Raw genomic sequence first — 57671 nt, 5'->3', positions numbered from 1 at the left:
TTGGGCTTTAGCTTGACAGAAACACCATTCCTGTACACGGCATGTCCCTGCCGGTCCAACGAAACCTCTTGCGTAAGCGGAATCAGCACCTTGGATGACCGTTGCTCTGCCTTGTCCTTGCGCCGCAGCAAGGCCTTGATCCGTGCTGCCACTTCCCGAAGCTCAAACGGCTTTGTCATATAATCATCAGCGCCAAGCTCCAGTCCGACGATTTTGTCGGTTAGGTCAGAACGCGCCGTCAGCATGAGCACAGGTATCCCGTAGCCCGCATTCACTTCCCTGCACAGATCGAAGCCGCTCCCGTCAGGCAGCATCACATCAAGCAGAAGCGCATCCGGTTCATGCTGCTCCAGTAATTTCCGCCCTCCTTTGACTGTTCCCGATCCAAATACCCGGTATCCTTCACTTACCAAATAATAGGTCAAAACATCGCGTATCGACTCATCATCTTCTATAATAAGCAGCTTTTTCCGCTCGCCCACAAATTAACCCCCAGACGTACAGTTTGCATGTTTAACCCTCTGCGATTCAACTCTCATCGCTTTTCGGTTTTTTTCCAATTTCATTAATTATACAGAAAACATATTGCCAAAATATTAACAATTCAAAAATGAGAAGTATAGGACCACTGGAAGATACAATTTGGCTAAAATGAAAAAAAGAGAATTGCACAGGAAAAAGAAAACCCCAAGAATGCTGTAGTATCAACATTCTCGGGGTTATTAAAAAGCTATTTGGACTTGGATTGCGACTGTGTGCCTGACTGCTTAGGCTGTGTTGTGCCAATTGGCGAAGCTTTATCCGACTTGCCGCCCTGCTCGGCTTCCATCTTGGTTTTGCCGCCAGGCGTTTGCTCACTGCCGCCCGTCTTAGGCGTAGGCTGAGGCGCAACGCTTGGTTTCACGCCGGGAGTTGGCTGCGGCTGTACCGTAGGCTGAACGCTCGGCGCAGGCTGAGGCTTTTCCTTGCGGTGATCGCCAAAGCGATTGGGACCTTTATCGCCACCCGCTTTTCGAAGCTCCTGATGCAGCTGCTCTGCGGATTTGCCCTCCGTCTCTATCCCCCGCTCCTTTGCCAATTGGCGAAGGTGATCCAGCCGTTTCGCCAAATGCTGCGCTTTGAAAGCTTCCCATTTGGCAGAATCCTTTTCCTTGGCGGCTTTCAGCTCTACCTTCAATTGATCAGCCGTTTTGCCGGCAGTTTCGATGCCGAAATAGGTTGCCATTTCCTTCATTCGCTCCAGGCGGTAAGCCTCGAACTGGCTGTCGGTCATGCTGCCGCGGTAATGCTCCGGCCCGCCGAAACGCTCCGCGTCCCCGGCTAACGTCCATTGCTGCGCCCCTAATTGGACTTGATCCGTCGCTTTGCCTTGCGCCGCAGCAGGTTTTGTCCATAACGAAGCTGCCGCAATTACCAGCGCGGCGGCTACAAGCATCATTCCTCTTTTGCTCATGATATGCTGTCTCACCTTTCTGTCCCATTCAATTTGAAACGGAGGATTGAATCCCGCTTTCCCGCTTCATCTGGATTATTTTACCCAATGCATCGTCAGAATAGACATCGTTCGACAAAGCAGCGACAAAATCCGTTTTACGTTGATGATGCCCAAGTCAGATCGATGCTCCCGCGAAAACAAGTATACGTAATCGTGACGATCTACTATGATAGATACAAACTGCTCTCCATGTTCATGGACATGGGCGATGCAAATTCAACTCCTAGCAGGATGTGACTAGATGCCATGAGGCTGATGAACAAGCTAAATCCCGAAAACTGGTTTCATAATCGATTGATCCGCAGCAAAATTACGCTTGTATATGTTCCGCTCATTATTGTGCCATTGCTCGTTCTTGGGCTGACGGCCAGCCATATTTATACAAAGGCCATCGTGGAGCGAACGGTACAGAATGTAACGGATAACTCCACCCTTATCATTTCACAGCTGGGCGGAATGCTGGGCAACGCTCGCAGCACAGCCAACATGCTCACCTTGAATTTAAACAAGCTGCTCGCCGAAGGCCAAGGGGCAGGCGCGGGACAGATGTCCGAGCTTCAGCGCTACACGCAAATTACGAATCAGCTCAGCTATGCTTTGGTCGTTTTCCCGGATGTGGAATCAGCCGCGTTCATCGACGACAAAGGACAAATCTACGGCTCCAACGCTGCTTTGGAGCAGCGGGCGGATCTGGCGGAAGCCAGCCCCATGCTGGAGCGGCTGCGCCATTCAAACGGCGCAATCACATGGTTTCCGATGCAGATGAGAAATTATCTTGTTATGAATGAAAGCGATCCCATACTGACGCTGGGCAAAAAAATCGCCAATATCAATACCGGAGCAACGCTTGGATATTTGTTCCTGAATATAAAGGAAAGCGATATGTCCGCGGTTTACAGCAATATCGGCTCCGTCAAACATGGTTCTTATTTCATTGTTGGCGACGATGCTCAGGTTGTATCCTCGCAGCAGGGCAGCGACGTCCTGAAGCCGGTCGAGGAACCGACCTTGCGGCAGTGGGTGCTGGATCATTCCGTTAAAACGGAAGTCAAGCAATTGCAGCAAGGCAAAACGCTGCTTATCAGCACCGATATCCCCAACTTCTCCTGGCAGCTCATTTCGCAGGTTCCCTACAACCTGCTTACGGAGCAAACCGGACAATTGGCTCTGCTTATCACGTTAATCGGGCTTGTCTGCTTTATTTTTGCCATTATCGGCGCCGGCGTATTATCCAATGTCATCGCGAAACCGATTATCCGGTTGGCGCGCCATATGAAAAAAGTGAACGAGGGCAATTTAAACCAGCAAATCGAAGTGGGTTCTGCCGATGAAATCGGCTTGCTGGCCTCCGGCTTTAATACCATGATGGCGCGCGTGCAGGAGTTGCTCCATAATATCGGATCCGAACAGCGGAAAAAACGGGAATACGAGCTTGCGCTCATGCAAGCGCAAATCAAACCGCATTTTCTGTACAATACGCTGGATGTCATCTACACCTTATCCGAGATGGGACGAACGAGGGATGTTCAGCGGACGACAAAATCGCTTGCCGACTTCTACCGGTCTGCACTCAGCCAGGGACGCGACCTGATTGATCTGGAGACAGAGGTGCGGAGCTTAAAAGATTACTTGTCTATTCAGCGCATCCGGTACTCCGATGTGTTTGACTACAGCATCGATGTGCCAAGCGAGCTTGCCGACTGCATTATTCCGAAGCTGACCATTCAGCCGCTTGTGGAAAATGCTATTTATCATGGTTTGAAGAACAAGCCAACCTTTGGCCATTTGACCATAACAGGCCGCAAAGAGGGTCAGCGAATCGTTCTGACCGTGACCGACGACGGAGCCGGGATGGATGCCGAGAGGCTTGCGGCCGTTAAGGAGGGATTGCTGGATTTGCGGCAGAAAGCCGGTTATGGATTAAGCAGCGTGCATGAGCGAATCAAGCTTTATTTTGGCGAAACCTATGGGCTCTCTATTGAAAGCGGGCACGGAAGCGGAACGACCGTAACGCTGGAACTGCCGGAACACCCCCATTAGAGGTTGTACAGCATCGATTCAGGAGGAGAACTGCGCAGATGATAAAAATGATGATTGTTGACGATGAAATTATTTTTCGCGATTATTTACGGTCCGTGCTGGATTGGGAGTCGCTGGGTTTCTCGCTGACCCTGGAGGCGCGAAACGGCGTAGAGGCTTTGGAGCTGGCTGCGGGCGATCCGCCGGACATTGCGCTGGTGGACATAACGATGCCGTTTATGGACGGCTTGCAATTAACGGAAAAGCTGAAGGAGCTTTTCCCGGAAACAAGCATCGTGCTCATTACAGGCCATAACGAATTCGACTATGCAAGGCGGGCGTTGAAGCTTGGCGTGGAGGACTACATACTGAAGCCTTTTTCCAAGGATGAGCTGCTGCTTACGCTTATTCGGCTGCGGCAGCAGCATCAGAAGGCGCAGGAGGAACGGATGACGCTGCGCGGCAATATGGAAATGATCAAGGAAAGCTTTCTGGGCCAGCTTATAAGCAGAGAATATGCCTTGCCGGAGGAGGAGACGCTGCGCAGACTGAGTCAATATGGCATCACGGCAAAAACCGGCGCTTATTCCGCCGCCTGCATCGAAATCGATCAGATGGATCTGAAGTGGAGCAATCCCGGCGATCGCATGCTCATGAAATACGCCGTAACCAATGTGCTGAACGAAGCGCTGGAGGAAAGCGGCAGCTATCTCATTTTTAACGGGCCCGAGGGGCGGATCGTTTGTCTTATTCTGCATCCGGACGGGCGGACGGAAGAAATGCTGTCCCTTGAAGGTTATGAGAAGCTTTGTTACCTCATCCATAAATATTTGAAGTTTACCATTACAATCGGGGTTGGCCGGAGCAAGCAGGGTTTCCGCGGTATTGCCGCCTCTTACGGCGAGGCGATTGAAGCGCTGCAAAGCAAATTCGTGCTGGGGAGCGGACGCGTAATCGCGTTTGGCGAACAATTGCCGTCGGCTGGCAATCAGCCGTTGTATCCGCCGGAGGTCAACGAGGAGCTGTTAGTGCTGCTGCGGCTTAATCATTGGGAGAAGGTCGAGGAAAAGCTCGATGAGTTGTTCAGGCAGGTGCATGAGCGAAGGCTGCCCATCGATTATATTTATGTCATCTGCATGGGACTTGTTTCGGTCAATCTGGCGTATTTCGAAGAATCCGGGCATCCTGTCGAGGACTGCTTTGGCGAGCAATTTTACCCCTATAATGAAATCCGCAAGCTGGATTCGGCGGAAGTGACCTTTGGGTGGCTGAAGGAGCTGTTCCGCAAAGCAGTGGAATACAACGGCAAACATCGCAATACCCGCTCTTCCAAAATAGCAAAAGCGGCAATCGCCTATATGGAGGAGAATTATGCCGATTCCGGACTGTATCTGGAGCAGATCGCCGGGCATGTGTACATAAACGCCAGCTACCTGCGCGCTGTGTTCAAGAAGGAGGTTGGCGTAACCGTCAGCGATTATTTGACGCAATACCGGATGCAGAAGGCGCGCGAGCTGCTTGCCCGCAATACGTTAAAGCTGGCCGACATCGCAGAGCGGGTCGGTTACAACGATCCGGGCTATTTTAGCAAAAGCTTCAAAAAGTTCTATGGCCATTCGCCAAGCGAATACGAAAAAAGCCGCCAATAGGTTGTTAATACTCAAGCGCGGATTTTACCAAAAGTAAGCAGTTTTTTCATTATCAGAAGCGGTGTTGCCCACTATAATCAAAAATGTAAAGAGAAACCTAATCGGGAGGTCACCTAATGAAGAAACTAGCAATTGCATTGATGAGCCTAAGCCTGATATTTGTTGCAGCTTGCGGATCAAGCGGAACAAGCAACAATGCCAAAAACGAGGACGCAACGAGCACTCCGGCTCCGGCAGCGGGAGAAGCGACGCAGACGGCGGAAACGACCGAGCCGGTGAAGCTGCGCATTTATGCGCAATACGCGGATGATGACACCAAGCTCCCTTATGACTACGCTGTAGCTGAATTAAAGAAGGAAATGCCGAATGTTGAGCTGGAGCTTGAGATTCAGGCGCAGGATGATGGTCAAAAGCTGAAAACGTACGCCGCGACCGGCAATCTTCCTGATATTTTCCAAGCAGGCCTGGACATCATCAACACGTTCAAAAAATCCGGCAACATTCTGGAGCTGGACAAATACGTAGATGAGCTTGGCTTCCGGGACAAAATGTACCCAAGCACGATGAATACGCTGGTAACGGATGACGGTCACACTTATGCATTCCCTTATGCGGGAAATGAGTTTGCGCTTCTGTTCTACAACAAAGAACTGTTTGAGCAAAATAACGTGGCGCTGCCAACAACGTACGACGAGTTATTGGAAGCCGTTAATACGTTTAATGCCGCAGGCATTACGCCAATGTCCTTATTCGCAAAAGAGAAATGGATTACGGTTGCACTCTACGACATGTTTGCTACCCGCAATGATGCAAGCGGCATTGTGAAGCTGGATAAAGGCGAAGCAAGCGCAAGCGACCCCGCTTACAAGGAAGCGGCGGAGAAGCTGGTTGAACTGGTGAAGGCGGGCCTGCTTCCAAAGGGCGCGACAAACCTCAACTATGACCAGGCGGCTGCGTTGTTCCATCAAGGAAAAGCGGCAATGTTCCTGAACGGTCAGTGGGAAATTGCCGAATCGACGAAGCAGCTTGGCGATAAAGTAGGCTGGATGTACTTCCCTGGTAAAGATGCAGCCAACTATGAAGCAAGCAAATATGCGTTCAGCGGAGGCGGCGGACCGGCTGGCTACGCGGTTAACCCGGATACAAAGGACCCTGAGCTTACAGCGAAGGTAGCGGCGTTCATCTCCCTGAAATATGCGGAATACAAGTATACCGAACGCGGCAATCCGCTTGTCGCAACGAAGGTGGATAAAGCGATTGTGACGGAATACCCGCCAATGATGCAGCAGTTGTCCGATGACATCAGCAAAATTACGAGCACAACTGCCTTTGCATGGGGACTGTCCGATGCCAAGTTCAAAGCGGCAATCGAGGATGCGACGCAAAGTCTCATGACCGGCGCTTATAGCGCTGACGATTTTGTGCAGGACGTAAACAAGGCGATTCCTCAGGCCCAATAAGTCCAAATAAGAGCAGCCTGCCGGATACTTTCTGCAGGACAAGGAGAACCCGCCCGATCAAGCGCTTGGGCGGGTTTTTGCTCTCTATCAAGCAGGTGCGCCTGCGCCTTTCAGCGGTTAGATCGACATAAGGATGTGATGAGATGAACAAATTTCTTGGAAACAAAACAGCAATATTATTGTTTATATTGCCTGCCCTCCTGCTGTATAGCATTATGGTGTTTTATCCCATCGTGCAAACCTTTTTCCGAAGCCTGTATGAATGGGACGGTCTAACGGAAGGAACGTTCATCTGGTTTGACAACTACAAGCGGCTGTTCGAGGACCGGCTATTTTTTACCTCCGTGTATAACGGTCTGATCTTCGCTTTGATTATAACGGTTACGCAAATCGGGATTGGCACAGTGCTGGCGTTTGCGGTTGCCGATATGAAGTTTAAGGGACGCAGAATCCTGCGTATCGCTTTCTTTATTCCCGTTGTCCTTTCCATTACGGTTGTATGTCAGCTCTGGCTCTCCATCTATAACGCCGACTATGGGCTTATCAATCGGGTTTTTGACATGCTTGGTTTGTCCTACCAGCAGGACTGGTTGTCCAGCAGCAAGACGGCTATTATCGCTATTGCGTTTGTAAATGCCTGGCAATATATGGGCTATCACTTTGCGCTGCTGCTTGCCGGAGTGAAGTCGGTTCCCGAGCAATATATGGAGGCGGCCCGCATCGATGGAGCGACAAAGCTGCAAGCGATCTGGAAGATCAACATTCCAATGATGGCGGAGACGTACAAGTTTTGTCTGGTGTTCGCCGTTACGGGCGGTTTAAACGCCTTTGCCAATATGTTCATCATGACAAGCGGCGGCCCTGGAACCTCGACTTATACGCTAACCTATCTGATGTACCGTTCGGCGTTCCGCGTCGGGGAATTCGGTTATGGCAGCGCGGCTGCGGCCATTCTTGTATTGGAATGTTTGCTGGCAACGCTCATTATCAATCGCTTTATCGCAAGAGAGCGCCTGACCTATTAAAAATGTATGTTCGATGCCGATTATGCCGCCAGGCATGTCTCGTAATGGAAAGTGGACTTTTTGAACAACCTCTAAAGACTATTTTCAAGGCAGGAGTGATTACACAACATGACCTGGATAATGAGAGTGAGAAAAAGCAGGCCGGGACTGCCGATCTTCCTTTGGCTGTATGCGCTTATATCGGTGTACCCTCTGCTCTGGATGATTTTTTACTCATTCAAAAATAATGATGAAATTTTCGTAACCAATCCGTTTGGCCCGCCAACCACGCTGCGTTTTGAAAATTATGTGGCGGCTTGGTCCAATTACGACGTGCCCGTCTATTTTATGAACAGCCTGCTTGTTGCGATTGTAACGGTTCTGGGCGCGCTGCTGCTGGCAGTCATGTTCTCGTATGCCGCAGCGCGTCTGCGCTGGCGATTCAGCAAGCTGGCGCATACGTACATTCTGATCGGCATGTTTATTCCGATTCAAGTGATTATGATTCCGCTCGCCATTCTGGTGCGCGACTTGAATCTGGCCAATACGTACGGCGCGCTAATGGTTCCGTATATCGCCTTTAACATTTCCTTTGCATCCATGGTATTCTACGGTTTCTTCCGCAGCATTCCCATTGAGATGGAGGAATCGGCTTGCATCGACGGGGCGAGCATCTACCGTACGTTCTTCAGCATTATGCTGCCGATCATCAAACCCGCTTTGGCAACGATGGTTATTTTTATTTTCCTGAACTCGTGGAATGAGTTTACGATGGCGGTCATCCTTATTACAAAAGAAAGCTTAAAGACCCTGCCGCTTGGCCTATTGTTCTTCCAAGGCCAATTCACAACGGATTGGGGCGCGATGGGCGCTGCCATGACCATTGCAAGCTTGCCGACCGTACTCATCTACATCCTGTTCAGCGAGCAAGTGGAAAATGCGTTAACCGTAGGTTCGGCGGTTAAGGGGTAAATTATTGTGCATGCACCTGATGAATACGTGCAGATGGAGCGCGACTGCCGTTTCCTGCAACAAGTATTCATCAGGTGCATTTTTTTTGTGTTCAACATAAAATCAGCGCCCAACGTCAACCGAAATAGAGCGCTTTTACAATTATTGCTTAACCTTGCTCTTCAAGCTGCTCCAATCTTTTCAGCAATTCCTGCCGGGAAAAATGCTCCCCGATAAAAACAGCGACATTGTGAACCTCGCCTTGCGGATCAATGCGCATAAAATCGGTTTCCTTGTAGGCGTATTGAAACATAAAACGACTGTCGCTGGACGTATCGCTAAACGCAACGATCCCTTTGGCCCGGTAGATATTGTCCGGCAGCGTCAGGAGGAGATTTTCAAAGGCTTCGCTATCCACCGCTCCCTCAAAATAATACGTAACCGCCATCACATGATCATGACTCTGGCCCGCTCCAGACGGAATCATTTTAAAAGGAGAATGGGCTTCCCCGGCTGTTCCGGACGCAGTCACATCATCGTGCGCCTGGTGTTTCTCCTCACGATGTTCGGCGAGGCGATTGCCGGCTTCATGGCGCTCGTAAGCTTTGCTATGGGATTCATGATGCAGAGTAGCGGCGCCGCCCTCTTCCATGACCTCAAATGGCGTCCAATCCTCCAATTGACCGCGTACCGAAGAAACGATTTGGGCGTATGCATTCCATTCCCGCAGCAGTTGCAAGGCCTCCACCTTCTCTTCAGGAGCCAGCTTGTCAGCCTTTCCGAGCACAAGCAGAGTGGCGCAACGAACGCCCTCCTGCAGCAGCCTGTAGGTTTTGCCCTTGCCATTTTTGCCGCGATCCAACAGCAATGCTCCGTCCACAACCGTGATGATGCCTTGAAGCTGGGTTTTCCCATACATAGACGCTTCCGTAATCCCGTCGATGGATTCCATCGGATTTGCAGCTCCCGTTGCTTCAATTAAAATCACATCGGGTCGATCGCGCTCCATAAGCCCATGAATTTCCAGACCCAGATCCCCCCTGCTGCTGCAGCAAATGCAGCCTCCCAGCAGTTCCGCCATAGGCAGCTCCTCGTCAAAAAGCCGGCGCTCCAAATTGACGTCGCCAAGTTCGTTCATAATAACGGCGGGTTTCTTTCCCTGCGCCTTCAACCGCTCAAGCAACGACAGCAGCAGCGTGGTTTTGCCGCTACCCAGAAAACCGGCAAGCAAATAAACCGGCGTAAGCTCGTCTCTATTGATGTTGCTTGAATTCGAGGTGTTAGTCATATGCTCTCTCCTGTCGCCTTTTCCAATTAACTTATCCTTAGGTTAATGGGTCATATCGTTATCATATCGTTAACCTTTATATGTAGTATAACAGAATGAGAAAACCTCTTTCGAGGCTTCGGGTATAGAAACCGCAAAACCCCCTGGACGGAATTCCGCCCAAGGGGTGCTGCATGCTATCTCAGCTTGTTATAGGCAGTGGAGAAGGCAGGATGATTAGTACAGGCAAGCTTTAGTGATGATTACCAGAAGGATAAAGAGCACGAGGATGCTTCCAGCGCTGTTAAATCCGCCTACGGGACCGCAAGCTGCACCTGCTACCGGATAGTGGTTGTTTCCGCCGCCAGAAACGTTTGCTGCATAGTTCATTCATTGTCATCTCCTTTTTCTCAAGGTACAGTATCCTATGTATAAGTTGCAGAACGGTATAGGCGTTTTGGAAATATGTGCGTTTGCTTATTTTTGCCCCCAGCCCGAACCTTCCCCCATTGCCACGGCATATCCCCATTCGTCAACTACGCGATAGCCGCGAAGTAGGCAAATGCCGAAGTTCAATTGCCATAGGAACAAATACCCAGTCAACCGGCACATCAGGCGCATAACCTACACTGTACTCAAAACGTAAGGAGGTGCATTCTTAATGTCCGGTTGCGTTGGTGGTGCTTATAACAACGTTGGTGCGATCCTTGTTCTCTTCATTCTGCTGGTGATCATCGCTTGCAGCTTTGGCTGCGGCGGCTTCGGCAAATGGTAATTGATCATATGTAATGCATCCTCCATGCATGCATTCATGATTACAGCTCTCGACTGACTGATGAAAGGCCCGCTGATGCAGCGGGCCTTTCCAATGCAGAGCCGTAATTTCCCAAAAATCAGATTCAAGTCTCAGGGAATGGGAAATTCAGAAAACTTTTATGCAAAAAAGGTCTTCCACATATAGCCATTAATCTCTATTAGTTGTAAACTGAGAAGAAGGCACAGCTTAAATTTCGGGAGGTCGGTGATCTATGACTCTATGTGCTTGCAGGGAAGGGATTGAGAGACTTCGCAACATGATGGAGTTGACCTTTGAAAAATACGAATCCTTTACCGATCCTTCGGTGCTTGCCGCCAGCCAAAAGCTGGACGACGCCCTCGTGCAATACCGAAAATGTCCCCATTTCGAAATGTGCAATACGTATGGCACCTCTTCCTGCCCGAAAGAAGCGGCGGACAAGCCAAAACCGGTTGCCAATCGAATGGTTGGTTAAATGTATACGGCTTCCGCATCTACGTTGCTGCGGAAGCCTTTTTTTATAATGGCTATTTATTTGGGCAAGTGATACGGCACTGTCGTGACAATAATATCGCGTCTGTACAGCAAATACGTATGAAGCAGGAATCCGGATTGGTTATGCAGCATATTATGCCAGCCCTTCTTCGGCACAAACTGGGGGATAACGACCGTCACCCGGTAATTTGAAGCCCCCGCTTTGCGCTGCATGACGTCAATAAATTTGGACAGCGGCTGTATGATGCTTCTGTATGGCGAATGAAGAGTTACCAGCCGCACATCCGGCTGCCACTCGGCCCATTTTGCCCGGAAAACCTCTTCCTCTTCCCGCTCGAAGCTGACATGGACCGCAATTAAATGATCGGGGGCAAGCGATCTCGCATATTGGAGCGAGCCCTCCACAACCTTCGTAATGCCCGCTACCGGCACAATCAGCACATTCCCTTCAACGGGAGGTTCATGCTCCTCGCTAATCCTGAGACCGTCTCCCACCGCGCGGTAATGGCCGCGAATCAGAAGGAACACCACAATCAGCACCGGCAGAAAAATCAGCACCGGCCACACCTGCGTCGGCTTCGTTATAAAAAAGATCAGAACGACCGTCAGGCTCGCCAAAGCTCCTATTGCATTGATGCCCAGCTTAATCGCCCAGCCCTTTGGTTTTTCGCGGAGCCATTTTAAGGTCATGCCGGTTTGCGACAGAGCAAACGGAATAAATACGCCTACCGCATAAAGCGGGATGAGACGTTCGGTCCGTCCCTGAAAAGCGATGATGAGCACAATGGACAGCAGTCCAAGCACGATTATACCATTGGAATAACCCAGCCGGTCTCCCCTTGCCGAAAACATGCGGGGTACGAATTTATCTTTTGCCAAATTAACCGCAAGCATCGGAAAAGCGGAATATCCCGTATTGGCGGCCAGGATCAGAATCAGCGCCGTCACGCCTTGAATCAAGTAATAAACAAAACCGCGCCCGAAGGTTCTCTCCGCGATATCCGAAACAAGCGTTACCTCGGGACGGGGCGAAATACCGTAATAATAGGCCAAAAACAGGATACCCGCAAATAAGACCGCAAGCAGAATGCCCATTGCGAGCAGCGTTCTGACGGCATTTTGGGCAGCGGGCGCTTTAAAGTTCGGAATAGCGTTGGAGATCGCTTCAACCCCGGTCAATGCCGAACTCCCTGATGCAAAAGCCTTGACCAGCAAAAACAGTCCCACTCCAGCCACCGGCACGCCAAACGTGCCATGCGCTCCCGCCGGTTCCTGGCCGGTCGCAATTCTCCAGATGCCGCCGATGATCAGAATAAGCAGCGCCAGCACAAACAAATAAGCGGGATAAGCCATAACGGAGGCGGATTCCGTGAGCCCCCTCAGGTTCAGCAGCGTAATCGCCAGCACGAACAAAATAGCAATCGGGACATTGTATTCATGAAGCGCCGGAATAGCGGAGGTAATGGCGTCCGTTCCCGCCGAAACGCTGACCGCAACGGTCAGAATATAGTCGACCAGCAAGGAACCTCCCGCGATCAATCCGGGGTAAACGCCAAGCTGCTCCTTGGCGACGACATAAGCCCCGCCCCCCTGCGGGTAAGCGTACAGGATTTGCCGGTAGGACAAAATCAGCACGGTCAGCAGCAGCAGCACGCCCATCCCGACCGGGATGGAATACCAATAAGCTGCCGCTCCCGCGGCGGCCAGCACGATAAACACTTGCTCCGGTCCGTAAGCGACCGAGGATAGGGCATCCGAAGACAGAATCGCCAGCGCCTTCCGTTTGTTCAGCTTTTGCTCTCCCAATTCATTCGATTTTAGCGGTTTGCCAATCAGCCATTTTTTCGCGTCGGACAACATAGGCGTTCATCGCCTGCCTTCTGGATAGAATCTTGCTAATGTGATGAATCTTGCTATATGAACTATACGCCTGGCGACGCTTGCAGTAAAATTTGATTTTTGGCTGGAAAACGCTAATTTCACCCTAAAGCAGCGCAATATTTCGCTTACAAATACAGCGCTCGTGTACGCTCTTCTCTTTTCATGCTCTTTCATCGAAATAGATAAGTCCAACTAAAAATTGTTGGCAGGAGTCCACTGTGTGAAAGCTTCTTCCTGGCATATGCCTCCGAAAAACGTTCTCTGATGAATACGCGAGGCTGTTGTTTCCAGATTTCCTTATTGCATAGACCTCATCTCGTCAAACCAACCATTTTGTTATAAAATGGTTCGGGAGCCAAGTGTGCATGTACATCGATACCAGACAGAGGGGCTGACTCTATGAAAAAAGAAGTTATAGCTGAACGGTTAACGGCGAATCTGAAGCCGGATGGACGTTTTTTGCTTATTTTTACGCTGATCCTGGCCATGCTTGCCATCTCCGCATGCGGCGGAGTTACTCTGACTCTCTCCACGGGAGAAACAAATAATTCCGGCCATGACTACGAACTCATCTTTCCGAGCGATCGATACCCTGAAACGGCTTTGCATATATATGGAGCCATCGAGCAAGGTCACAGCAATGTGTGCACGATAGACAGGTCAGGCGCCGAAGCCAACCGCAAGGAATCGCTTGCCGGGATCGATACCAAAAAAGGATTCGACCGCGACGAATGGCCGATGGCCATGTGTCAGGAAGGCGGAGAAGGCGCCAGTGTCGCCTATGTCGCATCCAGCGACAACCGCGGCGCGGGGAGCTGGGTTGGCCATCAGCTTTCAGATTATCCCGATGGAGCAAAAGTGTTGTTTGTGGTGGAGAAGCCGGGAAATCTGTTTCCGGATGCGGGGAAAGCTGTGAAGGATTCTTCTGGCGAGGAAATAAACAAAGATGGGGCAGTCAGCGACGGTAAGAACGTCAAGCAAGGGGAGTCCGACATGCCGAGCGGCTCCAAAGGTAGCAAATCAGAGGCAGCCGGTCAGCAAGGCGGCTCCGAGGAAGTGGTTTACGCCAATTGCGCCGCTGTCCGCGCCGCCGGAAAAGCCCCGTTGTACAAGGGTGATCCCGGTTATTCGTCCAAGCTGGACCGTGACGGAGACGGGGTTGCTTGTCAGTAGGGAATTATTATTAAAAAGAGGTATTACATTCGTCGATTAAACGAATACAACACCTCTTTTTAATACGCTCCATCAACTATTTTAAGTTTTTGACGCAACTACCTGCGACTACGATCCAAACTTCAAATTAATCTGCACAATCTCCGACTGGCTGCCGATACGAATTGGCGGGCCCCAGAAGCCGAAGCCCGAAGTGACAACGGAGTGGAAGGAGCCTTTTTGCAGATAACCCCAGTCGTTTTCGAAAATCGCGCTTGTAATGAGATTGGCAGGCGCAATTTGTCCACGGTGCGTATGGCCCGATACCATGAGGTCTACTCCGTTGTCTGCGGCGATGCCCAAATCATACGGCTGATGGTCCAGCACAATTACTGGTTTAGTGTGATCCACCGTGCTCATTAGCTCCTCCATCGTTGCCCGATCGTTTTCAGTCCGGTCCTTGCGGCCAACCAGCGTCAGCTTGTCGTCAATGACGATGCCTTCATCGTAGAGCACTTTCATATTGCTGCGCTCCAGAGCGGCGATCAAATCCTCGAGTGGGCCATCCAGCTTGTCGTGGTTGCCGAGCGAAGCATAAACCCCATAAGGCGCATTGATCTCGCTAATGATTTCATCTATTCCCCGCTTCAAATACGCGTCCAGGTCATCGTCAATGATATCTCCCGGATACAGAACCAGATCCGGCTTCAGCGCGTTGATTTCCTCCACCAAACGTTTGGCATGCGCCTTCCCCGACAACAAGCCAAAATGCATGTCTGCCGCCATCACAATTTTCAGCTCGGACAGTCCCTCAACCTTTTTATCCAGCTGGATGTCATATTCCCGCACAACCGGGGTATAGGCATTATACGACCCTAGGGCAAGCAACACGACCAACGCAGCAAGCGTCAACGAACCCGCCCATTTTTGCACGCGATGCCGAGGCAGCGAGGTCAGCCTAAGCAGCCACATTGTCAAATGAACAAGCGGAAGCATTAACAACAGCAGCGAAAAAATCGCCAGCCAATAGGAGCCAATCATGCTTAAAATCGCAAAGTCTCCGAAAAATCGCCCAAGAATAAAGGAAGACGCCAAAAAAACCAATACAGCAGCGTACGCAATTCTAAACTTTGCTGATACGGCAGGACGCATCCAGCTCCAACCGCTCCAGCCGATATAAAAAACAAGCAGTCCGTACAGGACCAAAAAAAGAATACCAACGAATACAAACATAATTTGGCCTATCCTCCTGAAGTAGATTCATAGTCCTATCATACACGATACAGCTGCCTCGCACTACTTTGCCGCACGGATAAGGTCTTTTGCAATTTCCTTTACTATCGTACAATAACAAAGAATGCTGAAACAGCTTTGCAAAAGGCGTTATAAACATTCATTTATCACTTAACAGCTCTGTTTCAAAGCAGCATTGGCTTCGAATATGATGCTCGGCAATAGTTACCGACATATCCACCGTTATCAGCACTCTTCGTTTTGAACAGAAAGAAAGGAGCTTTATGCCTACCCATCAAAATAGTTCTATTCCCAACGTCACTGTCCTTGTACTATTCATTCTCATATTTCCTGTAGGGCTGTTGCTAATCCTGATCAGGGCAATCCTTGATCGAAACAAACCTTTTGCAGCGATGAAAAACCATCAATTTTCAAGTCGGCTGCTTTTCATTTTTTTCGCACTTCTCTCATTTAGTTATTTTGGACAATTACTTGCGGGAAGAGACCCGATCTTTATCGCTTATTTGTTTTGCATTATCCTTATATTCTTGCCCGCGCTTTACATGCATAGGAGAGCAAAGCAGCTCAAAAAGAGGGTTGACGAGGAGGAAATGCGAAGACAATTGGCAGAAAGGGAATGGCATGAAAATCAGCAGAGAATGCAGTGGAATGTGATGCACCAACAACAGCAACAACCGAGAAACACTGCTCCGACTCAACCAAAAACGGTTACCTGTACGGGCTGCGGAGCCCGCACCACGATACTTCCTGAGGAAAGCAAAAACTGCGAATACTGCGGCTTTGCTTTAAGCTATCCGATATCTTAGTATATGCTTCGTTGATTATGCAAAAATAAGTTTCAGCACCGCGCCACCAATTATTTACATTGAATTCACAGCAAGGATGCCATAAAATTAAGTCTGGATCCAAGAGTCAATATCAACTTCATATATTCAAATCGGTGGAGCCTGTCAAAACGGGTTCACTGTGTCTTTTTTCGGAGAACCTGGTTAAAGCAAGATAACCGGGTTCTTTTTTAATTTGGTTTATATAATTCAACGGCTGACATGCCTGAATCTTATCAACGAGAGGAAGCTTTATAATGGCATTTATTCTAAGCTTGGGACTTATTCTATTATCGACAAAGCTGGCCGGCGATCTTTCTGCGCGCCTTGGGCAACCTGCCGTGCTTGGCAAGCTGCTTGCCGGTATTTTGATAGGGCCCGCCGTGCTGGGATGGGTCGTACCCAGTGACCTTTTGAGCCATTTTTCGGAAATCGGCGTTTTATTGCTCATGTTTATTGCCGGGCTTGAGACGGACATGGAACAGCTTCGAAAAAACGTGCTGTCATCCGTCGCGGTTGCTGCGGGAGGCATCATTTTACCCTTTTTTGGCGGATATAGCCTCTCCCTTCTGCTGGGCTTGTCCCAGCCTTATGCTTTGTTTATGGGGCTGCTGCTTTGCGCAACCTCCGTCAGCATCACCGTGCAGACCCTGAAAGAAATGAACCAGCTTAGTTCTCGAGAGGGAACGACCATTTTGGGCGCAGCCGTTGTCGATGATGTGGTGGTTGTTGTTCTTTTTGCCGTCATGATGAGCATGCTGGGTGACGGCGGGGCCGTGTCCCTGCCTGTTATGATGTTGAAAAAAATACTCTTTTTTATCGTCATTATTGCCGCAAGCTGGTTTGCCGTTCCATTTTTGATGAAACTCATGTCCAAAATAAAGGTGAGCGAAGGTGTGATGAGCGGTGCTTTACTGCTTTGCTTCGGCTACTCCTATTTTGCGGAATTTATGGGTGTTGCCGGAATCATCGGCGCATTTGCCGCCGGGCTCGCCCTCTCTCGCACAGCTCACAGACCTGTCATCGAGCAAAAGGTTGAGCCGATTGCATACACCTTGTTTGTTCCCGTCTTTTTCGTAAGCATCGGGCTTAACATCTCATTTGACGGGCTCGGCAGTCAGGCATTGTTCATCGTACTATTGACACTGGTTGCGGTGATTACCAAAATGGCAGGAGGCGGCATAGGCGCCCGTCTTACCGGCTTCAGCTCCAGACAGTCGCTTGCCATTGGCTCCGGCATGGTATCCAGAGGGGAGGTCGCGCTGATCATTGCGTCGGCCGGGCTGTCCGCAGGATTGCTGCCTGCCGGCTACTACACGGCCATTGTGCTGGTCGTCATCTTAACGACCTTGATCACTCCGCCGCTGATTAAGCTAGTTTTCAAGCAGAGCGGCGAAAAAGCTGCCGCTCCCTGATTAAACTGCAAATGTAAAGAAATGGGGCTGTCCGAAAAGTCAAACGCTCTAACGGACACGGAAGTCCGTTAGACGCGTAAAACGCAGATTTTGAAATGCTAACGGACATCCTTGTCCGTTACAAACGCAAAAAGCTAAAAAATAAGCGCTAACGGACACGGATGTCCATTAGCGTTTTTAGTTGAATCAGATACGCGGATCGGCTTTTTGGACAGCCCCTCATTTACGCGCCTTCACCACCTACAAAATACTTGCGGATAAAATAACTCGGCGTACAGCTCCAGGCGTGGCAATAGCTGTTGACGAGATTGCTGCCGTAAGGCGAAAGCCGCTTGTCTGCCGGATTGTACAGCTCCCAGAACGTGTCCGCTCCGTCAGCAATCATCTCGCCCCAGTAGGCTCGCATCTGCTTAAGCGCTTCATCCCGTTTGCCGCACAGCAGCAGCGCTTCAACAAAATGATGATACAAATAAGGCGTCGACATGCCGATGGCGGGGTTTTGTTGAAGTAAACGATCCATTAACCCGGCGTTAGCTTCCTCTTCCAACACCTCAGCAAGCGCCATCCAAATTTGCGACGCCCAGGATACCTGCCTGTCCTTTCCGCTAATAAAAAACTGGCGCTCTTTATCCCATAAATGTGTAATTGCCGCAGTGGACACGTTATTAATTGTGGCTTGAATAAAAATGGCCCGCTCCAAATCCCCAAGCTCATGAGCAAGCAGCAGCCCCCGCTTCAGGTTATAGATGAGAGTCGCTTGCGCTCCAGCCTGCTTATTCAGTTCCTCGTGCCAATCGAGGAAGCAATACCAGGTGTCATCATCCTCCACGATGCCGTTTTCATCCAGCCGCTTAAGCGCAATTTCTATTTGCTCTACAGCAACTGGCCAAAGCTCCTGTAAAGTCTGGCGGTCCTGTGCGGCCATATAATAATCATATAATGTAGAAACAAAAAACAACGAATAGTCATACAGGTAAATATCGTCGACAAATGGTTCGGGCTTTTCATACAAGCAAGCTCCCACCTGTCCCTCCTCCAGCCTCATGCCCGCAAACAAATATAAACAGCGCTTTACCAAATCATTGCTTCGAAATGTCTCGTAATTTACGAGCGCCTGCAAGCGCAAATCTCCGATCCACAGCCGCCTGTCACGCTTGGGCCCATCTTCGAACACCGTCTGCATGCAGTCCTGAAGCGTTTTGATGCCTATGGCATCCATCTGCTGCAGATCAGCAGGAACGCCGACGGGCAACGGCGCAATTTGTGAAATGTCCCCCGAGGTCACCGTTTCGCAATACATTTCGGGAAAGCTCACATGATAGCGAATCGAGGTTGAGAGCACGATAATCTTCATATAACGGAAGGTATATCGGCGTGGCAAAGTCACAATGCCCGGCAGCACATCAACATTAATCATTTCGTCCTGCAGCCAGGAGCGGCTTAACCACCCATTGTAATCCGCAAAATCCTCTCCGATTTCGCAAGGCATTTCGCCAAACACCAGTCCCAGACGAAGCGGGGCATCTGCATTGCTGTCTATATTAGTGATTGAGAGCGTCACGTAGCCCACCTGATGATCGCCAAAATCGAGGGTTACGCTATCGCCTTGACGGAACACCTTGCTGCCAAACTCCTCAATGGAGCCTGCATCCTGTACCTCCCAGCCCTGGAATGCCTGTTCATTCGCAACCACATTAACCTGCCGCCGAGGGTACACCTTGCTTTTGAAAAGCGGAGGAGTAAGAGCCTCCGCCCGATCAACAAAATCCTGAGTAATGATTTTTTGCTTCATCGTAGTTGACTCCCTCGTTCATGAATATTATCCTTTCACAGCGCCAACCGTCATTCCGCCAACAAAATATTTCTGCAGGAGCAAAAAGGCAAGCAGCAAAGGCATCGCACAAAGGAAACACGCCGCGAACAAAACATTCCACTGGGTAGGATTCTGCTGATCTCCCAGAAAGCCCAGCATGGCCAGGGGCAACGGAGAGTCGCCCGCTCCCGAAATAAAGATCATATTGAAGAAATAGTCATTCCAGATCCATACGCCTTGCGTAATAATAACAGAAACGGTAACTGGAAGAAGCAGCGGGAATACAACTGACCAGAAGCGCCTGAACAGACCCGCACCATCAATATGAGCCGCCTCCTCCACCTCCTCCGGTACGCCGCTTCGAATAAAGCCCGTATACAGAAACGTGGAGAAGGGAAGGCTGCACGTAATAAACATAAGAATAGGCGTATAGTGATTTGTTGGAATATGAAGCGCATTAATCATTTGCACAACCGGAATGAGCACCATTTGAGCGGGTATAACAAGCCCTGAAAGAAAGAACAAATACAGAAATTTGCTCCATTTGGTCTTCAGTCTTGCCATCGGATACGATGCCATCGCAGCAAACAGTACAACAAAGATGACCGAGATGCCTGTAAGAATAATGCTGTTAAGCAACGCCTGAGGAAACAGCATCCGTTCGAAAGCGACGCGATAACTCTCCAATGAGATGTTTTGGAACAGATTTAACGGATTTAAATTGTTGCTGGGATCACGCAGCGAGGTTGAAAGCGCGATAACAAGCGGAATCAGATTTAGCGCCATAACGGCCATAACGAGCAGTTGAACCAATGCCTTGCGAGTGATTTTGGCAATCGTCATGCCGACACCTCCCGTTTATTCATGCGAACAACGCACAAAGCTGTAATGGCTATGATGACTGCAAAGGAAATGACCCCAAGCGCGGAAGCCTTGCCGAATAGCTGCTCGGTAAACGCCATTTTGTAGATAGAGAAAATTAGGGTATTCGTTGCCGTCCCCGGACCGCCGTTCGTCATGATAAACGGGAAGTCGAACGCCTTCAGTCCATTGATCAAGCTTAACGTCACATTAATCGTAATCGCGGTGGCGAGCAGGGGGATTTTCACATGCTTCAACAGACGCCACGGACCGCAGCCATCCATTTTTCCAGCTTCCAACAGGTCGTTAGGAACCGTTTGCAAGCCCGCCAAAAAAATAATCATTGTGGTCCCTATGTTTTTCCATATTTCAACAAAAATAATAGCATACAAAGCCGTTGAATAATTTCCGAGAAAGTTCAGATTTTCATTATTTATACCAATTTTATCAAGAAAGGTTGAGATAAGACCATAATCCGGCATATAGACGTAGCTCCATAGGAAACCTACTACGATTGCACTGAACAACGTCGGAATATAGGCAAGTGATCGATAAACCCCTTTGCCTCTGATTTTCATATTTAGCAGCAGAGCGAGCGCCAGCCCAATCAGATTGGCGAACACAACCGTAATCAACGTGTAGAGTAGCGTGTTTTTTAAAGAAACGCCAAGCACATCGCCGTTTAACAGGTCCTTGAAGTTATCGAAACCGATGTAGCTGTAGTCCTGAGAGAAGCCATTGTAATCCGTAATACTATACTGAAACAATCTGAGAATCGGGAAAACCCACAAGGTAATATAAAAAATAAGCGCCGGTATTGCAAATAAATACATCGACTTTTTCATTACAGTTGAGTTCATGCTGCTCCATCCTTTCCGGCTATCTCTTTGCAGCCCTCCAGGGAAGGCTAGAGCCTTCCCTGACCAGGCATTATCTGTTGGCGATTGCTTATTTATCTTTCCATAGCTCCTGGAATTTGTCGTTCATCGCTTTTGCGACATCTTCCGCCGTAGTTTTCTTGCCGCCGATAATTTCGGCAAATTTTGCTTGCATCACATCAGACACGCCCGCTGGCCACATTTGGTTGCTGAAATAGACGGATTTTCCGTTTTGTTGGTAGTTATCATTGACTGATTTGAATAGCTCGTTGCTAAGTTCCACGCCTTTGTACACGCTGATTGAGCTGTTTGATTCAACGAAAGCGTTGAACAGATCAGACTCTCCGTCGAACAGGTAATTCAGGACTTGCTTTGCTGTATCAAGATTTGCCGATTTTGCATTCAAAGCATAACCGGCAGATGTTGATGCCGATACGTACAGCGGCTTGCCGGCTTCATTGCCTGGCAGTGAAGCAAAACCGCGGGTAAACTCTGCAGCGCCCGCAGCGCTCATGGATGGATAATCCCAGGTACCCGTGAAGGACATGGCCGCCTTGCCGTCAATGAACAGCTGTGCCGCTTGCGCGCTGCCTACACCAAGAGAGTTTTTAACAACGTATCCCTTATCGTACAACTCTTGGTACATCGAGATCGTTTTCACCCATTTTGGATCATTAAGCGGCTTTTCGCCATTCTGCACCTTTACGTCAAAATCCATTTCATCAGGGTATACAACATTGGCTGCAATTGGATACATACCGAACTGAATAACCCAAGGGTCTTTGTCTCCCAGCGCAATCGGAGTAATACCGACATCCTTCAGCTTCTGGCACAGTTCCAGAAACGACGCCCAGTCCTGCGGAAATTCCGTAACGCCTACCTGTTCCAGCATTTCCTTGTTGTAATAAACGCCAAGGAAATCAAGTCCCTCCGCTACGCCATAAGGCTTTCCGTCATAGGACATATCCTCTTTTGCGCCTTGACCGATATTGTCCCAGAACGTCAGGTCGGAAAGGTCTGCCGCAAACCCGGCTTTGGCAAAATCAATGACGCCGCCAGCCGCATTTTTCGGGAAAATCCAGAAGATATCGGGTCCCTTTCCTGCCGCCAGTTTTGTCCGTACCGAAGTATTGTATTGATCATCCGGAAGCTTCTGGACCTCTAGCGTAATATTCGGGAATTTTTCCTTAACCAGCTTGGGAAGGATATCAAGCTCAAAGTCCTGGCCATCCGCCGCCTTGTTGCCAGACATCATCATGGTTAGCGTGACTGGCTTCGCAGACTCGCTCCCATCCGTTGCCCCTGCATTGCTGGAGCTTGGATCAGACGTTTGATTCCCTTCATTGTTGCTGCTTCCGCTGTTGCTTCCGCATGCGCTCAGCATGATAACTACGAGGACCAGCAAAGCAAGCCAAACTGTTTTTGCTCGTTTCATCGTGTATTTCCCCCTGTTTCGTTATTGTTCTTGCATTGTGCCTGTTTTTATAATAATGTGAGTTGCAGTATAATTGCTTTGGTAAAAATGGTGCACTATTTTTAGAATAGACAAGCTTGGAGGTTCAGTGTATGCTTTTTTTCAATATCAAAACAAAGCTATTCCTTGTGCTTGTGCTTGTTTCCATTGTGCCCATTATCGTCGTATCGGTAAGCTCGTATCGAAGCTATACAAGACTTGTCAACGAACAAACCTCCTATGTTGCAGCGACTACAATCCAAAATTCAGTCAAAAGCATCGAAGATATCCTGCAAAATATTGATCGCATTTCAATCACTTTGCTTCAGCAGTCATCATCGGCTGCCGTCTACAACACCGTTAGCGATGAGCTGCGGGCACTCAACCAAACAAACGACCAATATGAAATTTTTATTGCCCGAGCTCGACTTAAGCTCATATTCGAAAATATTTTATTGGGTTACAATTACATTAATGGGATTTATCTATTCACGCCTGATGGGAAATCGATTAGTTATGGCAATGAAATGAAGCTGGATTATTCACCGCTTCAGGACGAGTGGTACGTCGGAACCATCCATTTAAAAGGGGGCTTGTACATTGGCGAGGTTGGCAGCAAGCCCTATATGATTGGCGCCAAACCGTCAATTGGCTTCTCCCGCGCGCTCTACGATCCCAACAACAATGAGTTTCTCGGTATTTTTTTGATTGATGGGAGCATGGAATTATTCTCCGGCCTCAACCAGAATCCTGCCCCTGGCTTATCCAATATTTATGTAGCTGACGCACAAGGCGACATCATCTATGAAAGCGCAAACAAAAAGTCTGGAGGCAAGCTCCCTCCTATGCTTCAAGAACAGCTTGGGAGCATGTCGAGTTCCATTCAACAATTCAATAACTCCGGAAATTTGACGGTCATCCAACGGGTACCGAGTAACGATTGGAGCGTAATCGCCAGCATCTCTGTCGACCAGCTATATCAGGAATACGGCATTTCCCAAAAGCTGTTTGTTTACGTTGCGACAAGCTGCGCCATTATTTTTTTGATCGTATCGTTCTTCCTATCCAATCTCATTACGAAACCAATCATTCGACTGGCCAAAATCATGCGAAAAAATAAAGCTCAGCGTTTGGTGCCCATACATGCGGATGCAAGCCGGGTAGATGAAATCGGCATTTTGTACCACGAATTCGACAAAATGATTACCGACATCGATACGCACATACGCGAGAGCTACCAGAATCGAATTCTTACGATGGATTCCCAGATGAAGGCTCTTGAGGCTCAAATCAACTCTCACTTTTTGTACAACACATTGGAATCCATTAATAGCATAGCTGAAATCGAGGAGGTCGAAAGCATCGTCGTCATGACGAAAGCGCTTGGCGATATGTTCCGTTATAGCATCAAAACCGACAGCGAGCTCGTTGCCGCCGAGGAGGATTTGCAGCATGTCGACAATTATATGGCAATTCAGCAAATTCGTTATGGCGATAAAATCAGCTTTCACAAGCATATTGATCCTCATATCCTCGAGCTGCGCATGCTTAAGCTGCTATTGCAGCCCCTTGTTGAGAATGCGATCTACCATGGACTGGAGAACAAACGCGGCAAAGGGAGCATTACGATCAACGGCTGGCTGAAGGAGGAACAAATTACGCTTCAGGTGATTGATGACGGCGTAGGGATGACAAATCAACAGCTTGAGGAGCTGCGCAAGCTGTTGAACGAGCCGCCGGAATTTGTTTCCATCGGACAACGAAGCAGACAAAGCATCGGCATTAAAAATGTACAATCCAGAATCGCTCTATACTACGGCATTGAATATGGACTGGATGTACAAAGCGCAAAAAATGAAGGAACAACGATTACGATTTCCATTCCACAGACGGAAAGATAGGGGGATTATGGCATGCACACCTTCATTATTGTGGACGATGAACCGCTCATACGCAAAGGGCTGCTCAAAAAAATCCAATCCTTTCATACGCCGCTGACGTTTCTTGGGGAAGCGGACAACGGCGCTGACGCATTGCTGCTAATCAAGAGCACTGATCCCGATATCATTTTGACAGATATGCGGATGCCGGAAATGGACGGTAAATCGTTAATGAAGCATATCCATGAGCAATATCCGGACAAAAAAATTATCGTTATCAGCGGCTATTCTGACTTTGAATATATGCAGGAGGCCATCTCTTCCAAGGTAATCGGTTATCTGCTGAAGCCGTTCAGCCGCGAGGAAATTCATCGCATGCTGCAATTGGCAATTAACGCGATAGATCAGCATCGTTCGGTCAAGCTGGAGGTTGTGCAGAAAGAGGCGGAAAACGAAGAAATCAGCTTGAAGTCGGATGTTCAGTCTCTGCTAAATATCATTCTCGGCATTCACCAGCTGAACAGCCTTCCCGCATTTTCCTCCAAGGCATTTGCAACGTTGGCAGAGCAAGACAACTACATGCTGCTTACTTTGTATTCACCGCAGCCTCTGGCAATGGAGCAGCCGCCTGCCGTGCCAGATTCTCTCTATATCCCGCACCCGCAAAGCGCTAATCTGGCATTTGTGATTTTGACCTTTCGTCGGGGAGAGAGTGAACGTGCCATGCTGGGAAACGCCGAGCTCGCGGCCAAACAGCTTATCGAACAGGCAGGCGCTAAGGGCGGGGGAGAGAGTTGTATTGGAGTAAGTTCAGTCAAGCCTTCGCTCGCCGCACTCAGAGAAGCTCATCAGGAAACGATAGCGGCGCTGGACAAACGATCCGTTACTGATTTTGGAAAATGTTATATCTACAGCCCAGACGCCCACGCCAGCACTGTTGTTTTTTGGAACAAATCACATGAGCTGCTTTTTTTTATCGAATCGGGCAATGTATCAAAAACAAAGGAGCTGGTGCTGGATTTCTTCGCCTTTTTCATGCTGCAGCCCGATGTGACCCTTGTCCAATTGAAAGAGCAGGCCCGTGATATAATGATGGAGGTAAAAAAATTATTGTCGGCCTATTTGCAGACTAATATGATCAGCTCTTCCTCCTCCAGCTTCGAATCTGTGCTTAGCATTTCCTTCGACATTGACGCGATAAAGGACTATATGCTCAAAGTTTTGACAGGCATTGCCGAGCTATTAAAGGAGCGCTCTGCCTACTCATCCGATCATGTCATTGACAATATAAAAATGTATATTAACAATCATTATGCAGAAGATTTAACGCTGGAACGGGTATCCTCCCTTTTTTATTTGAATCCAAGCTATTTAAGCCACTTGTTCAAAGAAAAAACAGCGGAAAATTTCACTGATTATATTAACAAACTGAGAATTGAGCAAGCAAAAAACCTCCTCAGGAGCACGGATGACAAAGTATACAAAATAGCAAAGTCCATTGGCTATGACAATCCAAAATATTTTTTTCGCTTGTTTAAAAAAGTGACAGGGACAACGCCGGAAAACTTCAGGAACGGCTGACAGCAACAAACTTCGGGTATCAGGCCTACGGCATCGGGCTGACGGCATATCTTCAAGGGCCAGTCCTACCGCTCCCGTGCAAGGTCACAGCCATCTAACTGCTGTGTCTACGCTATCACTCAGAGGCTGCCGCTAACTGCTTACGTCAAATCAGGCGCTGACCAGGACTCGAACGAGTCTTGGCGCAGCGCCTGATTTTGTATTGTATGAATACGAAACTTCTGTCTAGCTCATTCCGCGCTTACAACCTTTCAGTTACGGCCTCATACGTCCGGAGCGCAACCACTGCAAGCTCTGCGCGCGTAAGCGCATTGCCGCTAAGCAGACGACCGTCCGGTGTACCGATAAAAATGCTGTATTTCACGGCTACAGCCATCGCATAGCGGTTTTCCGCCGACAGCTCTGCAGCATCCTTGAAGCCGGCAAGCAGCGCATTCACCTCTGCTGCGCTAAGCTCAGTGGGAAGTCCAGCATAAGTCAAGGCATTCATTAGTATTGCAGCCATAGATTCGCGCGTTATCGCATAGTCGTCTTTAATGGCTTCGCTGTCGATAAGACCTGCGGCATGTGCAGTACGGACAACAGCGTCGTACCATACCGTATCACCAGCTTTCTGCTCAGGAGTCAAGCCAAGCACATTCAGAGCAACCGCCAGCGTCTGCGCCGCGGTCGTAGACGCCGCAGGCTTCATTTGCGTTTCGGAAACGCCATTGATCAGCAGCAATCCGTTCGCTTTTTCCACATTTTTGGCGAACCAGGCGTTTGCCGGAACATCGCTGAACTGACGTGCGGAGCTTATAGCGACATAAGTTCCGCTTGCTGCAACAAGCGCTCTAATAATCGTATTCCCATCTTTGTCGATTGCAGCTTTTCCGGGTACCGGCGTAAGCTTGCCGTCGCCACTGACCAGAGCCAAAGTAACGGCGTTTTGGCCAGTCAGCTTGCCAACATTAACAACGGCTTCGGCATAATTGCCTTGTTTCTCGGAAACCGTGACAGCCACTGCTTCGCCTACTGCCTTTACTCCTGCTTGGTTGATTTTTGCAACTTTTGCCGCATCGTCCTTCGAGCCCGGAGCTACCGTGACTGCCACTGGCGCTGCAGTTGCGCTTGGAGCGGGCGTTGCTGATGGAGATGGCGTTGGAACAACGGTTCCGGAACCCGGCGACCCGGTATTCGATGTAGGCGTTGGTGCCTCCGCTATTGTAAAAGCCAAACTGTCAATGCGAAGATCCGGCGCTTTGAATACCACATACAAGTCATGAATACCCGTTATACTGGTATTGCTTAAATCCACCTCAACGTCGGTATAACCAAGCTCCTTTACCTGAACGTCCGCATTGCTAATTTTGTAAGCGTTCATTTGCGTTTGAGGCACATCAATGACTGCAATTGGCGCGTTAGCCGGCGAGTCCGCATGAAGCGTAATGACTCCTCCCCCCGCATCCGTTGCTACAGAGGCCTTCACCTTCTTGGCTCCTGTCAGATTAACCTTTGGAAGAGCAACCCATGAGCCGTTTTGCTTCGATCTAACGGCGTAGTAGCCGCTAACTACTTTCTTCTCCTTCAGTTCCGCTGCGGTGTGTGCTTTGGATACCTCATGATACACAACCTCATTAGCCGCATAGGCATGATCAAAAACATTGAAAGGCTGCGCAAGTGAAAGCCCGGCAAGCGACTGACCTTGAACCTGAACCGTTTGCTGCGTCCGAATGTCAGCGGAAGATGAACCAACCTGAACCGAATATGCCCCGTTTTCTACCACAAATTGATTGCTGTTTACATCCCATAGGGCAAAATCCTGCGGATTCACCGTAAGCTCAACCGTTTTGCTTTCACCCGGAGCAACGTGCACCTTTTCAAACGATGCAAGCTGCTTCTGAGGCGCATGACTGCCATAGCTCGCATTGTTGTTTTTTACATATAGCTGTACGACCTCCGAGGTTGCCACAGTGCCATCGTTGCGGATCTGCACCGTTACCGTAAAGGGCTCATTGCCGCTTACGCTGGACGGAGCGGACAAGCTGCTGTAGGAAAATGAGCTGTACGACAGCCCGTAGCCGAAGGGATAAGTCACCGGCGCCTTCGTGTACATGTAGGTAAGCTCGGACTCAATCGGGTCAGCGTTTGTCATATCGAGCTTGAAGCGCGGGTCGATGTCATCCAGCGTTGTCGTTTTGTTGCCTTCCGGGATGATGTATTTGTTAATGGCCGGGAAGGCCGACATATCCTTATACCACGTTGAGGTCAACCGACCAGTAGGCGCATAATCTCCATAAAGCACCTGTGCCAGCGCATGGGAATCATATTGACCGCCGTACGGCTGGTACACAATGGCGGATACATTTGGATTGTTCTGGATTTCCTCCAAACCGACGGGGAAGCTTGTTCTGACAACAACTACCGTCTTTTTCCCCTTGGCGGCAAATGCGGAGGAAACCTTGTCCACCAGCTTGTAATCAGCATCGCCCATGTTCAGACTGGAGCGGTCATTGCCTTCGCCTGCACTGTGACGGGGAACAGCGCCGACAAATACAACGGCATAGTCATCGCTATCAGCTCGCGCGGCCGCTTCTGCGCCTACCTCCTGAACGACCGTTTTCTCGAACTTAACGGAGTCAGGACGAATCGCGGCATTTGCTTTTGTGCCAAGCGTATTGGCAGCGGTTTTTAGCGTTCCATCCTCACCCGCCGTTGCGAAACGGCCGCTTGCATAATAGAAATTCGTGAAATCTCCCGAAAAGCCCGTCCGATAGCCGCTCGTTACGATGGAAACACTGTCATCGGCATTTGTTTCCAAACGCAGCGTTGGCGGAATGACGCTTGTTTCTCCAAGCATTTCAGCAAGGTTCCAGTCATTGGCTGTCAGGTTCAGCTTCGTTCCATCCGTGTTGCCAATCGCGGCACCGGCAGCTGAAGGCGATGCAACCCAGCGATTGTTGTACAATGACATCAAGCTGGAGCCGGATTGTCCCCAATCATATACGCGGAACAACTGGGCAGGTTTTTCCGAATCCACTTCCTCAGCCGACAAAATAAGACCCGAACCCTTTTCCAGCGCATCCGGATTATAGACGTTCGCTGTTACCGTTTGGCCGTTCAGCCTGGACGTCAAAGCGATTACCTCGCTGCCTGTTGTGTAGTTAACATGATCGGCTCCGTTTGCTTTAATAATCGAGAGCAATGGAGAATTTCCAGCATTCGCAATATCGTTTGGCGTGACACCTACGGAATAAGTCGTTTTAAAACGCGAGTCCGCATAAATGCCGGAGACTGCAGCATTTTTTTGTTTGGCAAGCGGCAGCACCCCATCGTTTTTAAGCAGCACGATGCTTTCCTGCGCCGCCTTGAGCGCCACATCCTGATGCTCGGCATCCTTGTAGGAAGCGGCAGGGGAAGTCCTTACATCCTTAGCGTCCTGTGCAAACGGATAAAACTTTGGAATGCCGTTTTCATCCGTTTCATTAAAGATGCCCAGCCGTACAAGCTGGTTCATATGCGGTCTGGCTGCCTCAACCAGATCGTCGGCCGTAATGCCATATTCGTTCTGCTCCACCAGTGCGACAAGCTCGGCTACGTCGATATCCGCGTTTGCTGTGGATGGCGAAGGCCGTCCCGCATTCGCTTGGGCGAGCGCCATCAGCACAGTCGCATGCGAGCGATCAACCGCGTAGTTGTTGTCATAGCCATTGCCCATTTGATTGCCGGTTGATACATGCTGGTCGCCATTAAAATCCGGCGAACTGTACACGCCGTATTTGGCAAACGTATTCGCATGGAGCTGAAGCGGAGACAAGATGTTAGGAATGCCGTTTGTCCGGCCAAAAGAGGTCATGACACCGGCAACCGCACCGGATTCCAGCCCTTTTTGCACGCCTCTCGTCTGATATTCAAACATGGCGCGCGCGCTGGCGCTATTGCTCGCCGATTGGCGGAACCACTGTGCATTGTAAACGGAATAGTGCTTGGTCCCAACTGCTGCGCGCATCCAGAAGCCATCATTCGTTGCCGGCTGCTCGATACCGCTCAGTCCGGCAGCCATCTTGTCAATGAGCGTGCCCGCCATATAAGCGTCTTCGGAGAAACCCTCGTCAAAGCGCCCGCTAAGCGGATTAATCCGCAAATCGCTGACAACGGTAAACGCAACGCTCGCTGAAGCGTTAGCCCCTCCATGAATATTGGACTCTCCCTGCTTTACTTTTAGCAGGCTAATTTTCTCGTTGCCGATAACCTCGCCAATCTCGCCAAGCAGCTCCTTATTCCAGGTTTGGCCCATGCCAACCAGCGCCGGGAAGTCCGTTGAGATTCCTTGCACATTGTCCGCTGCGGACAAGGCCCCGGGAATGACTTTTCCTGCGTTTGGCCCCTTCTTCAACGTATAGTGGTTACGAGATCCGGTGACGTATACCGCAGGTCCTTCCAATCCTGTGTAATTAAAATAAGTATCCACAAACTCGTCCAGATGCTCAGGATTACCGTCAAAAAGCGGCATGCCGTTGAATATCCCTCCGCTTTGCGTCTTGAATACAACCACAGCTTCCTCCGCATAAGACACCGGTCCAATCTGTGAAAGCAAACCTGCTGTAACTGTAATGACGGTAAAAACCGAAACTATCCTTTTGCCCAAACCCTTTGCAACCCGCAGTTTAACCATCTGCTTCCTCCCCTTCAATAATGAAATCGCTCTCAAAGTAACCTGTACTCATTATAGCTGTAGAGGCAGTACACTTTGTTTTTAGGTTGTGGTGCAATATTTTTAGTTTGAACGGTAATAGATACACGTCTGAGACATACACTACATCAAAAAATAAGAGACCTTCCAAAAGTTCAATGAACTCATGAAAGGTCTACGATTATTTCACTCCCTTCTCTAGAAGGGCTTATTTAGTTTTTCTCTCTATTTTGCCAGATTCAAAGCTCTGAATATCATTGCGACAAACTCAGCTCGCGTTACAGGTTCATCCGGATTGAAATTACCGTTATTACCCAGAACAATCTCCAATTTTGCCAGTGCAGCGATATAAGCATAGCTCCAATGCGTTGACGGTACGTCTTGGAAAGGACTTATTCCGCCTGGTTCGATCCCAAGAGCAAGCGCAACGATTTTTGCCATCTGGGCACGTGTCACAGGTTCAACCAGATTGAATTTATTATTTGTTCCATCTATAATTCCTGCTTGTTGCAATAACGTAATGGAATTGTAGGACGGATGACTGGGCGATACATCAGAAAAAGCTGCCGCCTCGCGTGTTGGCTCGAACTTGAACGAACGCGTGAATATCAATGCCATATGCTGCCTCTGGATGTATTCATTTGGACGAAAGGTGCCGTCTGGATACCCTGCAATAATCCCTTTATTGTTTAATTCCTCAATCATTTCTTGTGCCCAATGTCCCGAGATGTCCTTCAAACTTAAGGAAGGATCCGGTGTCGGGGTCGTATTCGTATTTTCAATCCATTTTGCATACAGGCTTATGTTTTTTGTAACACGATCTGTTAGAAGATCCCACTTCCGGGTCAACGCTTCATCAAGATACCAGCCTTCAAACATAAATCCTTCCTTAAGTGGAGTCGGCAAATCTGCCAAGTTTGAATTATTCTCTACTGATACATTAACGATTACGTTTCCGCCATTGGTTTCAAAAGACACCGTGAAACTGTGTGGTGGAATATATCCCCCTCCATAATTGGCAATCCATTTCGCATACAACGTCGTATTTGTTGTCACCAATTCCTTCGTGAAGTCCCACTGGTTTGTTAATGTTGTTTCTTTATACCAACCGCCAAAGGTAAAGCCAAGTTTCGTTGGTGTATTCGGTTCGGTTGCCGTATCGTTGTAGGAGATCGTCTGAGCCACTGCAACACTTCCTCCATTTGACTCAAAAGACAACGTATAATGGTTCATTTCCCAAACTGCATATAGGATAACATCAGCTGCGTTTATATTGAATGTATCATTTGCTGCATAACTTGTCCCGCTTCCATCTGCTTCCGTATTCCAGCCAATAAACGTAAATCCGGTCTTCACCAGGCCTCCAACATTATCGGATACCGTTACACTATTCCCCGTTTCATAGGTTTGACTATCTACCGGTACAAGACCTCCCGTAGCGCCATTACCGTCGTAGCCTACTCTATATTTAAAGATGTTGAATGTAATTGTAACGGAATTACCTGCGGCATCTGTAACAACCAGTACGTGGGAGCCTTCGGCGTCCACAGACGAGCCACTAATAAAGCCATTGCCATTTAATGTTGCAGTGCCTTCGTTAAAGCTAATCGTTCGCGAGGAATTATAGCTCTCTCCATCTGTTACACCTGTAACGAAGGGGGCTGTCGTATCCAGTTCGATACTTGCTTGAGCCATTCCCGTATTTCCTGCCCGGTCGATCAAGCGAACATAGACCGTCTTGCTGCCATCACCTGTCGGCAACGTATAGCTCATACTAGCGTTATAGGCCTGTTCGGACGACCACGTTTGATTGTCATTCGAGAATTGTACGCTTACGACATCCGTTACGCCTGCTCCTAAAGTGAAATCAAGCGTCACTTCTTGGTCTGTTGCATAAGCAGCTCCTCCATTAATCGCCACTGTTCCTGTTGGCGGTTCCGTATCTAACGTCACATTTGAGCTGTATACAGGGGATTCGTTGCCTGCATTGTCAATGAGCTGTATCGCCAATGACTTTGCTCCATTTGTACTTCCTGCATTAATAGAAAAACTATCTGTATAAGCTATTGTAACTGGAGGTAATCCGTTAAGTGTGTAGCGAATACTCGCTATATCCGTTACGCCTGCATCTGGCGTTATATCAACATATACGTTGGCGTTATTTGTATAGGCACTACCATTATTCACAACGACAGTACCCGCAGGCGCTGTTGTATCCAAAATAATACTGTCTTGTATGATGGTACTATTACCTGCTCGGTCGATTAAACGTACATACACCGTTTTATTTCCATCCCCAGCTGGTAACGTATAGCTTCTTATAGGACTAAAGGCTTCAACTCCTGACCAAGAACTATTGTGATTAGAAAATTGTACCGCTACCACATCTGTTACACCGTTGCCTAAAGATAGATTAAGCGTTACTCCGGCATTAGTTGTATACACGTTGCCATTATTAATAACAATAGAGCCTGTTGGGACTTCGGTATCCCGTGTTATCGTTGTTTCATATTCAATTGATGCGTTCCCTGCGCGATCAATTAACTTAAATTTTAGAACTTTATCTCCATCATTGCTTCCTATTGCCAGCATAAAGCTTGGTACATAAGGTATCTGTGTAAATGGGTTTCCGTTAACCGAATATTGGACATGCGTGATATCAGTTATTCCGGCATCTGGACTTATTGAAATAGATACAGCCGAGCTATTCGTGTATGGGTTGCCCAGATTTACACTGATCGTCCCTGTCGGGGGAGTCTTATCTATTACAAATTGTACGGTTCCTTGTTGGCTGCCAGCCGTGACGGTTAACGTATAGGTGCCTTCACCGGAGACTACCGTGCCGCTTGCAAAAGGACTGCCATTTAATGTCGCTGTTCCTGCATTAAAATGAGGCGTAACATTTGTATTGTAAAGACCGCCGTCCGTCACGCCTGTTATTTCAATAGTAGGGATTTGTGAATACGTATAAATTAAATACGGTCCCAACATACCATTGCCTACACTCGTTTCAGTCATCTGAATATAATGATCAGAATTGTTTATTCCATTACTTGCCGCTTCTTGAGCATTCATTCCAGATAAAATAAAGGTTGCTCTAGGATTAGCCTTTAAGGATTCATCTACTATGTAGCTAGTAAAATCAAAGGGAGCTAGCGTAGGCTTGTGTAGGGGGACATTACTGTCTAACACTCTTGTTTGCGTAGAACCCGAAGTTGGAGCCGGCGGCGATATTATATTGCTATCCTGGATCCAGCTATGATTGGTGCTCGTAGAAACCTTTAGCGAAAAATTTGTCGATGTTTGTAAATTGCCGCCTGATACAGGAATATATAGACTGGCCGTTTCAATCTCGTATCCTGCAGGGATTGGCGGCAAATCATACTTTAGCAATACTTGAGCCTCCACAGGATTATTAAATGTTCCCTGATAGCCAACATCCAGATAGCCCAGATCTCCATCCTCATAAATCAAGCCAGCATGAATACCCTCATAAATGATCGTTGTATCTTCAGATGCAAAGATAGGTGTTGGAAGTATGTTAGCAGAAACTGCACTTTGTTTATTAAAAATGACGATGATTGCTATACAGATGATTACGGCAAACATACTTCCCCTCAATACAAGCTTTTTTCCCATCAAAAATTCTTCCTTCCATACTGGAGTTATTTCATTGATTTTTATAGCGTCCTTCCTCATCTGCCTTCCTGCTGAGAGTCAATTCACACAACTAACACAAAAATAACCATTTTTCGACATACACTACTAACTATACGCCAAAATATTTCGTTTTCATAGTGACTGCTGTCATCAATATTGTCATGTGACAAAAACGATTAATATACAAAAAACCACAAGAGGAGCACTTTTATAAGTGTCCTTCTTATGGGTTTCCGTTCAAAGATGACTGGGATTTCTCTGTTTGTTTTCGATATGGCCATGCTAGATGGCATTCAGCGATGTTCACTGTCGCTTTAGTTAAATTTCTCTATAAGCTGGTAATAAAAATCGGTTGCTGTTTTGGATATTTCTACATCCACCTCTTCACGCATCATTTCAGTAAACTTTTTATATTGCCTTTTTAATCCTACTTCATCCTTTTTTAAAGCCAATGCTTCCAAATAAAGCATGATTGTTCGATCCTCAAGATCATAATGTTCAACCAGCTTTTTTAGAATAGATATTGCTTTATCCATCTCTGCTCTACCCAATAACGCCTCACAAAGATTATGCGCGAATGAAATGTACAATAAAGATAATCTCTCTATTTCATTTTGTGCCCATCCATAAACATGCTCTCCGAACAACTTGCCTTGATAGCTTTTTTCATGTTCAACAGCTCGGTTAACTTGTGTGGCATCACTGAAGTCCAGCGTATCGCATTGATCTTCAAACCTAAAAACGTCAACTTCAATCTGTGTTTGATCCAAGACATAATACTGATTACCGGAAAGGATGACCTGAGGAAGCCCATAACGGCCCAACAATTTTCTAAGTTGATAGATCGTTGTATTTAGATAAGTATCTGCATTTTTTAATGGCATATGATCGAATACATCTTCTATGATTCTTGCTTTTGAAACATTCTTCCCTCTCTGCATGATCAAGTAAGCAAAAAGCTCCGCGCTTTTACTCGAACGCCACTTTATGATTTCATGTTGCGCTGTTCTTAACTCCATACTGCCTAGACAGTTATAGATCAACTTCTTATTTTGCGCAGACTGCTCGGCTGTTTCCTTTTGTAATTCTGTATCTGCAACTGCCCGTCCGATGGTTTGCTTAAGTCGCTCTTGATTAACAGGCTTCAGCATATAATCCAAGGCATAAACATCAAACGCAGGGAGAGCATATTCTTTATGCGAGGTCAAAAAGACGATCTTTGTTTCTCGCCCTTCCTCTCTTAACCGTTTCGCAAACTCTATTCCGCTCTCTTTTGGCATGCTGATATCAATAAAGATTAAATCGACATCATGATCAGATAAGTATGCATACGCAGACCAGGTGTCAAGAAAACATCCAACTAAAGTTATCGAATTTATTTTTTTGAGCATTCTTTCCATAATCATATGCATACTTTTTTCATCATCAACGACGATAACCTTCACGCAAGTTCCTCCTTCACATCAGTTTTAACTACGAAGTGTTGAAGCGATTGGGAGCGAGAAATAAAAGGTAGTGCCCACGCCTACCGAGCTATCAAACCAAATTTCCCCTCCATTTAATTGAACAAATTCTCGGCAGATAGATAGTCCTAGACCAACCCCCTGCTCGCCGGCCGTTCCTCTTTTGGAAATGGGGAATTCATCCTGCAATAAATAACTTGCTTCATCAACAGATATCCCCTGTCCAGTATCACGAATCGCAACGACAACTTTGTCTTGTCGAACCTCTGAGCTTAATTGAATGGCCCCGCCGATTTCAGTAAATTTCACTGCATTCGACACAAGATTACGAATAATTAAATCCAGCATATCTTTATCTGCATAAACATAGACATTCTCAGCTATAGTTGAGTTCACGCTAATTTGTTTACTATTTAATTTCACTTTCATCATGTTCATCGTATGTTGAACAACATTGCCTAAATCTCTAACAACGGGGTTAAACAGCATTCCCCCGCGTTGGGTATGAAACCATTCAAGCAAACTTTCAACGAGCAGAAATGTATTGTTAATTTGCTCCCCCATTTCCTCGACCAGCTCTTGATGGCTCCCTTTACGTTTGATTAATTCCGCTTCCTGCATATCCTCTTCCACTAACTCCATTAAATTAACGAGTACGGCTAGCGGATCACGAATATCATGTGCGACTACGTTAAACATTTTATCTTTAAATAAATTCAACTCCGATAATTGCCGAGATTGTTTAAGTAAACTCTGTTCATACTGTATGGATTCCGTAATGTCATGCAAGATCAGCATCTTGCTAACCGGCTTATTATGGCGTCCATTTATATATGAAAATTGAACATGATAATGCCTGTCTCCTAGCTGCATCGAACGTATGGTTACGTTATGTTGGTCTGATTTATGTTCAATAAGCTTTAGTAGTGGTGGAAAAGGAGACAATACTTGTGAGGCAGGATTGCCAATCAACTTTTTATCGGGTAACTGCTTAACTATTATATCGGCAGAGTTGTTATAGCTTCTTAACGTATTATCGATATCAAAAATAATGACTGCGTCATGTATGGATTCAAAAACTTTCTTCATAACCAAGGGAGATAGATTAAGCATATTAAATTGATAAGTTCCCCAAAAGTAAAATAATCCCGAAAAGACAAGTCCAAAAGGGGAAATATCAAGCGGTATTTTGACAACACCTATGGAATGTATGAATGGAGGCACAAATACGCACAAAGAACCTATCAGCATTAAGACTACCTGCTTGTTCCTCTCTCTTTTTCCTTCTCTTTTTCTTTCTCTACGTGATTTTAGATACATATGAATTAAAAAGCAGATGCCAACTAAATAAAAACTATAAACGTAAACAATATGTAAGTAAAAAAGCGGACCTCTATCTAGATTGATAAGCGGAAATCCTTGAGAATAATCTAACGCCATGCCTCTGTAAAATAAATGATGCCATTCATTGGTAAAGTGGAAGGTTAATGAGCTGATTGGACCAATGGACAATAGAACCATGTTTTTCTTTGTTATCATTCTCTGATTGCCTGTGAATTGTAAGATCATAATGACCCAAATAAAGGGTGCAAATGGAATGCCCACATACTGGATATGTATCCAAAAAAGCATTTGTTCCACTGTCTTACTTACGAGTTGAAAAGCATAGCCAAATGTATAAAAAGAAGCGGCCACCACACCTAATCCATAGCTAACCGAAATAGGAGTTTCCCTGTTTTGCCAGGAATAGTTCAGCAATACCATGAAACCAAAGGTGAATATCATTAAAATTGCTGAAAGTACAAGGTTATAGCCCATGATCATGATGCAATATCCTCCGATAGTATCTTTGATAATTAGCTTGGCACGTCCAATTGAGACTTCTCCAAGCTTATGGGAGTATTGTTGCATGTGTCAAGGAAAATTGGCCTATAAAAATTTGGTTTTGCCCCCGGTTCGACTGAACTCGTGAGAAGCCTATTTTTTATTCATGTGACCACAATGTGGTCACACAGCGTTTTTCCGGGGAAGAACCCTTGGAGTTGTCAAGAAAAGTGCAGTCTGAAAACACACTCATGAAGAAATCCTGTTGCTAAGCTGCGTGTGACAGCATTCTTTCACGGTAAATCGTTGGGGGCCAGCCCCCTGGATTCGTAGTGTAGATGCGCCGTCTATTGTAGTAGGTCATCATATATCTAAAGATGATCGATTTGATCTGCGCCATCGGGTAGTGTTCGGTTTTAATTTTATACAGCTTTTCTTTCTTTAACGTAGCAAAGAAGCTTTCCATTCTTGCGTTGTCATAGCAGCGCCCTGTGCCGCTCATACTCGGAATGGCACCGCGTTTAGCCAGACACGCTCGGAATGTCTGACTTGTGAATTGGCTGCCGCGATCGCTGTGATAAATCATGCCGCGCGCGTTTCTTGCCTTGCACGCGTTCTCAAATGCTTGGATGCAGAGTTCCTTGCGCAGGTTGTCGTCCATGGCAAGGCCGACGATCTCTCCGTTGTAACAATCCAGCACCGCGGACAGATAGAGTTTGCCATCTGAGCAAGGAACTTCGGTGATATCCGATAGCCACTTTTGGTTCGGTGACGAGGCGCTGAAATCTCTTTGGATCAGATTCTCGCTCTTTTGAGCTGCGGCATCCTCACGTGTAATACCGTTCGGGTGACGCTTCGCTTTCTGCAGCAGCCCGTGCTTCGCGCATCTCCTTGACGGTCCATCGATCCCGTCGTTCACGGATGTAAGCATTGAGCTTGCATGCTTTTACCGCTTCCGGTCTTTTGCAAAAAAACCGAGTGCGTCCTTGAGGATTTCATTCGCGCGTCGCAACTCGCCTATTTCTCTTTCTAATTCGATTTCACGCGCCGTCTTATCGGCAGATGCATAAGCGCGTCCGCTCCCAATATGCGCTCCGTCGCCGTGCAAGATTCTTTGCTTTCTCCATCCCTGCAAGGTATGGTAGGCTACGCCCAATTGCTCAGCGGCTTTCTTTGGTCCAATTTCATCACTTAATCTTACCGCTTCTTCTTTGAATGCTTTGTCGTACCGATTCATTGCTTCTCATCCCTTCGTCAACTTTCATTTTATTTCATACGAGGGTGTTTATCGACTTCATTTATCGTAGCACTCCAGTCAGAAAAATCACGAACAGTGACGCTTTAAAACATATTGTCGATCTTCCTGAAGACCTTAAAAATCAGGATGTCGAATTAATCATCTTGCCTATTGGGGACTCCTCTCTTTACAAACGTCCTACAGCTTCTTCCCATACTGCCAGAGGTTCTCTAAAGCAATACGCTAATTTGGATTTAATCCAATACGAACAAGGCGCATGGGAAAAGGGTGTGCAGGACAAACATGAACATCGCTGATGCAAATGTAATACTGCGTTACTTGCTTCAAGATGCGGCTCAGTTCATTGAACCAGCTAAAGACAAAATTGATCTTTATCCCTAACGAAGTCATCGCCGAATATATGTGTTGGAAAAGGTATACAAGGTCGAAAGAGTCAATATCTTTGATGCATTGCAGAACCTGCTCACATACAGCAACATTACAACACATGACAAAAATATGCTGATCGAAGCTTTGAAGGTCTACAGTGAAATCAAAATCGATTTTGTTGATTCGCTTCTCTTCGCCTACTCAAAGATCGGCGGTCATACCGTTTTCACTTTTTACAAGAAGCTTAACCAAATGCTTGATGAACTTCGCAACGCTAAGTAAAATAGGCTTCTCACAAAGTTCGACTGAACTCGTGAGAAGCCTATTTTTTATTCATGTGGTCAGAATGTGGTCATATGACGTTTTTTAACTTGAGATTCCTTCCTAGGCAAGGGATTTCAGGTCAATTTACATCATGCCGCCCATGAGACAAGGGCGTTTTTATGGTTTTTTTGAGTCTTTTCATATGTTTTCAATCCGATTTTCTTCAGAAATCAGTCCAATAAATCCGAGTAAGTATGATCTGTGGGTAGAGTATGTGGGCAAAATGTGGGCACGTCGTGGGCAAGAGTTCAATCAATATATGTTCCGTGTGCGGGAACTCCAGGCATTTCGTCCTCATTTGCCCTTGATCAAGCGGGTAGTGTCGTCACAACAAATTACCTAACTCATATCTTGTCGATTATTGTTCATTCCTTAAATATCAAACAACTATACTAGGGTGAATGCGGCCCCAGTATGCCCCTATTCCACTAGAATCACGTCCACCAGCTATATTAGCAGCAATTCGTTTAGCCAATAATAGATCTTTCTTTAACGAGGTGCTAGACCTTTTATAAAGTGCCACTGTATCAAATATCATTAGAAACGCCCTGCATATATCAGTAATTTCTAATTGAGTCAAAATCTCTTTCCTTTCAATGATTTCCACCGCGTTTTTCAAATAGGCTCTTAAGTGATCAATTTCCGTTGAGTGGTAGTATGCCTCCCTAATAGCATTCTCGGTTTCTGTTATCAACTTATACATTTTGGGTTCATCTAGTACCTCTCCATCAATCTCAGCTGCGTTGATATTGTATAGAATTTCTTCTTGCCCTACATTTATAGGCCCATTTATATGAAAATCAAGCATTTTTACTGGGTCGTTTTGTGCGGTCGTTGATGCGAGAGAGCCTCTGCGTATCCTATTGAACCATCTGTCATCAGCACCAACTTCTTTAAAATTTCTACTTGTTGCCCATAAAATAAGATCGGCTAATTGTATTCCAGGCTCAGTGCCATTAACTATATGAACATTTAATTCGGGGAAATGAGTACTTATAAAGGGGCATTCTATCGATGCAAAAATCAACTCATTATAAAATGAATCTTTCCATCGTTGCTCACATCCGGTTGGAAAACTCTTATCTCTTTCTGCAACTATTAAGTTAATTCTTTTTGCCCCGTAATTTAAACCTATTCCGGCTGCTAAATGAATAAGATGATGATGGAGATCCTGCTCAGTTGTGAAACGGTTCCCTCCAGTGGTAGAATACAGTTGTTTGTCGAACTGAAACAAGTAAAAATCAATATCAATTTTATTAGCTTCTATCATCAATTTCGAATGGGCTTCTGGTCCATCATAGGATGCATGAAAATATCCTCTAGCTATTGTTTTCTGATCGGTTTTACTTAAAGCCTTTGATTCTTTTAATGACTCTATTGCGTTAAAAATAACTTGTTCAGAAATCTTTTCAGTGAAGACAGCAGCTCCGATACTAAAATGCTTGTCATTAATAGTATAGCTCCTTAAGTTTGGATTTCCTGCCTCATCGACATAAAAAAATATCTCTTCCACGACTTCCTCCAATCAGTTTCATATCTTATTTATATAATTCAAATCCCTAAAAATGTATTCAATGTAACCGCGCTATGGTTTTTACTGTTTCAACCTCGTCAGATATTCTTTCCCAAACCGCTCGTTGCTCCATAAATGTTTTTTCTCTATTCAGTCTAAAAACACCTTTGAACCTATAGCGCATAAATCCTAAAGAATCTTTCCCTTGAGCAAAAACAATTCTTACGTTTCTCTTATCATTCAACCACTTTTGAATTTGCTCTGTATTTTTAGTCTCATTCACATTTCTCTCCCAAATGATACTGCCATCCGATGAGATTTTATTTTCCCATTCTCCGTGGGGATATAGTTTGGGAAACCATATCGAAGTATCCTTTTTTAATGGATGTTTCGTGCCTCCACGTTGGAATTTTTTGTACTTATAACCAAAACAATTGCAAGCATCTTTACTTGTTCTAAAGGCTACATTTTCTTTTAAAGATATCATTCCTTTGTTAATATAAGTTACAGGATCATTTTCGTGAGATATATTCCATGGAATAAAGGAACTTTCCAAATTATCGATGAGTTCACGAATCAGTTTTACTAGATTTTCAATTTGATTATGTAATTCTACTAGGCCCTTTGTTACATCAATCCTAATAATTTGGTTTTCTGTCGCTGCTACCACATCTTTATCCCTAATCTTATCCTCAGTAACATTATGCTCCGATTTATGATGGCTTTCGTCAACCTCCACGAACAAACCGATTTGCGGGAAGTATAAATCAATTAAAGCATGACCAGTTGGTCTTGTGACATACTGTTGTGTCACGATTTTAACATCAACTCTATCTAATTGGTGCCATATTCGAGTTATTACATAATTCTCATATTTTTTATTATGTGTACGAGCTAATTGTCTAACTATATATTCTTTTTTCTCATCATCTAAAATCTTTATTTGAAATTCACTTATTTTCAATAGTAAATTAAGAAAAACCTTATCTTTAGCTGCCCTTCCCCATAAACCGACTTGAAATCTCTCTTGCCGAACAAAATAGGTCAGCAGAACTGTCAGTATGTCCAGATCTTCGGCATCATCTATCAATTTTTTCGCGTCATTTTCTGAGCCTATTTTATCTTTCAATAAACTAATATAATCACTTTTCATTAATCCGCTTTCAATAACATCTTGAATAAATTCTTGCAATCTATCATCATAAATGGGATATGGCATAGTGCTAACTTCATCTTCATTTTTTTCAGTACCTTTCCATTTGTAATACTCTCTGCTTTCATCCTCAAAGTAGTCAATGTAATTAAGTAATTTGTTATAACCTTGCAGATTGTCCAAGTTCCCTCTCCCAACTTAATAATTTGTCATTCAAAAATATTTCTTCTATGAATAGTCTCTAATATGTACTCTTTTTATAAGCGCATCCAAAGAAACTGAATCCTCCAATTCGACAAAGTCGAATAATTGAGGATCTTCAACAGTGTATCCCTTAGATCCGTACTTTACTAACAACATCATTTGAATTGTGTACAATACTATCCTCGAACTTAGTTGGATGGTATCAACTTCCTTTGTTAATTCGTTTGACCAATCGTCTGGAAGTGGGATTATTCTCGATCCATGTGCAAATTGATTCCGCAATTTTGAAACCAAAAATAATCCTTTTGTGGAGACCGGCTCCTTCTCAATAATTAACATCTCTTTTTCAGTTAATTGCTTAACTAACATACTAAGCAAACTGTTCAATGCTTCATTATAGCCATATATGACAGGTTCTTTGTAGTATTTGCTAATAAACTTTCTTGCCAAATACGTTGTAGAATCCGAATTTACCCGTACAATAAACTTTAATGCTAATGCCTCAAAACTCCCCCATATGAAATTAAACGCAACTAATTCAGTACATAGGCTGGACCACAAATTACTTTTCTCATTAGAAAAGGCTAACGCGGAACCACACATATAGTTAGATGAATCATATCTTTCTGTAATAATTTGAACCCGCTCAACACCTGATGCCATATTTAACCAATCGGTAATAATACTAGTGTCGCTTCAGAAATTTCTTCAAACTTAATTGCATGTAAAACACGCATTAAACGATAAGCATGCTCATTTACTGATATCAGATTCAAGGCTTCCTCCGAGTTTTTATGGCTCGATTAGTAACTGTAACCTTTTTATAAAGTAGTCTTTCTCAGATGCGTATTTCCATTGGGCATCGAGAATTAGTTCTGACCATGTTGTTATTTCTAGATTAGAATCATTATATAATTTCAATAACATGTGCTTTAATTAAGTATCATCGTATAGTCCATCGTAATAATCTAAATACAAGCATTCAAGGTTTTTAACCAGTTCTGCTCTATTCATTTTAAATCATCCTTTAATAAGATAGATGATGGGTTTCTACTAACTATTTTACATCATACATTTCTAGGAACCCAACTACCTCAACCAGATTATTTACCCTCTAAGAGATCACCCTGATCCTTTGAGAATGATTCGGTCGATCGACGACTATGTCTTCGATGTTTAATTCTTTGAGCCAGTTTAACAAATCACTTAACAAAATCTTTACATTTCGCCTATACGGTTTGGGATCATCCATTAAAGAATCATGTAACTTTGCAGTTAATTGCCCAAAATAAATCTCGTCTTTTACCGCCTCCCTTAACCATCGATAAGGCTTTGATCTAATAAATTGACGCCGAACATCACTTAGACTGTAAGCTTCTGAAAGTTCAAGAATTTCAAGATCATGCTTACAAATATCTTGTGGAGAATGGCTAAACAGTAAATCAGCTGTCCAGAGATAATCAACATCAGTTTGGAATTTTTCTTGTACACTCTCACTCCAATAGAATTTAGGAAGGGATAACTGCACATTTAATAATGATAGATCGGCTTTCATGATTTCAAACATATTTTCATCAAGTTCTTTTGATGATCTAATTAATTTATTAATCTTATTCATTTCTTCCTCAGTCGCTTGAATTCGAGCAATGGATTCAATATTTTGACTCCCCCCCAAACCAAGACCATTGGAAGTTACGTTTGCACTTCCAATGATAACCCGTTGTCTATCAAAAACTATTATCTTTGAGTGTAAATCAAAATTTATATACATCCTCCAGTTATTAGACCTACAAAAATCAAATATCTCCATATCCGTCGAGCCGCTAATTATATCCTCAAGCCTAAACCTAACCAACAACGTTTTAGTGGCAACATTTTTCGGAATAAAATTGTTGATAAATTTTAACGCCTCAAACTTTACAAATGCTGAAATAATTACTATATCATGATTTGTTCTACTTAATTCTTGTTCCAAGTTATGTTTTATATCAGAGGAATGTAATATTCTTTCCATGTCTACTCACCCATTTCTATCAATCTTAATTAGGAAACAATCCGCCAATAATTGGCGGATTGTGATTAGTTAAACACGCATACGCAAGGAACAGTATCATCCTCTACAGCCATATTCAAAGAAAGATTTCCTTCCGATTCCAATTCCGTACGATATTCCTCAAGTGTAAAGGGTCTTCCATCTCGTTTCAATATACTCACATTGCCAAGTTGAGCACGCATCTTTCTTTCCATGTCTTCCTGCACCTTATACACATCTGGCCAGATTGTATATAATTGACGATAATGATTAAATCCCCCTCTAACACACCGTCCGCCACAGTTTGCATGCGAAAAACCAAGATCATACATCCTGGGGAGCTTTACACCCCATTCGTTTTCTATCATGTTCTTCAAATTAACATCCTTAATATTACCGTCAAGCAAAGGGAATCTTGTTTCAACCGATTCTAATGCTTGATGGTCATAAAAATCCTTGAGATTCTCTGCACGATGCTTTTCATGAGGTCCTATCCCAAAATATAGTATAGGCTCAAGTCCCCTGTCCCTTAATTCTTCAATGAAAATAACAGTTTGTCTGACTTTTAACTCAGATGAACATTTAGCTAATCTTGAGTTGCCAAGAAATCGTGTCTCAACAAAAACCTCTTCTGGCGTCCTTCCATCTATCCTCTCCGTGATTTCAAGGCCTAGATAGTCGGCAATTTCGTACATAAAACGATAATTGTCGATATCCTCCCATAAAGTATTTGTAAAAAAAAGAATACAGTTATCTTTACCATGTGTTTGTACCATAAGGTAGGCGACATAGGCACTAGCCGCTCCACCACTAAACATGGCAACATGGACAGGTTTTCTCTCGGTCATCTCGTTCCCCCCAAGTCTTTATTTTCAATCAAGATTTCTTCATTAGATGAATCAGAAGAAGCATCCTTTAATAATTTCCATAATACGACACGAAGTTCCTCCTTAGGAACAGTCCGGCCAGTAAATTGTAATGTTCTCTTTACATTCTCATAGATCAGCTGTGACTTTTCAGATAGTTCTAGTTTAGGAATTAATACAGAGCCTTCTTCACTTTTCAACTCCATGTAGTGATTCTGGTAATTATTTTGAGTTATTGAAGTAAGCTCATTCTCTAACTCTGTCTCAAATACCTCATCAGTAGCATCCGACCAGCTTTCACGCGGGACACCCACAAGACTTTCAGAAATCTGCTCAATCCAATTACTTTCGTTACTTACCAGCAGAGCGGATATCAATTTTGATCTTTGTTTAACAATACTTTTTTGACTATTAGCATAGCTATAAATCCCGCTATATGATTCTGCTTGCATGATCCGGTAGACCCTTTTTTCTAAGTTAATCCTATGTTGTTCTAGAAACTCTTCACATTCGGTTCTTAGTCTTTCAAGCACCTTTCTATCTTCTCCGCCTTTTGTAAGTCGATAGATTCCTGCTAGTGCTTCATGTGGGCGAACCTCGCTAAGTTTAACTAGTTCTCTAAACTTATTTGATAATTTTGATTGATGTAAAGTACTTCTGGAGAAGCGTGGCAAAGAAAGAAACCATCGTTGCAACATTTTGCATAGTTGTAAGGGTAATTGATGTATCTCATCCCCACTTTGCTTATAGTCACTGAAAACGTGCCCTATAAGATTTGATAGTTTAACCTCTTCTTCTTTAGGTTCTTGATAACTAAACGTATATTCCTCAGGTGCATGAATTATTTCCCAAAGCAATTCTCCATCCAAGGAAGACACATACATTTGATTCTTAAAAAACATCAAATGCTTCCATTCAATGGACAATAAAGAGACAAACAAAACAGGAACAACAGGCAACCTAATCCCAAATGGTCGTTTTGTAAATACATCGACAAGTTCCTTTACAGATCCATTTTCTTTTAACAACTCCGCTTGAAGAGCACGCCTAAGATCTGCCAAGCAATTGTCTTCCAACAAATCTGGTTGAAGTAATACAATGCCATTATTCTTGATAACTGTCGCGTATATTAAATAATCCGGTCCGTATCCATTTATCGGGATTTCAGATAAACCATTGTAAATAGAATCAATAATCTGGTCAATTAGATTAATTGCATTATTTTTTTGTACCTTTGAGATATTTCTCCTATTGTAAGCCTCGTTCTTAACAATTGGAGTAGAAGGATATATTCCTCTTGAAATGTTTGATAAATATTTACTCAAAATTCTATCACTTGAAATTGTCTTAATTTGACCCTCGTGGAACCAAATGTATCCATTTTGAAACTGAGTATAGCCATTAATTATTTGACGCAATCGATACATGACCTCACGTCGTAAAAATAACATTTCATCTGATATAAATTTATCCTGACTCATAAAATTCTTATCAAGTTCAAGCATTTTTAATACTTTAAGTTTTCTTATATACACATCAAGCTCTTCCGACTCAGTTTCTGGCACAACAAAAATCATCGACTTACTATTTTCACTTAACACGGCTGTATCTCGATAAGCATCATCAAGGTCTCTTGCGTTTTCAACGATAACAAGGAATACTGCAAAATCCGCCTCACTTTCTAGAAGGAGGCGATCCACGGATTTAGTTCCCTTATTTATTTCTTCAAAATGAATCGTCTTTACGACAGCAAATCTGGTCATGGATTTTTCATCATTATATTCATTTGGTAAATAGAATTTTTTTTCAAGAATTTCGTCAGTAATTTCCATTTTCTCTCTTGCGGAAAGTGAAAAGCTGTTCATTCTGTCTTTAATTTCTTTATCGACATTTACAAAGCTACCATCGTATAGCATCCACCGTTCCTCTTCGTTGAGGAATCTCACTATTTTCTGGCGTGCTAATACATTCAAACATTCTGTTGTGATTGGTATGCTCCAATTCAATGAAAAAGCAATAAAATCCGTAGTAGGCAATACTTTTGTTTTAAGGTTTCCTATTTCAAAAATCGCTAGTAGTTTTATAACCTTCATTAGTTTTTCATTATCTTCGCTCGGTTTTAATCTACGGAGCGATCTTTTATACAGCAAGTAACTATCCTTTACGTTAGAATCTACCTCGAAGGCTTCAAAAGTAGGTTCAAAATAATCAAAAAGCCTATCAATTGTATACCAACTCTTCTCAGTCTCAAGGTGCTTCTTAAGCCCTCCAGTTTCATCGCTCTCTAGCAGTGTAAATAGAGTTCTTTCATTTTGGGCGACTACATTCGCTAGACGTGGTAAAGCAAACAATGAAACAGGATGCAGAGGATAACTCCCTCCTGCTACTAAATTTGCAACTTCAAAATCTGTGAGTTCTGGGAACAATGGAAACTTCGAGAGACCTTGAGAAACTTCTTTCTCAGGTCCACTCCATTTTTCTCTATGTTTTGTTGTAATTAAACTTGCTAAGCGGATGAATGTAGCTTGATCACTTTCCACATGATACGAGTGAAATCTTTTTTCAATTCTTTGAAATTCTTTCTGCAATTCCTCGTTAAATCTTGAGGCATACTGCCGAAGGTTTCTATGCGTAATAAGCACAAGTGACATATTCTCTAAGCTACTATGGTTTACAAGCTCAGCAACATCTTGAATATCTTGCATCGTTTCATGGATTTGGATTGTTTCTAGTGATTGTAAAAACCGACCGAATTCATCATGAACAACAAATAAGCCCATCCCTTTTTTATTCAGCTCTGTAAGTACATATTCCAACTGGGTAGTAATATCTCCATACCCTGTAATTTGAAATGGTGCTCCAGAAGTAAGTTGGGGATATGTCTGTGTAAACCAAGAAATTGCTTTTTGATCGTAATTCTCTATTTGATACAACCATACATTCCAATCCCAATGTTCACTTACAAGTTTTTGAAGTTTAATAAATGTGTCAGGAAATTCATTCTGCCAAATATCAATCCTTTGTAAGATATCAGCTGCTACGCCTGGAACTTCAATTTCGATATTATATCTGTCTAATGTCCGTTGTACAGAGGACAGAAGTGCATTTCTAAAGCTCCCAACATTCCCTTCTAGAATCACAGGTAAGTATTTATATGGATAGGCTATGAGACCTCTAAGTGTATTACCAATCTCGGGACTAATATTGTCAAACCTATCAAACAATTGATTCGCAACCTTCTTCGAAACTTCCTTTAACGAGAGATTTGCAAGTAACGTGCCAAGCAAGGATTTTCCTGAACCATACGGACCAACAACAATATGGGCTTTCGCCCCCTGATTAAGAAGACCATTAGCTATGCCAAGCAATGGATGAGAGTGAGAAGGGGTTGGCAAATATTTTTCTACAAACTGATCCTTCCCTATGTCAAATTTAATATTTATACTCGGAACAAATTTTTCTTTTGTCTTAGCCATAAATTAACTGCTCCTCTTTTACTTTGTATTCATTCTCCAGAAATTGCGCGGAGCTGATTTGTGGTAGAAGAACGTCATTCAGGCTGTTTGTCCTAACGAAAGATATTGGATACAATGGATGTTCTTCCAATGATTCTAGAGCCTTAATTATCTCCACCCGCGACAAATGATATATCTTTCCCCACAGGTTTGGTTTGCTCTCTATTTCATCAATAGAAATGCTATTCACTTCATTTTTCTCGCCGTATTTTAATAAAACATACATTAGCGCAGTTAATCCAATACTTTCATGACGAACAGCATTTTTCCTAACTATTCCTTTGTGTTCTGTTATTAATCCTAAAGAACTTAAGGGACTTTGGGTAACATCTTCAGGATCTTCAACCGTATCTAATGTGTATAAACGCAAAAGGCAATCAATGTCTCTTTTGATTGACTTCTCTAGAGGTTCTGTATTTTGAATTGTCGACGCCCAAGAAATAATAGAATTTACTAATTCTTCCTTGGTCGCGACTCTATTATTATTGATATTAAAAAACCAATCCCATACTGTAAGAGGGTCCGATCGATCTAGGATAAAATAATGAAGTAAAGAAAGAGTTTCTGGGTAGTTCAAATACGGGTCGAATGAATCAATTAATTCACCGAACCCATTAATAAAGTGGATGGATTGCCTGCTCTCCTGATCCTTACCCTCGCAAATAATGTTGGTAGTCAACATCCAAAATTTCAAGGATTGAACCATATTTTTCCCAAGACCAACCTTCTCAGCTGCTTCTTTATCATAGAAAAAACGAGGGTCTCTACGAACCATTGAAATCCCTTTTCTTAGCCAATTGACACGTAAATGAAACGTTTGATGTTGTCCAAATCTCATATGTATGCTTCCCCCTCAGGGCTTACTCTAGTATAACTATATCATTTCTGGAGACACATATCCAGAAGCCGCTCATCTAATATTATCAAACAAATGTTCCCGTGTCAAAAAATAAAACCCCTGATCGGGGTTTCACTCGAACTATTAATAGTAACCTCTCAAAAACGTTTTTGCAACACGTCCCCAGTCATTTCTTGCTTCCTGTGCCTTATCCTTCATAGGTCCATCCGGCAATTCGTCCTCATAACGAGCCCATGCCATCAGCAGTAACTTCATACCTTCCGAGGCCTTCTTAAGTCGACCTCCAAGTTCTTTGGCATCGCAATCATCTGTCTCTTCATCAAGAACCTCGACTAAATTCTCAAAGGCAGGATGTCTAGTATTTAGCAACACACTAATTGACCCTCCACGAGGTCTTACAGTAAAAAATGCATCACCTTCAATCGCTATCTTGGCAAATAAATACTTCAGGTTATTTTCTACCGTGTTTGCTGCAAGTGTTTCCGCAACTATAGGCTCTATCCCGGATTCTACCAAATCATAGGTGATCTCTTCCTTTTTTTCCTCAGGTGTTTTGGTTTCATCTTTGTCACTTGACCCAATGTGGCCCTCTTGCTTCCTTTGGTCAGTCATATCTGTGGCAGCTTTTTCAGCATTTGTATCATATCGTTCAGTACTTCGAGTTCCCCTAGTTTGCTCTTTTAGAAGCCTTCTTATCATCTTTACTTGATTGTATACGTAAACTGCAACTTCAAGTAATGGCCCTCTCGGATCTCCTTCCTCCTCAAGCTCAGTTTTTACTTGATTTAACGATTTCCCATTCTTTAACAACATGTCAATATCCCTATCAACTAATGCCATAATCTCAGTAAAATTTCTTGCTGATTGTTTATTGTTGGTTACACCCATCAATTCGTCCAATGAAGGGGGAAACTCAACTTCTACCCCCCACCAACGCTCAGTTGGATCATATTGATTTACAATACTTTGATCTAACTCTAATTCACGTCCCGCCCTCACTATTGAGATACCAACATTCTTTGCGGCATGCTTTCCATAAGGAGCGCTTCCCGCATTTGCTGTACTTCTCGCTTGATCTTTGGCATACGACAATCTTACAATCACGTCATGGTTTTCACCATGAAAATTAACTGTAAATCTGCCTTCATCCCCATAGTTCTCAAACATTGCAGTATCATGGTACGGTTCAGGACAACTTGTGACTGGCAAAATGTAACAAGGATCATTAGGTAATGCTTCTTTTTCAATACTGAAGTTGCTCAGATTTTCAATATTAAAAGCAGCCATTCGTATTTTTGCACTTCCGTCAGCGAGGAACTTCCTATACATTCGCCCTATTAAAAGTTCTGAGTTATCAATAAGTGTTGATGCCTTATACCAAATCAATCTATCTAACTGTGACCAAACGACTAGTGTCCCTGATTGACCAAATAAATCCCCTGCACCAATCCACAAATCAGGTATTGGCTTTTTAGATGGTTCAGGCATAATTGTTGTTGTCTCATTCTTTATATCGTTAACATCAAGATAGGTGTGCATTGCATTTTCAACACCATTTTGCCACGACCAAACATCAACTCGTTTACACTGTGAGATAGATGATGCGGGAAGCCCCATTCCAAATCTACCTATTCCAGATCTATTAGATCTACCTAGCCTTGTTCCATTCCCAAATTGCAGTGCTTTTTTTAATACATCCGCATCCATTCCTCCGCCATTATCGAGAACTGCTATCATTTCAATTCTTTTAGTCCTACGACTAGCCCGCTCCTCCTCTCGCTCAGCACAGAGAAGTTGTACGTAATTAGCTTCCGCTTGAATAGAATTATCAATAAGTTCCGCTACTGCATATGCTGTATTCTTGTAACCGTTATCCCTCATTGCCTCAATTGCGAGACTCGCAGGTACATAAGATTGCTCAGATAATGTTTTTTCAGTCATCCCCATACATCCTCCCAGTTATCAAATGATTCAGAAACTGACCTGAATCCTGGCAATTCTTGGTCAACTATTGTAACAACCTCTGCTTCTGCATTACCACCAGCTCTAACACCTCGTATTGCTCGCCCCACCATTTGACTGTATAGTACCAGCGAAATTGTCGGACGGGCTATTACTGCCGCACTAGTTTGGGGAGCATCAAAACCTGTAGTCAAGACTCCGTAATTGCAAAGTACAATTGTTTCATCAGATACAGTTTTATATAGATCGATTATTTCCTTTCGCTTAGAAGTTTCTGTATCACTCGTTACTGAGTATGCCTGAAGCCCTCTTGTTTGCAATACACTAGCAATTAGGTTTGAACTTGCAGCAGAAGGTGAAAATAGGATTATCCTCTTATGCCTTCGGGCTAGTTCCTCTACTTCTTTAATTATTTTTAGATTCCTTTGTTCATCTTCTCCTAAAGTTTTCAATACACTTAACGGAATATCAATGACTTCTGAGATTGATTCTAAATCCTTGTCAGTTAATCTACCTTGTTCATATAACAATTGACGATAATTAACTTTTGCTAGATACCCTTGATCAGTCAAATATTCAATTGGACTACTATACCCCTCAACTTCAAGTTTAACTTTACGTCTTGCAAAGAAAGTTGCAAGTTCCTGGTCCGCATCAATATTATTCCACGTTCTACCTGGCGTTGCGCTCAAACCAAGCAATCTGTTATAGCCCCCAACATAAAATAGCGCATCTAGGACCGTGCTGTAAGTAGGTGCTATTGCTTGGTGAGCCTCATCCATGATTATTAATGAGGTCATTCTTGCAAGTTTGGTGATGAATGAGATTCCGCCAAAAGCTTGAACTGCCCTAACGATTTTTGGAAGCCCCGCTACAACAAATCCATCTTTCAAAGAATCGACGTCTAAAGAAAGGTCGCCCCAAAAACGATGGACAGCAATTTCGCGATTGCCTAGACACGCCCACGCTTTTTCAAACTCTTCAGCTGCCTGTTCACACAACTCTTCACTTGCAGCTAACCAAACAACAATAGTTGGTTCTTGCTTACGCAAATGCTCTGAAATAATATTCATTGCCGTTCTAGTTTTCCCTGATCCTGTTGGCATATGTAGTAATACTCTATATGGTTCAACCTCTAGCAATTCCTTTACTTTTCCCGCTGCTCTTCTTTGATGTTCAAATAATGGATATGTACTATTTTGTAGCCTATGGCTTAGAACGGTTTCTTTTAGCTCAATCGGTGGAGGTACTAATTGGAAAAACTGAAAAAGACATATCTCTCCAACTGATCCTCTTCTGAAGGATTTACTTTTTAACTTTTGATATAGCTCACTAGCCGGAAGAGTATGTTGTACACCAATTTTCTCAGCCAACTCCCTTGCTTCATTTTCTCTAAGCAGGTCTAAAAACAACGCACGGAAACCTCTATCGAGCAATAACCCCTCGTATCCATATAGGTCTATTATCAATTTTCTTAAATAGGCATTATAGGATCTTGTCTGATCAAGATTCATGAGAATTCGCACAGTCTTCTCGCCCAATATTTGCTGTAAAATCTCTTCATCAGCTCTTGAAAATAAATCATCAAAACGCATGCATCTATCCCCCTTAACAGGTTGGCATAGGATAATAATACCATACAAGACCTCTAACTGTCTTTCGACGTTGTCGAATTGTAGACTACCATTGTTGATATACCTTCATTTATTTGACTTGCAGCTACAGCAAACTTTATTAAGTTCACCTCTTAAATGTAGTTTCAAAGACGCATAATAAAAAAGATTAATTCTATATTATACCTATGAATGACCGATACCGTTTAATAACAACATTAAGGAGATGATTTTAAATGCCAGCAAATGTTGAAACCATGTTTTACACCCGTGAAGCCCCATGGCACGGTCTTGGGAAAAATGTCGAAGAAGCTCTGAATTCGAACGAAGCACTCAGCGAAGCAGGGCTAGACTGGAACGTGATTCAGCGTTCCATCCTCACCGATACCTTGATGGAAATCCCCGGATTCAAAGCCAACATCCGAGACACAGACAATCAGGTGCTTGGTGTCGTTACCAACCACTACAAAATCGTTCAAAACCATGAAGCCTTCGCATTTACCGACGATCTACTAGGAGAAGGAGTACGCTACGAGACAGCAGGAAGCCTGCAAAACGGGAGAAAAGTTTGGCTACTTGCGAAGCTGCCAGAGCACTACATTATTTCCGGTGACCGTATTAGCCCTTATCTCATATTCTCAAACAGCCACGATGGTAGCGGCAGCATCAAAGTCGCCATGACCCCCATTCGGGTGATTTGCCAGAACACTCTGAACCTAGCATTAAGCCGCGCCAAAAGAATCTGGACAACGATTCACACCGGCGATATCAAATCGAAGCTGGATGAAGCGAAGAAGACACTCTTGTTGGCAGAATACTACATGGATAAGCTGGGAGCAGAAGTCGATCAGTTGAACCGCATCAAGATGACCGATCACAAAGTGATGGAATATATCGAGCTCCTTCTCCCAATGCCGGATAATGCTACTAAAATTCAAGAGAAAAATGTTGAGTTTCTGAGTTCCGACATGAAGCTACGGTATTTCGAAGCTCCTGATCTCGAACATGTTGGAAAGAACGGCTATCGTTTCATCAATGCCATATCCGACTTTGCAACCCACGCCAAGCCACTAAGAGAAACCTCATCGTTTAAAGAAAATCTGTTTATGCGTACGATAGAGGGAAATCCGCTTATCGACAAAGCATACGAACTCGTTCTAGCCTCTGCTTAATCGTTGTCGATTGCAGAGGCTAATTTTAATGAGCTAACCAAGCGGTTGGCTCTTTTCAATGAAACCAATCATTCTTGAAAGGTGGCTTATATGAACAATCATCCTGAAGATTTCAAATCTCTGTTAGCTTATTCCTTGCGTGAAAAACCAGGAAGCTATATCGTCGAAGAAATCCTTCAACGCTTTCCTTCCTTTTCCGAACTGGCTGATATTACCGAGCAAGAACTTCTATCGATTGAGGGTATTGGAAAAGTGCGCGCCAAACAGATCATAGCGACATTAAAGCTATCCCAAATCATTTCTGCCCCAACGCCTTCGATCAAAACGATACGCTCCCCAGCAGACGTATACAAACTTCTGGAACCGAATTTCCGCCATTTGAAACAAGAACAGTTCATTTGCTTATTCCTGAATACAAAGAACGGCGTCAACGGCAATGAGGTCATCTCTATCGGCTCATTGAATGCCAGTATTGTCCACCCAAGAGAAGTGTTCCGTCCTGCCATCAAGCGGAGCAGTGCCTCAATCATTTGCGCCCATAATCACCCGAGCGGTAATCCCGATCCGAGTCCCGAAGATATTTCGATCACCGCAAGATTGAAAGAGACAGGCGAAATCATCGGCATCGAGGTATTGGATCATATAATAGTCGGTGATTACTCCTTTGTGAGCCTAAAGGAACGAGGGCTCATGTGAGGAGTAAGAGAATGACCTACCGACAATTAATTTTTGCCCTGTTACGAATTTATCCTGATCAATTGAATTGTGATGTGACCGTCATGGTGATTTGAATCAAGAGCTCTATCCGGTCAAATTAAGCATCAATACTTGTGAGGATTCCGAAGGACATCCTATTTTGATACCCAAATCGAATGGAGGCTAATATATGCAACAATCCTTGCACGCCAAAGAATTTGTCCAAACCGAACATTTATCCTACGAAGATTGGTTGCAATACCGACGTCTTGGTATTGGCGGTTCTGATATTGCCGCAATCTGCGGACTATCCAAGTGGCGTACACCCATGCATGTGTACTTGGAGAAGCTTGGAGAAGCACCGGAAGAGGTGAAAAGTGAAGCTGCGGAATGGGGTACTCGTCTTGAGCCCCTCATTGCCGAAAAGTTTGCTCAAGAGCATCCGGACTGGGCGATCCTTGAAAAGAAAGTGATGTACTGTCACCCTGAGCATGAATGGGCGCTCGCGAATATGGATAGGTTGATCATTTGCCCAAAACGCGGCCGCGGCATTCTGGAAATCAAAACAGCAAGTGAATATTTGAAACAGGAATGGGATAACGGAAATATTCCGGACTATTACTACGTTCAATTACAGTGGTACATGTATATCATGAATTTGGATTTTGGGTATTTTGCCACCCTCATCGGTGGTAATAAATACCGCGAGTTCGAAGTGTATCGGGATGAGGAATTAATCGCCCAAATCGTCCGGTTAGCCGAGGATTTCTGGCATCACTATGTCCTTATGCGTCATTGCCCCCCTGTTGACGGTTCTGATGCTTGTTCAAAGCTTCTCTCTCGCCTTTATCCAAAAGCCCAGCACGCAACCGTTCTTCCTCTCGAAGAAACCGATTCTTTCACAACCTATTTAGACAAGAAACAACAACTGAAAGTGTTGGAAGCCACGATTACAGAACTGGAAAACCATTTCAAATCTCTATTAGGAGAATACGAAATCGGAATTGCGGGTCCTTACAAAATAAAATGGGAAAACCGCACCCGAAACGGGATCGACAGCAACCGGCTGAAGGAATGTTACCCCGAGGTGTATGAAGCCTGCATGAAGCAAACGCAATATCGTCAGTTTAGCATGAAACAGGAGGTAAAAATCGATGAATCAACCTTTGCCGACCCTGTTTGATCGATTGAATGCCCCCTTCCCCTATTCTGAGTACCATTACGATAGCTTTGGAGACCGTTGTTATATCTCTGGACAATCCATTACCGAACGCCTCAATCAAGTATTAGGAGTAGGTTACTGGAAATATGAAGGGTTACATGAGACGGAGAAAATTCTCCATGATCCGAACGGTAAAAACGCTCGTGTGAAAATTTATGTACGCTTTAGCTTTTACAACAGTGAGTTGCAGGAATGGATCACCTTTATCGATACTGGCAGTGAGCAAATCAAACCAGGAATGAATGAGGGCGATGCTACTAAAAGTGCCATTACCGATGGCATGAAGAAGTGAGCAAGCCGAATCGGTGTCGGGAGCAATCTCTATAAAGGTTTGATCACTTGGGATAAACAGCGGCAAGCGATCATCGTTCCCGAGCATTATGCAAAGTATTATCAGGAACAAGGTTGGGAAACTTCCAAAATGTACATAACTCCTCCATCATCTAACCATCGATCTGTCCAGAAAGTTGATCTTACCAGCAAACTGAAAAGCAAACCTTCTGCAATCCAAAATAAGATCAAAACCATTTGGCAAGAGCTTGCCGGAAATCTCGATGGCTTGGATGAATGGTATGGGAAAAAGCGTCAAGAGCAAGTAACGGATCAGCAAATATATAACTTACTTCAGAAAAAGTTACAGGATAAAAAGAATCCGGCAAGTGCATAAGTTCAACCAATTATGATACGGTCAAGCGATCTTCTTTAGCAAGATCGCTATTTCCGTTTTTTAAGGAAAGGTGGATCGTCTCCACTAAGTTGGACAGAAAAAATAAGGGCTTGTAGAATAAACGTATCATGCTAAGGAGCGGATCTCTACAATGCCTAAAAAACAACGACGCACATTTACAACGGAATTCAAAAAGCAGATGGTGCAGCTCTATGAAAATGGGAAGACCAGAGCAGCGATTGTGGAGGAATATGATCTCACCGCTTCTGCTTTAGACCGCTGGATCAGCCAATCACGGACAACAGGCTCTTTTAAGGAGAAGGATAATCGTTCATCAGAAGAAAATGAACTCATCGCCATGCGTAAAGAGATTGCGCGGCTCAAGATGGAGAATGACATTTTAAAGCAAGCCGCGCTGATCATGGGACGAAGGTAGCTATCATCCAGAATAATCGTGATAAATACTCGGTATCAGCAATGTGCGGCGTCCTGCAAATCG

General features: G+C 44.8%; 43 protein-coding genes and 1 pseudogene (1 of these 44 running past the window's edge). 19 read left to right on the top strand and 25 right to left on the bottom strand.

The genetic code is table 11. The features are described 5' to 3' along the window. Both ACX93W_RS17165 and ACX93W_RS17160 read right to left on the bottom strand, forming a co-directional pair. Positions 1–482, bottom strand: the 5' portion of a protein-coding gene (locus tag ACX93W_RS17165) for a response regulator transcription factor (RefSeq protein ID WP_459393599.1). 214 nt of this gene lie to the left of the window's left edge; the window shows 482 of its 696 coding nt (coding positions 1–482); the start codon lies at positions 480–482; the stop codon falls past the left edge of the window. A gap of 248 nt (positions 483–730) precedes the next feature. Next, positions 731–1453 carry a hypothetical protein gene (locus tag ACX93W_RS17160; RefSeq protein ID WP_459393598.1) on the bottom strand — a complete coding sequence of 241 codons (723 nt, stop codon included), beginning with the start codon at positions 1451–1453 and terminating at the stop codon, positions 731–733. A gap of 288 nt (positions 1454–1741) precedes the next feature. Between ACX93W_RS17160 and ACX93W_RS17155 the strand changes: the two genes are divergently transcribed. From ACX93W_RS17155 to ACX93W_RS17135, 5 genes are all read left to right on the top strand, one after another. After that, positions 1742–3535 (top strand): sensor histidine kinase, encoded by a 1794-nt coding sequence (locus ACX93W_RS17155; RefSeq protein WP_459393597.1) that lies wholly within the window; start codon positions 1742–1744, stop codon positions 3533–3535. Between the two features lie 38 nt (positions 3536–3573). Further along, positions 3574–5163, top strand: coding sequence for a response regulator (locus ACX93W_RS17150; protein WP_459393596.1), 1590 nt, complete (start codon positions 3574–3576; stop codon positions 5161–5163). Positions 5164–5279: 116 nt separating this feature from the next. Next, on the top strand, positions 5280–6623 hold the full coding sequence (locus ACX93W_RS17145; protein ID WP_459393595.1) for an ABC transporter substrate-binding protein: 1344 nt from the start codon (positions 5280–5282) through the stop codon (positions 6621–6623). A gap of 143 nt (positions 6624–6766) precedes the next feature. After that, positions 6767–7648: a carbohydrate ABC transporter permease gene (locus ACX93W_RS17140; protein WP_459393594.1), complete on the top strand. Its 882-nt coding sequence runs from the start codon at positions 6767–6769 to the stop codon at positions 7646–7648. A gap of 108 nt (positions 7649–7756) precedes the next feature. Then, positions 7757–8599, top strand: coding sequence for a carbohydrate ABC transporter permease (locus tag ACX93W_RS17135; RefSeq protein ID WP_459393593.1), 843 nt, complete (start codon positions 7757–7759; stop codon positions 8597–8599). A gap of 148 nt (positions 8600–8747) precedes the next feature. Here the strand turns inward: ACX93W_RS17135 and ACX93W_RS17130 are convergent, their stop codons facing one another. Both ACX93W_RS17130 and ACX93W_RS17125 read right to left on the bottom strand, forming a co-directional pair. Beyond that, positions 8748–9866 (bottom strand): CobW family GTP-binding protein, encoded by a 1119-nt coding sequence (locus tag ACX93W_RS17130; protein WP_459393592.1) that lies wholly within the window; start codon positions 9864–9866, stop codon positions 8748–8750. Positions 9867–10082: 216 nt separating this feature from the next. Further along, entirely contained in the window at positions 10083–10235 is a 153-nt protein-coding gene (locus ACX93W_RS17125; RefSeq protein ID WP_459393726.1) for a hypothetical protein, read from the bottom strand. A 271-nt stretch (positions 10236–10506) separates the two neighbouring features. On the opposite strand from ACX93W_RS17125, the gene ACX93W_RS17120 reads away from it, so the two are divergent. After that, complete coding sequence (locus ACX93W_RS17120) at positions 10507–10620, top strand: YjcZ family sporulation protein (RefSeq protein ID WP_459393591.1); 114 nt, start codon at positions 10507–10509, stop codon at positions 10618–10620. Positions 10621–10873: 253 nt separating this feature from the next. After that, positions 10874–11116: an aspartyl-phosphate phosphatase Spo0E family protein gene (locus ACX93W_RS17115; RefSeq protein WP_459393590.1), complete on the top strand. Its 243-nt coding sequence runs from the start codon at positions 10874–10876 to the stop codon at positions 11114–11116. 56 nt (positions 11117–11172) lie between these two features. On the opposite strand, the gene ACX93W_RS17110 is transcribed toward ACX93W_RS17115, so the two are convergent. Continuing rightward, positions 11173–12996, bottom strand: coding sequence for an APC family permease (locus ACX93W_RS17110; protein WP_459393589.1), 1824 nt, complete (start codon positions 12994–12996; stop codon positions 11173–11175). A 420-nt stretch (positions 12997–13416) separates the two neighbouring features. On the opposite strand from ACX93W_RS17110, the gene ACX93W_RS17105 reads away from it, so the two are divergent. Beyond that, complete coding sequence (locus tag ACX93W_RS17105) at positions 13417–14190, top strand: excalibur calcium-binding domain-containing protein (protein ID WP_459393588.1); 774 nt, start codon at positions 13417–13419, stop codon at positions 14188–14190. Between the two features lie 108 nt (positions 14191–14298). Here ACX93W_RS17105 and ACX93W_RS17100 read toward each other — a convergent pair whose 3' ends face one another. Next, positions 14299–15402, bottom strand: a complete 1104-nt coding sequence (locus ACX93W_RS17100) for a metallophosphoesterase (RefSeq protein ID WP_459393587.1) — start codon at positions 15400–15402, stop codon at positions 14299–14301. A 284-nt stretch (positions 15403–15686) separates the two neighbouring features. On the opposite strand from ACX93W_RS17100, the gene ACX93W_RS17095 reads away from it, so the two are divergent. Together ACX93W_RS17095 and ACX93W_RS17090 are read left to right on the top strand one after the other, a co-directional pair. After that, entirely contained in the window at positions 15687–16229 is a 543-nt protein-coding gene (locus tag ACX93W_RS17095) for a hypothetical protein (RefSeq protein WP_459393586.1), read from the top strand. A gap of 275 nt (positions 16230–16504) precedes the next feature. After that, positions 16505–17662, top strand: a complete 1158-nt coding sequence (locus ACX93W_RS17090) for a cation:proton antiporter (protein WP_459393585.1) — start codon at positions 16505–16507, stop codon at positions 17660–17662. Between the two features lie 223 nt (positions 17663–17885). Here the strand turns inward: ACX93W_RS17090 and ACX93W_RS17085 are convergent, their stop codons facing one another. The 4 genes from ACX93W_RS17085 to ACX93W_RS17070 form a co-directional block, all read right to left on the bottom strand. Beyond that, positions 17886–19454, bottom strand: a complete 1569-nt coding sequence (locus ACX93W_RS17085) for an alpha-L-rhamnosidase-related protein (RefSeq protein ID WP_459393584.1) — start codon at positions 19452–19454, stop codon at positions 17886–17888. 27 nt (positions 19455–19481) lie between these two features. Beyond that, a complete protein-coding gene (locus ACX93W_RS17080) occupies positions 19482–20318 on the bottom strand; it encodes a carbohydrate ABC transporter permease (RefSeq protein WP_459393583.1) in 837 nt (278 codons plus the stop codon). Then, complete coding sequence (locus tag ACX93W_RS17075; protein ID WP_459393582.1) at positions 20315–21196, bottom strand: carbohydrate ABC transporter permease; 882 nt, start codon at positions 21194–21196, stop codon at positions 20315–20317. Before ACX93W_RS17075 ends, ACX93W_RS17080 begins: the two co-directional genes overlap by 4 nt. 88 nt (positions 21197–21284) lie before the next feature. Beyond that, positions 21285–22649, bottom strand: a complete 1365-nt coding sequence (locus ACX93W_RS17070) for an ABC transporter substrate-binding protein (RefSeq protein ID WP_459393581.1) — start codon at positions 22647–22649, stop codon at positions 21285–21287. 131 nt (positions 22650–22780) lie between these two features. On the opposite strand from ACX93W_RS17070, the gene ACX93W_RS17065 reads away from it, so the two are divergent. Beyond that, the gene (locus tag ACX93W_RS17065; RefSeq protein ID WP_459393580.1) at positions 22781–24568 is read left to right on the top strand and encodes a cache domain-containing sensor histidine kinase; all 1788 of its coding nucleotides are present in this window, start codon (positions 22781–22783) and stop codon (positions 24566–24568) included. A gap of 12 nt (positions 24569–24580) precedes the next feature. Next, positions 24581–26128 (top strand): response regulator transcription factor, encoded by a 1548-nt coding sequence (locus ACX93W_RS17060; protein WP_459393579.1) that lies wholly within the window; start codon positions 24581–24583, stop codon positions 26126–26128. 241 nt (positions 26129–26369) lie between these two features. On the opposite strand, the gene ACX93W_RS17055 is transcribed toward ACX93W_RS17060, so the two are convergent. The 6 genes from ACX93W_RS17055 to ACX93W_RS17030 form a co-directional block, all read right to left on the bottom strand. After that, on the bottom strand, positions 26370–30782 hold the full coding sequence (locus ACX93W_RS17055) for a glycoside hydrolase family 3 C-terminal domain-containing protein (protein ID WP_459393578.1): 4413 nt from the start codon (positions 30780–30782) through the stop codon (positions 26370–26372). A 243-nt stretch (positions 30783–31025) separates the two neighbouring features. Further along, complete coding sequence (locus ACX93W_RS17050) at positions 31026–34499, bottom strand: InlB B-repeat-containing protein (protein ID WP_459393577.1); 3474 nt, start codon at positions 34497–34499, stop codon at positions 31026–31028. A 275-nt stretch (positions 34500–34774) separates the two neighbouring features. Further along, on the bottom strand, positions 34775–35905 hold the full coding sequence (locus ACX93W_RS17045) for a response regulator (RefSeq protein WP_459393576.1): 1131 nt from the start codon (positions 35903–35905) through the stop codon (positions 34775–34777). Between the two features lie 24 nt (positions 35906–35929). Beyond that, the gene (locus ACX93W_RS17040) at positions 35930–37747 is read right to left on the bottom strand and encodes a sensor histidine kinase (RefSeq protein ID WP_459393575.1); all 1818 of its coding nucleotides are present in this window, start codon (positions 37745–37747) and stop codon (positions 35930–35932) included. A gap of 268 nt (positions 37748–38015) precedes the next feature. Beyond that, a complete protein-coding gene (locus tag ACX93W_RS17035; RefSeq protein WP_459393574.1) occupies positions 38016–38678 on the bottom strand; it encodes an IS3 family transposase in 663 nt (220 codons plus the stop codon). 15 nt (positions 38679–38693) lie between these two features. Beyond that, positions 38694–38984 (bottom strand): transposase, encoded by a 291-nt coding sequence (locus ACX93W_RS17030; RefSeq protein ID WP_338554782.1) that lies wholly within the window; start codon positions 38982–38984, stop codon positions 38694–38696. A 423-nt stretch (positions 38985–39407) separates the two neighbouring features. On the opposite strand from ACX93W_RS17030, the gene ACX93W_RS17025 reads away from it, so the two are divergent. Beyond that, positions 39408–39656: a PIN domain-containing protein gene (locus tag ACX93W_RS17025; protein ID WP_459393573.1), complete on the top strand. Its 249-nt coding sequence runs from the start codon at positions 39408–39410 to the stop codon at positions 39654–39656. 421 nt (positions 39657–40077) lie between these two features. Here the strand turns inward: ACX93W_RS17025 and ACX93W_RS17020 are convergent, their stop codons facing one another. The 9 genes from ACX93W_RS17020 to ACX93W_RS16980 form a co-directional block, all read right to left on the bottom strand. Further along, positions 40078–41211 carry a DUF3800 domain-containing protein gene (locus ACX93W_RS17020; protein WP_459393572.1) on the bottom strand — a complete coding sequence of 378 codons (1134 nt, stop codon included), beginning with the start codon at positions 41209–41211 and terminating at the stop codon, positions 40078–40080. A gap of 58 nt (positions 41212–41269) precedes the next feature. Beyond that, positions 41270–42547 carry an AbaSI family restriction endonuclease gene (locus ACX93W_RS17015; RefSeq protein WP_459393571.1) on the bottom strand — a complete coding sequence of 426 codons (1278 nt, stop codon included), beginning with the start codon at positions 42545–42547 and terminating at the stop codon, positions 41270–41272. A gap of 45 nt (positions 42548–42592) precedes the next feature. Beyond that, positions 42593–43231: a hypothetical protein gene (locus ACX93W_RS17010; protein WP_459393570.1), complete on the bottom strand. Its 639-nt coding sequence runs from the start codon at positions 43229–43231 to the stop codon at positions 42593–42595. Between the two features lie 451 nt (positions 43232–43682). Next, complete coding sequence (locus ACX93W_RS17005; protein WP_459393569.1) at positions 43683–44582, bottom strand: phospholipase D-like domain-containing protein; 900 nt, start codon at positions 44580–44582, stop codon at positions 43683–43685. A 65-nt stretch (positions 44583–44647) separates the two neighbouring features. Then, the gene (locus ACX93W_RS17000) at positions 44648–45448 is read right to left on the bottom strand and encodes a hypothetical protein (RefSeq protein WP_459393568.1); all 801 of its coding nucleotides are present in this window, start codon (positions 45446–45448) and stop codon (positions 44648–44650) included. After that, a complete protein-coding gene (locus tag ACX93W_RS16995) occupies positions 45445–48942 on the bottom strand; it encodes a hypothetical protein (protein ID WP_459393567.1) in 3498 nt (1165 codons plus the stop codon). Before ACX93W_RS16995 ends, ACX93W_RS17000 begins: the two co-directional genes overlap by 4 nt. Beyond that, on the bottom strand, positions 48935–49819 hold the full coding sequence (locus ACX93W_RS16990; RefSeq protein ID WP_459393566.1) for a DUF4007 family protein: 885 nt from the start codon (positions 49817–49819) through the stop codon (positions 48935–48937). Before ACX93W_RS16990 ends, ACX93W_RS16995 begins: the two co-directional genes overlap by 8 nt. 144 nt (positions 49820–49963) lie before the next feature. Continuing rightward, positions 49964–51781 carry an ATP-binding protein gene (locus tag ACX93W_RS16985; protein ID WP_459393565.1) on the bottom strand — a complete coding sequence of 606 codons (1818 nt, stop codon included), beginning with the start codon at positions 51779–51781 and terminating at the stop codon, positions 49964–49966. Continuing rightward, positions 51778–53397, bottom strand: a complete 1620-nt coding sequence (locus ACX93W_RS16980) for a DEAD/DEAH box helicase (RefSeq protein ID WP_459393564.1) — start codon at positions 53395–53397, stop codon at positions 51778–51780. Before ACX93W_RS16980 ends, ACX93W_RS16985 begins: the two co-directional genes overlap by 4 nt. Before the next feature lie 254 nt (positions 53398–53651). Here ACX93W_RS16980 and ACX93W_RS16975 point away from each other — a divergent pair, with 254 nt between their 5' ends. The 6 genes and pseudogenes from ACX93W_RS16975 to ACX93W_RS16950 all read left to right on the top strand — a co-directional run. Then, positions 53652–54587: a DUF932 domain-containing protein gene (locus tag ACX93W_RS16975; RefSeq protein ID WP_459393563.1), complete on the top strand. Its 936-nt coding sequence runs from the start codon at positions 53652–53654 to the stop codon at positions 54585–54587. Between the two features lie 90 nt (positions 54588–54677). Next, a complete protein-coding gene (radC, locus tag ACX93W_RS16970) occupies positions 54678–55283 on the top strand; it encodes a RadC family protein (protein ID WP_459393562.1) in 606 nt (201 codons plus the stop codon). Between the two features lie 190 nt (positions 55284–55473). Next, positions 55474–56466, top strand: a complete 993-nt coding sequence (locus ACX93W_RS16965; RefSeq protein WP_459393561.1) for a YqaJ viral recombinase family nuclease — start codon at positions 55474–55476, stop codon at positions 56464–56466. After that, the gene (locus ACX93W_RS16960; protein ID WP_459393560.1) at positions 56438–56797 is read left to right on the top strand and encodes a Rad52/Rad22 family DNA repair protein; all 360 of its coding nucleotides are present in this window, start codon (positions 56438–56440) and stop codon (positions 56795–56797) included. The genes ACX93W_RS16965 and ACX93W_RS16960 overlap by 29 nt, the downstream gene beginning before the upstream one ends. A 39-nt stretch (positions 56798–56836) precedes the next feature. Then, positions 56837–57172, top strand: coding sequence for a hypothetical protein (locus ACX93W_RS16955; protein ID WP_459393559.1), 336 nt, complete (start codon positions 56837–56839; stop codon positions 57170–57172). A gap of 151 nt (positions 57173–57323) precedes the next feature. Continuing rightward, positions 57324–57671 (top strand): annotated as a pseudogene (locus tag ACX93W_RS16950) (transposase); the annotation flags it as partial.

This window comes from Paenibacillus sp. CAU 1782 (assembly GCF_054551715.1).
This window is presented reverse-complemented; position numbering and strand designations above follow the sequence as displayed.

Coding starts and splice junctions, on each gene's coding strand:
- ACX93W_RS17110 (WP_459393589.1), bottom strand. CDS start 12,996: ATGTTGTCCGACGCGAAAAAATGGCTGATTGGCAAACCGCTAAAATCG.
- ACX93W_RS17030 (WP_338554782.1), bottom strand. CDS start 38,984: ATGAATCGGTACGACAAAGCATTCAAAGAAGAAGCGGTAAGATTAAGT.
- ACX93W_RS16975 (WP_459393563.1), top strand. CDS start 53,652: ATGCCAGCAAATGTTGAAACCATGTTTTACACCCGTGAAGCCCCATGG.
- ACX93W_RS16985 (WP_459393565.1), bottom strand. CDS start 51,781: ATGACTGAAAAAACATTATCTGAGCAATCTTATGTACCTGCGAGTCTC.
- ACX93W_RS17095 (WP_459393586.1), top strand. CDS start 15,687: ATGCCTACCCATCAAAATAGTTCTATTCCCAACGTCACTGTCCTTGTA.
- ACX93W_RS17130 (WP_459393592.1), bottom strand. CDS start 9,866: ATGACTAACACCTCGAATTCAAGCAACATCAATAGAGACGAGCTTACG.
- ACX93W_RS17090 (WP_459393585.1), top strand. CDS start 16,505: ATGGCATTTATTCTAAGCTTGGGACTTATTCTATTATCGACAAAGCTG.
- ACX93W_RS17060 (WP_459393579.1), top strand. CDS start 24,581: ATGCACACCTTCATTATTGTGGACGATGAACCGCTCATACGCAAAGGG.
- ACX93W_RS16995 (WP_459393567.1), bottom strand. CDS start 48,942: ATGGCTAAGACAAAAGAAAAATTTGTTCCGAGTATAAATATTAAATTT.
- ACX93W_RS16960 (WP_459393560.1), top strand. CDS start 56,438: ATGAATCAACCTTTGCCGACCCTGTTTGATCGATTGAATGCCCCCTTC.
- ACX93W_RS17000 (WP_459393568.1), bottom strand. CDS start 45,448: ATGACCGAGAGAAAACCTGTCCATGTTGCCATGTTTAGTGGTGGAGCG.
- ACX93W_RS17150 (WP_459393596.1), top strand. CDS start 3,574: ATGATAAAAATGATGATTGTTGACGATGAAATTATTTTTCGCGATTAT.
- ACX93W_RS17135 (WP_459393593.1), top strand. CDS start 7,757: ATGACCTGGATAATGAGAGTGAGAAAAAGCAGGCCGGGACTGCCGATC.
- ACX93W_RS17040 (WP_459393575.1), bottom strand. CDS start 37,747: ATGATCATGGGCTATAACCTTGTACTTTCAGCAATTTTAATGATATTC.
- ACX93W_RS17065 (WP_459393580.1), top strand. CDS start 22,781: ATGCTTTTTTTCAATATCAAAACAAAGCTATTCCTTGTGCTTGTGCTT.
- ACX93W_RS17035 (WP_459393574.1), bottom strand. CDS start 38,678: ATGCTTACATCCGTGAACGACGGGATCGATGGACCGTCAAGGAGATGC.
- ACX93W_RS17125 (WP_459393726.1), bottom strand. CDS start 10,235: ATGAACTATGCAGCAAACGTTTCTGGCGGCGGAAACAACCACTATCCG.
- ACX93W_RS17100 (WP_459393587.1), bottom strand. CDS start 15,402: ATGTTTGTATTCGTTGGTATTCTTTTTTTGGTCCTGTACGGACTGCTT.
- ACX93W_RS17160 (WP_459393598.1), bottom strand. CDS start 1,453: ATGAGCAAAAGAGGAATGATGCTTGTAGCCGCCGCGCTGGTAATTGCG.
- ACX93W_RS17140 (WP_459393594.1), top strand. CDS start 6,767: ATGAACAAATTTCTTGGAAACAAAACAGCAATATTATTGTTTATATTG.
- ACX93W_RS17105 (WP_459393588.1), top strand. CDS start 13,417: ATGAAAAAAGAAGTTATAGCTGAACGGTTAACGGCGAATCTGAAGCCG.
- ACX93W_RS17050 (WP_459393577.1), bottom strand. CDS start 34,499: ATGAGGAAGGACGCTATAAAAATCAATGAAATAACTCCAGTATGGAAG.
- ACX93W_RS17120 (WP_459393591.1), top strand. CDS start 10,507: ATGTCCGGTTGCGTTGGTGGTGCTTATAACAACGTTGGTGCGATCCTT.
- ACX93W_RS17155 (WP_459393597.1), top strand. CDS start 1,742: ATGAGGCTGATGAACAAGCTAAATCCCGAAAACTGGTTTCATAATCGA.
- ACX93W_RS17010 (WP_459393570.1), bottom strand. CDS start 43,231: ATGGCATCAGGTGTTGAGCGGGTTCAAATTATTACAGAAAGATATGAT.
- ACX93W_RS17085 (WP_459393584.1), bottom strand. CDS start 19,454: ATGAAGCAAAAAATCATTACTCAGGATTTTGTTGATCGGGCGGAGGCT.
- radC (WP_459393562.1), top strand. CDS start 54,678: ATGAACAATCATCCTGAAGATTTCAAATCTCTGTTAGCTTATTCCTTG.
- ACX93W_RS17005 (WP_459393569.1), bottom strand. CDS start 44,582: ATGGAAAGAATATTACATTCCTCTGATATAAAACATAACTTGGAACAA.
- ACX93W_RS17070 (WP_459393581.1), bottom strand. CDS start 22,649: ATGAAACGAGCAAAAACAGTTTGGCTTGCTTTGCTGGTCCTCGTAGTT.
- ACX93W_RS17075 (WP_459393582.1), bottom strand. CDS start 21,196: ATGAACTCAACTGTAATGAAAAAGTCGATGTATTTATTTGCAATACCG.
- ACX93W_RS17080 (WP_459393583.1), bottom strand. CDS start 20,318: ATGACGATTGCCAAAATCACTCGCAAGGCATTGGTTCAACTGCTCGTT.
- ACX93W_RS17055 (WP_459393578.1), bottom strand. CDS start 30,782: ATGGTTAAACTGCGGGTTGCAAAGGGTTTGGGCAAAAGGATAGTTTCG.
- ACX93W_RS17115 (WP_459393590.1), top strand. CDS start 10,874: ATGACTCTATGTGCTTGCAGGGAAGGGATTGAGAGACTTCGCAACATG.
- ACX93W_RS16990 (WP_459393566.1), bottom strand. CDS start 49,819: ATGAGATTTGGACAACATCAAACGTTTCATTTACGTGTCAATTGGCTA.
- ACX93W_RS17145 (WP_459393595.1), top strand. CDS start 5,280: ATGAAGAAACTAGCAATTGCATTGATGAGCCTAAGCCTGATATTTGTT.
- ACX93W_RS16980 (WP_459393564.1), bottom strand. CDS start 53,397: ATGCGTTTTGATGATTTATTTTCAAGAGCTGATGAAGAGATTTTACAG.
- ACX93W_RS16965 (WP_459393561.1), top strand. CDS start 55,474: ATGCAACAATCCTTGCACGCCAAAGAATTTGTCCAAACCGAACATTTA.